The 57,671-nt window shown below is 38.9% G+C and carries 51 protein-coding genes, 3 tRNA genes and 1 pseudogene (2 of these 55 running past the window's edge); 48 read left to right on the forward strand and 7 right to left on the reverse strand.

Features of this window, described 5'->3' with window-relative positions:
• The 5 genes from B6D67_RS03950 to B6D67_RS03970 form a co-directional block, all read left to right on the forward strand.
• Nucleotides 1-433: the end of an amidase gene (locus tag B6D67_RS03950; protein ID WP_010922181.1), read on the forward strand. The gene continues 1,022 nt to the left of window position 1, outside the view; only the last 433 of its 1,455 coding nucleotides appear in the window; the start codon falls outside the window, past its left edge; the stop codon is at nucleotides 431-433.
• A gap of 117 nt (nucleotides 434-550) precedes the next feature.
• Complete coding sequence (locus tag B6D67_RS03955) at nucleotides 551-1,414, forward strand: transporter substrate-binding domain-containing protein (protein WP_029713992.1); 864 nt, start codon at nucleotides 551-553, stop codon at nucleotides 1,412-1,414.
• A 28-nt stretch (nucleotides 1,415-1,442) separates the two neighbouring features.
• Entirely contained in the window at nucleotides 1,443-2,093 is a 651-nt protein-coding gene (locus B6D67_RS03960; protein WP_003061805.1) for an amino acid ABC transporter permease, read from the forward strand.
• 132 nt (nucleotides 2,094-2,225) lie between these two features.
• The gene (locus tag B6D67_RS03965) at nucleotides 2,226-2,879 is read left to right on the forward strand and encodes a uracil-DNA glycosylase (protein WP_002984913.1); all 654 of its coding nucleotides are present in this window, start codon (nucleotides 2,226-2,228) and stop codon (nucleotides 2,877-2,879) included.
• Nucleotides 2,880-3,010: 131 nt separating this feature from the next.
• The gene (locus tag B6D67_RS03970) at nucleotides 3,011-4,279 is read left to right on the forward strand and encodes a dihydroorotase (protein ID WP_011285490.1); all 1,269 of its coding nucleotides are present in this window, start codon (nucleotides 3,011-3,013) and stop codon (nucleotides 4,277-4,279) included.
• Between the two features lie 57 nt (nucleotides 4,280-4,336).
• Here B6D67_RS03970 and plsY read toward each other — a convergent pair whose 3' ends face one another.
• Nucleotides 4,337-4,978, reverse strand: a complete 642-nt coding sequence (gene plsY, locus B6D67_RS03975) for a glycerol-3-phosphate 1-O-acyltransferase PlsY (RefSeq protein WP_002984911.1) — start codon at nucleotides 4,976-4,978, stop codon at nucleotides 4,337-4,339.
• Nucleotides 4,979-5,112: 134 nt separating this feature from the next.
• Here plsY and parE point away from each other — a divergent pair, with 134 nt between their 5' ends.
• The 8 genes from parE to B6D67_RS04015 all read left to right on the forward strand — a co-directional run bounded on the left by parE (nucleotide 5,113) and on the right by B6D67_RS04015 (nucleotide 12,831).
• Nucleotides 5,113-7,062 (forward strand): DNA topoisomerase IV subunit B, encoded by a 1,950-nt coding sequence (gene parE, locus B6D67_RS03980; RefSeq protein WP_011285491.1) that lies wholly within the window; start codon nucleotides 5,113-5,115, stop codon nucleotides 7,060-7,062.
• Between the two features lie 90 nt (nucleotides 7,063-7,152).
• Nucleotides 7,153-9,612 carry a DNA topoisomerase IV subunit A gene (gene parC / locus B6D67_RS03985; RefSeq protein WP_029713991.1) on the forward strand — a complete coding sequence of 820 codons (2,460 nt, stop codon included), beginning with the start codon at nucleotides 7,153-7,155 and terminating at the stop codon, nucleotides 9,610-9,612.
• A gap of 77 nt (nucleotides 9,613-9,689) precedes the next feature.
• Complete coding sequence (locus B6D67_RS03990) at nucleotides 9,690-10,757, forward strand: branched-chain amino acid aminotransferase (RefSeq protein ID WP_011284717.1); 1,068 nt, start codon at nucleotides 9,690-9,692, stop codon at nucleotides 10,755-10,757.
• A gap of 63 nt (nucleotides 10,758-10,820) precedes the next feature.
• Nucleotides 10,821-11,051 carry a DUF2969 domain-containing protein gene (locus B6D67_RS03995; protein WP_029713990.1) on the forward strand — a complete coding sequence of 77 codons (231 nt, stop codon included), beginning with the start codon at nucleotides 10,821-10,823 and terminating at the stop codon, nucleotides 11,049-11,051.
• A gap of 60 nt (nucleotides 11,052-11,111) precedes the next feature.
• Nucleotides 11,112-11,192 (forward strand) — tRNA-Tyr (locus tag B6D67_RS04000).
• Nucleotides 11,193-11,243: 51 nt separating this feature from the next.
• A tRNA-Gln gene (locus B6D67_RS04005) sits at nucleotides 11,244-11,315 on the forward strand.
• A gap of 126 nt (nucleotides 11,316-11,441) precedes the next feature.
• Nucleotides 11,442-12,647 carry a 30S ribosomal protein S1 gene (rpsA, locus tag B6D67_RS04010; protein ID WP_002984905.1) on the forward strand — a complete coding sequence of 402 codons (1,206 nt, stop codon included), beginning with the start codon at nucleotides 11,442-11,444 and terminating at the stop codon, nucleotides 12,645-12,647.
• A 112-nt stretch (nucleotides 12,648-12,759) separates the two neighbouring features.
• A tRNA-Arg gene (locus B6D67_RS04015) sits at nucleotides 12,760-12,831 on the forward strand.
• 362 nt (nucleotides 12,832-13,193) lie between these two features.
• Here B6D67_RS04015 and B6D67_RS04020 read toward each other — a convergent pair.
• A complete protein-coding gene (locus B6D67_RS04020) occupies nucleotides 13,194-13,496 on the reverse strand; it encodes a hypothetical protein (protein ID WP_002984904.1) in 303 nt (100 codons plus the stop codon).
• A gap of 198 nt (nucleotides 13,497-13,694) precedes the next feature.
• Between B6D67_RS04020 and trhO the strand changes: the two genes are divergently transcribed.
• The 3 genes from trhO to B6D67_RS04040 all read left to right on the forward strand — a co-directional run bounded on the left by trhO (nucleotide 13,695) and on the right by B6D67_RS04040 (nucleotide 16,556).
• The gene (gene trhO, locus B6D67_RS04025) at nucleotides 13,695-14,681 is read left to right on the forward strand and encodes an oxygen-dependent tRNA uridine(34) hydroxylase TrhO (RefSeq protein ID WP_010922187.1); all 987 of its coding nucleotides are present in this window, start codon (nucleotides 13,695-13,697) and stop codon (nucleotides 14,679-14,681) included.
• Nucleotides 14,682-14,991: 310 nt separating this feature from the next.
• The gene (locus tag B6D67_RS04035; RefSeq protein WP_002993519.1) at nucleotides 14,992-15,411 is read left to right on the forward strand and encodes a glutathione binding-like protein; all 420 of its coding nucleotides are present in this window, start codon (nucleotides 14,992-14,994) and stop codon (nucleotides 15,409-15,411) included.
• Nucleotides 15,412-15,647: 236 nt separating this feature from the next.
• The gene (locus B6D67_RS04040; RefSeq protein WP_010922189.1) at nucleotides 15,648-16,556 is read left to right on the forward strand and encodes a TDT family transporter; all 909 of its coding nucleotides are present in this window, start codon (nucleotides 15,648-15,650) and stop codon (nucleotides 16,554-16,556) included.
• Nucleotides 16,557-16,673: 117 nt separating this feature from the next.
• On the opposite strand, the gene B6D67_RS04045 is transcribed toward B6D67_RS04040, so the two are convergent.
• On the reverse strand, nucleotides 16,674-16,850 hold the full coding sequence (locus tag B6D67_RS04045; protein WP_002984898.1) for a DUF3042 family protein: 177 nt from the start codon (nucleotides 16,848-16,850) through the stop codon (nucleotides 16,674-16,676).
• A gap of 133 nt (nucleotides 16,851-16,983) precedes the next feature.
• Here B6D67_RS04045 and miaA point away from each other — a divergent pair, with 133 nt between their 5' ends.
• The 18 genes from miaA to B6D67_RS04135 all read left to right on the forward strand — a co-directional run bounded on the left by miaA (nucleotide 16,984) and on the right by B6D67_RS04135 (nucleotide 34,482).
• Nucleotides 16,984-17,883 carry a tRNA (adenosine(37)-N6)-dimethylallyltransferase MiaA gene (miaA, locus tag B6D67_RS04050; RefSeq protein WP_010922190.1) on the forward strand — a complete coding sequence of 300 codons (900 nt, stop codon included), beginning with the start codon at nucleotides 16,984-16,986 and terminating at the stop codon, nucleotides 17,881-17,883.
• A 72-nt stretch (nucleotides 17,884-17,955) separates the two neighbouring features.
• Nucleotides 17,956-19,194, forward strand: coding sequence for a GTPase HflX (gene hflX, locus B6D67_RS04055; protein WP_010922191.1), 1,239 nt, complete (start codon nucleotides 17,956-17,958; stop codon nucleotides 19,192-19,194).
• The gene (locus B6D67_RS04060) at nucleotides 19,187-19,822 is read left to right on the forward strand and encodes a cystathionine beta-lyase (protein WP_002990114.1); all 636 of its coding nucleotides are present in this window, start codon (nucleotides 19,187-19,189) and stop codon (nucleotides 19,820-19,822) included. The genes hflX and B6D67_RS04060 overlap by 8 nt, the downstream gene beginning before the upstream one ends.
• A gap of 14 nt (nucleotides 19,823-19,836) precedes the next feature.
• On the forward strand, nucleotides 19,837-20,766 hold the full coding sequence (gene rnz / locus B6D67_RS04065; protein ID WP_002984894.1) for a ribonuclease Z: 930 nt from the start codon (nucleotides 19,837-19,839) through the stop codon (nucleotides 20,764-20,766).
• Nucleotides 20,766-21,530, forward strand: a complete 765-nt coding sequence (locus B6D67_RS04070) for an SDR family NAD(P)-dependent oxidoreductase (RefSeq protein ID WP_002984893.1) — start codon at nucleotides 20,766-20,768, stop codon at nucleotides 21,528-21,530. Before rnz ends, B6D67_RS04070 begins: the two co-directional genes overlap by 1 nt.
• Nucleotides 21,527-23,737 carry a single-stranded-DNA-specific exonuclease RecJ gene (gene recJ / locus B6D67_RS04075; RefSeq protein ID WP_002990110.1) on the forward strand — a complete coding sequence of 737 codons (2,211 nt, stop codon included), beginning with the start codon at nucleotides 21,527-21,529 and terminating at the stop codon, nucleotides 23,735-23,737. The genes B6D67_RS04070 and recJ overlap by 4 nt, the downstream gene beginning before the upstream one ends.
• Nucleotides 23,738-23,887: 150 nt before the next feature.
• Entirely contained in the window at nucleotides 23,888-24,406 is a 519-nt protein-coding gene (locus B6D67_RS04080) for an adenine phosphoribosyltransferase (protein ID WP_002990109.1), read from the forward strand.
• An 80-nt stretch (nucleotides 24,407-24,486) separates the two neighbouring features.
• Nucleotides 24,487-25,170 (forward strand): DnaD domain-containing protein, encoded by a 684-nt coding sequence (locus tag B6D67_RS04085; RefSeq protein WP_010922192.1) that lies wholly within the window; start codon nucleotides 24,487-24,489, stop codon nucleotides 25,168-25,170.
• Entirely contained in the window at nucleotides 25,167-25,823 is a 657-nt protein-coding gene (gene nth, locus B6D67_RS04090; protein WP_010922193.1) for an endonuclease III, read from the forward strand. The genes B6D67_RS04085 and nth overlap by 4 nt, the downstream gene beginning before the upstream one ends.
• A gap of 71 nt (nucleotides 25,824-25,894) precedes the next feature.
• On the forward strand, nucleotides 25,895-26,581 hold the full coding sequence (locus B6D67_RS04095) for a tRNA (adenine(22)-N(1))-methyltransferase (RefSeq protein ID WP_002990104.1): 687 nt from the start codon (nucleotides 25,895-25,897) through the stop codon (nucleotides 26,579-26,581).
• Nucleotides 26,571-27,359, forward strand: a complete 789-nt coding sequence (locus B6D67_RS04100; RefSeq protein ID WP_002984887.1) for a Nif3-like dinuclear metal center hexameric protein — start codon at nucleotides 26,571-26,573, stop codon at nucleotides 27,357-27,359. Before B6D67_RS04095 ends, B6D67_RS04100 begins: the two co-directional genes overlap by 11 nt.
• A 39-nt stretch (nucleotides 27,360-27,398) precedes the next feature.
• On the forward strand, nucleotides 27,399-28,505 hold the full coding sequence (locus B6D67_RS04105; RefSeq protein ID WP_029713989.1) for an NAD(P)/FAD-dependent oxidoreductase: 1,107 nt from the start codon (nucleotides 27,399-27,401) through the stop codon (nucleotides 28,503-28,505).
• Between the two features lie 57 nt (nucleotides 28,506-28,562).
• Nucleotides 28,563-29,432, forward strand: a complete 870-nt coding sequence (gene rfbA / locus B6D67_RS04110; protein WP_010922195.1) for a glucose-1-phosphate thymidylyltransferase RfbA — start codon at nucleotides 28,563-28,565, stop codon at nucleotides 29,430-29,432.
• Nucleotides 29,432-30,025, forward strand: a complete 594-nt coding sequence (locus B6D67_RS04115) for a dTDP-4-dehydrorhamnose 3,5-epimerase family protein (protein ID WP_002990099.1) — start codon at nucleotides 29,432-29,434, stop codon at nucleotides 30,023-30,025. Before rfbA ends, B6D67_RS04115 begins: the two co-directional genes overlap by 1 nt.
• Before the next feature lie 243 nt (nucleotides 30,026-30,268).
• Complete coding sequence (rfbB, locus tag B6D67_RS04120) at nucleotides 30,269-31,309, forward strand: dTDP-glucose 4,6-dehydratase (protein ID WP_010922196.1); 1,041 nt, start codon at nucleotides 30,269-30,271, stop codon at nucleotides 31,307-31,309.
• A gap of 220 nt (nucleotides 31,310-31,529) precedes the next feature.
• On the forward strand, nucleotides 31,530-32,006 hold the full coding sequence (locus tag B6D67_RS04125; protein ID WP_010922230.1) for an NUDIX hydrolase: 477 nt from the start codon (nucleotides 31,530-31,532) through the stop codon (nucleotides 32,004-32,006).
• Nucleotides 32,007-32,063: 57 nt separating this feature from the next.
• Nucleotides 32,064-33,245: an AI-2E family transporter gene (locus B6D67_RS04130; RefSeq protein ID WP_002990002.1), complete on the forward strand. Its 1,182-nt coding sequence runs from the start codon at nucleotides 32,064-32,066 to the stop codon at nucleotides 33,243-33,245.
• Nucleotides 33,235-34,482, forward strand: coding sequence for a tetratricopeptide repeat protein (locus B6D67_RS04135; protein ID WP_010922231.1), 1,248 nt, complete (start codon nucleotides 33,235-33,237; stop codon nucleotides 34,480-34,482). The genes B6D67_RS04130 and B6D67_RS04135 overlap by 11 nt, the downstream gene beginning before the upstream one ends.
• Before the next feature lie 58 nt (nucleotides 34,483-34,540).
• Here the strand turns inward: B6D67_RS04135 and fbp54 are convergent, their stop codons facing one another.
• Nucleotides 34,541-36,193 carry an Rqc2 family fibronectin-binding protein Fbp54 gene (gene fbp54, locus B6D67_RS04140; RefSeq protein WP_010922232.1) on the reverse strand — a complete coding sequence of 551 codons (1,653 nt, stop codon included), beginning with the start codon at nucleotides 36,191-36,193 and terminating at the stop codon, nucleotides 34,541-34,543.
• Nucleotides 36,194-36,546: 353 nt separating this feature from the next.
• Between fbp54 and trpX the strand changes: the two genes are divergently transcribed.
• The 12 genes and pseudogenes from trpX to B6D67_RS10615 all read left to right on the forward strand — a co-directional run.
• Nucleotides 36,547-37,545: a tryptophan ABC transporter substrate-binding protein gene (trpX, locus tag B6D67_RS04145; RefSeq protein WP_010922233.1), complete on the forward strand. Its 999-nt coding sequence runs from the start codon at nucleotides 36,547-36,549 to the stop codon at nucleotides 37,543-37,545.
• A gap of 345 nt (nucleotides 37,546-37,890) precedes the next feature.
• Entirely contained in the window at nucleotides 37,891-38,760 is an 870-nt protein-coding gene (locus B6D67_RS04155; RefSeq protein ID WP_002991975.1) for an ABC transporter permease, read from the forward strand.
• Entirely contained in the window at nucleotides 38,757-39,515 is a 759-nt protein-coding gene (locus B6D67_RS04160; protein ID WP_011285499.1) for an ABC transporter ATP-binding protein, read from the forward strand. The genes B6D67_RS04155 and B6D67_RS04160 overlap by 4 nt, the downstream gene beginning before the upstream one ends.
• Before the next feature lie 203 nt (nucleotides 39,516-39,718).
• Nucleotides 39,719-41,380 carry a ribonuclease J gene (locus tag B6D67_RS04165; protein ID WP_010922236.1) on the forward strand — a complete coding sequence of 554 codons (1,662 nt, stop codon included), beginning with the start codon at nucleotides 39,719-39,721 and terminating at the stop codon, nucleotides 41,378-41,380.
• Between the two features lie 132 nt (nucleotides 41,381-41,512).
• On the forward strand, nucleotides 41,513-42,298 hold the full coding sequence (locus B6D67_RS04170; RefSeq protein ID WP_002989989.1) for an alpha/beta hydrolase: 786 nt from the start codon (nucleotides 41,513-41,515) through the stop codon (nucleotides 42,296-42,298).
• Nucleotides 42,299-42,327: 29 nt separating this feature from the next.
• Nucleotides 42,328-42,654 (forward strand): hypothetical protein, encoded by a 327-nt coding sequence (locus tag B6D67_RS04175; protein ID WP_002989987.1) that lies wholly within the window; start codon nucleotides 42,328-42,330, stop codon nucleotides 42,652-42,654.
• A gap of 45 nt (nucleotides 42,655-42,699) precedes the next feature.
• A complete protein-coding gene (locus B6D67_RS04180) occupies nucleotides 42,700-44,607 on the forward strand; it encodes an ABC-F family ATP-binding cassette domain-containing protein (RefSeq protein ID WP_010922237.1) in 1,908 nt (635 codons plus the stop codon).
• Nucleotides 44,608-44,891: 284 nt separating this feature from the next.
• Nucleotides 44,892-45,860, forward strand: a complete 969-nt coding sequence (locus B6D67_RS04185; protein ID WP_010922238.1) for a thiamine pyrophosphate-dependent dehydrogenase E1 component subunit alpha — start codon at nucleotides 44,892-44,894, stop codon at nucleotides 45,858-45,860.
• 58 nt (nucleotides 45,861-45,918) lie between these two features.
• Nucleotides 45,919-46,917 carry an alpha-ketoacid dehydrogenase subunit beta gene (locus B6D67_RS04190; protein ID WP_002989981.1) on the forward strand — a complete coding sequence of 333 codons (999 nt, stop codon included), beginning with the start codon at nucleotides 45,919-45,921 and terminating at the stop codon, nucleotides 46,915-46,917.
• 184 nt (nucleotides 46,918-47,101) lie between these two features.
• On the forward strand, nucleotides 47,102-48,511 hold the full coding sequence (locus B6D67_RS04195; protein WP_010922239.1) for a dihydrolipoamide acetyltransferase: 1,410 nt from the start codon (nucleotides 47,102-47,104) through the stop codon (nucleotides 48,509-48,511).
• Nucleotides 48,512-48,837: 326 nt separating this feature from the next.
• Nucleotides 48,838-50,601, forward strand: a complete 1,764-nt coding sequence (gene lpdA, locus B6D67_RS04205; protein ID WP_010922240.1) for a dihydrolipoyl dehydrogenase — start codon at nucleotides 48,838-48,840, stop codon at nucleotides 50,599-50,601.
• Nucleotides 50,602-50,910: 309 nt separating this feature from the next.
• Nucleotides 50,911-51,048: pseudogene (locus B6D67_RS10615) on the forward strand (IS3 family transposase); the annotation flags it as partial.
• A 226-nt stretch (nucleotides 51,049-51,274) separates the two neighbouring features.
• On the opposite strand, the gene hylA reads toward B6D67_RS10615, so the two are convergent.
• The gene (gene hylA / locus B6D67_RS04215) at nucleotides 51,275-53,692 is read right to left on the reverse strand and encodes a hyaluronidase (protein WP_010922241.1); all 2,418 of its coding nucleotides are present in this window, start codon (nucleotides 53,690-53,692) and stop codon (nucleotides 51,275-51,277) included.
• A 232-nt stretch (nucleotides 53,693-53,924) separates the two neighbouring features.
• On the opposite strand from hylA, the gene B6D67_RS04220 reads away from it, so the two are divergent.
• The gene (locus B6D67_RS04220; protein WP_002992006.1) at nucleotides 53,925-54,914 is read left to right on the forward strand and encodes a lipoate--protein ligase; all 990 of its coding nucleotides are present in this window, start codon (nucleotides 53,925-53,927) and stop codon (nucleotides 54,912-54,914) included.
• 108 nt (nucleotides 54,915-55,022) lie between these two features.
• Here B6D67_RS04220 and gatD read toward each other — a convergent pair whose 3' ends face one another.
• Entirely contained in the window at nucleotides 55,023-55,814 is a 792-nt protein-coding gene (gene gatD, locus B6D67_RS04225; RefSeq protein WP_010922242.1) for a lipid II isoglutaminyl synthase subunit GatD, read from the reverse strand.
• Nucleotides 55,814-57,157: a lipid II isoglutaminyl synthase subunit MurT gene (murT, locus tag B6D67_RS04230; protein WP_011285501.1), complete on the reverse strand. Its 1,344-nt coding sequence runs from the start codon at nucleotides 57,155-57,157 to the stop codon at nucleotides 55,814-55,816. Before murT ends, gatD begins: the two co-directional genes overlap by 1 nt.
• A 106-nt stretch (nucleotides 57,158-57,263) precedes the next feature.
• Between murT and cdaA the strand changes: the two genes are divergently transcribed.
• Nucleotides 57,264-57,671, forward strand: the beginning of a protein-coding gene (gene cdaA / locus B6D67_RS04235) for a diadenylate cyclase CdaA (protein ID WP_010922244.1). 444 nt of this gene lie beyond the right edge of the window; 408 of the gene's 852 nt are visible here — the first part of the coding sequence; it begins with the start codon at nucleotides 57,264-57,266; the stop codon falls past the right edge of the window.

The following is a 57,671-nucleotide window of genomic DNA, read 5'->3' on the forward strand; positions in this document are numbered from 1 at the left end:
ATCAGGTAAAGACATCCCAGCTTGGCGTTACTCACAGGTCCTTCAAAAATGGGATACGTACAGTGCAACCATGGCTAGTTTTCATGAGACTTATGACCTGTTGTTGACGTTCACAACCAACACACCAGCTCCTAAGCACGGAGAACTTGTCCCAGATTCGAAACTCATGGCTAACTTGGCTCAAGCTGAAATTTTCAGCAGTGAAGAGCAATTCAATTTGGTCGAAACCATGTTTGGTAAGAGTCTGGCTATTAATCCTTACACAGCTCTGCCTAATCTAACTGGCCAGCCAGCTATTAGTTTACCTACTTATGAAACTAAGGAAGGTCTCTCAATGGGCATTCAACTAATTGCAGCCAAAGGTAGAGAGGACCTATTATTAGGAATTGCAGAACAGTTTGAGGCAGCAGGATTATTGAAGATTCCTCAATAATAATCTTATAAAACAGTTTAACTATTATAGATTAACTTTTTAAAGAGATTGAGTGCTCACTGATAACACAACTTAATCAAAATGTTATACTATTCTTATCTTAATAAAGGAGTTACTATGAAGAAATCAGTTACATTACTGTCTATCGGACTTGCCAGCCTTTTATTGGCAGCATGTGCGCCACATCAATCTCAAAAATCAAGTTGGGACACTATCAAAGAAAAAGGGGTGTTAAAAGTAGCTACCCCAGGAACCTATCAGCCAACTTCTTTTTACAACGATAATAATGAGTTAGTAGGTTACGAAGTAGATATGGTCAAAGAAATCGGTAAACGACTTAACATTAAAGTCAAGTTTGTTGAAACAGGATTTGACCAAGCCTTTACCTCAGTTGATAGTGGTCGAGTGGATATTTCTTTGAACAACTTTGACATTACCCCAAAACGTCAGAAAAAATACAATATCTCTACGCCTTATAAATACGGGGTAGGAGGCATGATTGTCCGTGCTGATGGCAGCTCAAACATGGCTAAAAAAGATCTTAGCGACTGGAAAGGAAAAAAAGCAGCCGGCGCTTCTGGAACAGAATACATGAAAGTAGCGCAAAAACAGGGAGCTGAACTGGTGACCTACGATAATGTTACAGGAGATGTTTATCTAAACGATGTGGCTAACGGTCGAACAGATTTCATCCCAAATGATTACCCAGCTCAAAAATTATTTGTGGATTACATGTTATCTCAAAATCCAAATCTAAATGTCAAAATGAGCGATGTTCAGTACAACCCAACCGAACAAGGAATTGTTATGAACAAAAAAGACGATAGCCTCAAGAAAAAAATAGATGCTGTTATTAAAGACATGATAAAAGATGGTAGCTTGAAGAAAATCTCTGAAACCTACTATGCTGGTCAAGATCTGACAAAACCTTTTGGCAAAGACAAAAAAATTCCCGTCATTGATACGAAAGACGTTAACTAATACTTGATGTTAAAGGAGTCCTAACCACATGATTAATATCCCATTAATGAAAGATAGTTTAGGATTTGTGTTATCGGGATTACCTTATACCCTTGGTATTTCGTTGCTCAGTTTTTTTACGGGTCTGTTTTTAGGTTTAGGCCTAGCCCTTCTGGGAAGGTCACGTCAGCCGTTGATTCATTATCTTGTTAGAGCGTACATCTCTATTATGCGAGGTGTGCCGATGATCGTGGTGCTCTTTGTTCTTTATTTCGGGTTGCCTTATTATGGTTTAGAATTGCCAGCTTTACTTTGCGCTTATCTTGGTTTTTCTATGGTTAGCGCTGCCTATATTTCTGAAGTTTTTCGCTCTTCTATAGAAGCTATTGACAAGGGACAATGGGAAGCAGCTAAGGCTTTAGGGTTGCCATATGCTCTTATGGTTAAGAAAATTATTCTTCCTCAAGCCTTTCGAATTGCAGTTCCTCCTTTAGGAAATGTCATTATTGATATGGTTAAAAGTTCGTCGCTAGCTGCCATGATTACCGTACCAGATATTTTTCAAAATGCCAAAATTATTGGCGGTAGAGAGTGGGATTACATGTCCATGTATATTTTAGTAGCCTTTATCTATTGGCTTATTGCTTTTTTGTTAGAACGTTACCAAGAATTCTTAGAAAATAAGCTAGCACTTGTTTAATATCCTGTAAAAAACGAATATTAACCCTGGAAATATCATATTTTCAGGGTCTTTCTATTTAAAATGTGGTAAACTAGATAGAAAAGGACATCGTATTTAACTTAGAAACTGACGTGATTAGAAAGGAATCTTATGGCTCATTCAATTTGGCATGAGAAAATCAAATCATTTTTGCCGGAGCATTACTACGGTCGCATCAATCACTTTTTAGATGAAGCCTATGCTTCCGGTCTTGTCTATCCTCCACGAGAAAATGTCTTTAAAGCCTTACAAGTCACTCCTTTGGAAGAAACCAAAGTGTTGATTTTAGGACAAGACCCTTATCATGGCCCCAAACAGGCCCAGGGCTTATCATTTTCAGTTCCAGAAGAGATTTCTGCTCCGCCATCCCTTATTAATATTTTAAAAGAATTAGCAGATGACATTGGTCCTCGTGACCATCATGATTTAAGCACTTGGGCTAGTCAAGGGGTTCTGCTTTTGAATGCTTGCTTAACAGTGCCAGCAGGCCAGGCTAATGGGCATGCAGGCTTAATATGGGAGCCATTTACAGATGCTGTTATTAAAGTGCTGAATGAGAAAGACAGCCCTGTAGTTTTCATTTTGTGGGGAGCTTATGCAAGGAAGAAAAAAGCCTTCATTACTAATCCAAAGCACCACATCATCGAGAGCCCTCATCCAAGCCCTTTGTCATCTTATCGTGGCTTTTTTGGCAGCAAACCCTTTTCAAGAACCAATGCTATTTTAGAAAAAGAGGGCATGACTGGCGTAGATTGGCTAAAATAAGCCAGCCATTTCAACTAAATAGCTTAATCTAGACATTTTGATACCTTTAATAAGTGAAATGAGTGCAGTAGATTTTTCCTATTAAAGAACGTAAGGTCTTATGGTTAAAACAGATAAATAAAGGAGAAAACATGATACTCATCAAAAATGGACGCGTTATGGACCCGAAATCGCAGAGAGATCAAGTGGCAGATGTCTTGATTGATGGTAAACAGATTGTAAAGATAGCTTCAGCTATTGAATGCCAAGAAGCTCAAGTGATTGATGCTAGTGGTCTTATTGTTGCCCCGGGTTTGGTCGATATTCATGTGCATTTTAGAGAACCCGGTCAAACGCACAAAGAAGATATTCACACGGGAGCCTTGGCAGCAGCAGCAGGTGGTGTGACTACGGTTGTCATGATGGCTAATACCAATCCTGTCATTTCAGATGTCGAAACTTTACAGGAAGTGCTAGCTAGCGCAGCTAAAGAAAAGATTCATATTTACACCAATGCCAGTGTCACCCAAGCCTTTAATGGAAAAGACGTGACTGATTTTAAAGCTTTGTTGGAAGCAGGAGCAGTAAGCTTTTCAGATGATGGTATTCCCTTAGAAAGTTCTAAAGTTTTAAAAGAAGCCTTTGATTTGGCTAATGCCAACCAAACTTTCATTTCTTTGCATGAGGAAGATCCTCAGTTAAATGGGGTTCTTGGTTTTAATGAAGGTATTGCTGAGGAGCATTTTCATTTTTGTGGGGCAACTGGTGTAGCAGAATATAGTATGATTGCAAGAGATGTCATGATTGCTTATGACAGGCAAGCTCATGTTCATATCCAACATTTATCTAAAGCAGAATCGGTTCAAGTAGTGGCTTTTGCTCAGCAGTTGGGTGCTAAGGTAACTGCTGAAGTGTCCCCACAACATTTTTCAACAACTGAAGATCTCTTATTGATCGCAGGTACCAGCGCCAAGATGAATCCTCCCCTTCGTACACAAAGAGATCGCTTAGCTGTCATAGAAGGCTTGAAATCGGGTGTTATCACAGTCATTGCCACTGATCATGCTCCTCATCACAAGGATGAAAAAGCTGTGGATGATATGACTAAAGCCCCATCTGGTATGACAGGACTTGAAACTTCTTTGTCATTAGGTTTGACGCATTTGGTTGAACCAGGTCATCTTACACTTATGTCACTATTAGAAAAAATGACGCTTAATCCAGCTTTGCTTTATGGTTTTGATGCGGGTTATTTGGCAGAAAATGGTCCAGCAGATTTGGTTATTTTTGCAGACAAGCAAGAACGTCTGATCACTGAGAATTTTGCTTCTAAAGCTAGTAATTCCCCATTTATTGGTAACAAACTCAAAGGTGTCGTGAAATACACTATTGCAGACGGAGAGGTTGTTTACCCTAATTAACAAATGAGTTAAAACAAAAAAGCTTGACTTTCAGAGAAAGTCAGGCTTTTAGTAAATTTATTTTTTAGGCACTTGTTTGCTTAAATTTAGCCCCCAAGGTATTAGATTTTCAGTATGATGTTTGATACGACTAATGTTATCTTTGTGTCTTATAATAATAATGAACGCAAGTAATATCACAATAAAAGTTAAAAAGTAGTCATAATTTGGTAAAAGAAAATGAATGGCAGGAAATGTTAAAACAGATAACACACCAACGATAGCTGAAACCACACTAGCTAAAGATATCATACTAAATAAATAGAGAACTAAAACAAAGATAGATGCTAAAAAAAAGAGATATAACGGAGCAAAGCCTAGCAATACACCAGCACTTGTTGCTACGGCCTTACCACCTTTAAAGTTGGCAAAAATAGGAAAAGTATGCCCTAAAACTGCGAAAAAGCCGATAGCAATGGATGAAATTGAAGTCATACCAAAAATAATTGGTAACAATATTGAAAGTGTCCCTTTAAACATATCAATAGCTAAGGTAGCTGTTCCTGCCTTGACACCTAAAATCCGAAAAGTATTTGTGGTTCCAGTATTTCCTGATCCATGCTCTCGTAAGTTGATGTGGTAAAAGTACTGTCCAATCCATAGTCCAGTTGGAATAGAACCAAGTAAATAGGCAATGGTAATAAAAAGTAGTAATTTCATAATCCTTATTATAACATATTCATAGATTGGAGAACTAGATCTGGAAAAGAATTCGGAAAAAATTAGCAAATTATTTTGCAAAATTGGTAAAAAACTTGTAAGATAAAAAAGATGAAACTGTCTGGAGGTCGGTGTTGACTAAGAAAGAAATTACAATTAATAATTATAATGACGATGCTATCCAAGTCCTAGAAGGGTTAGATGCTGTTCGCAAGCGTCCAGGGATGTATATCGGTTCAACAGATGCTACGGGATTGCACCACCTGATTTGGGAAATTGTTGATAATGCTGTCGATGAGGCCTTGTCTGGTTTTGGAGATGATATTAAGGTTGTTATCAATAAAGATGGCTCGGTCAGTGTGGCAGATAGCGGACGTGGAATGCCAACAGGCCAGCATGCCATGGGGATTCCCACCGTTCAAGTTATTTTTACGATTCTTCATGCAGGTGGTAAATTTGGTCAGGGTGGCTACAAAACGTCAGGTGGTTTGCACGGTGTTGGCTCCTCTGTTGTCAATGCTTTGTCTGCCTGGTTAGAAGTCGAAATCACAAGAGACGGGTCAGTGTATCGTCAGCGCTTTGAAAATGGTGGGAAACCTGTTACAACCCTTAAAAAAGTTGGCACAGCTCCTAAGTCTAAATCAGGAACGGTTGTAACCTTTATGCCTGATGATAAGATTTTTTCAACTATTGACTTTAAGTTCAATACCATTTCAGAACGATTGAAAGAATCTGCTTTTCTTTTGAAAAATGTCAAGATGAGCTTGACAGATCTTCGTGGAGATGACCCGATTATTGAAGAGTTTCATTATGAAAATGGGGTTCAAGATTTCGTCGAATACCTCAATGAAGATAAGGAAACCTTGACACCTGTTATTTACATGGAAGGTCAAGACCAAGACTTTCAAGTCGAGGTTGCTTTGCAGTATAACGATGGTTTCTCCGACAATATCTTATCCTTTGTAAACAATGTGCGCACCAAAGATGGTGGAAGCCATGAAACGGGACTAAAGTCAGCTATTACCAAAGCGATGAATGACTATGCTCGTAAAACCAATCTCTTAAAAGAAAAGGATAAAAATCTAGAGGGCTCAGATTATCGAGAAGGACTCTCAGCAGTATTATCTATCTTAGTTCCTGAGCAGCACTTGCAATTTGAAGGACAGACCAAAGACAAATTGGGAAGTCCCTTAGCTAGACCTATTGTAGAGAGCATTGTTTCTGAAAAATTAACCTTCTTTTTACTCGAAAATGGAGAAGTAGCTTCTCATCTAGTTCGCAAAGCCATTAAAGCTAGAGATGCTCGCGAAGCTGCTCGAAAAGCGCGTGATGACTCACGTAATGGTAAGAAAAACAAAAAAGACAAAGGCTTGTTGTCGGGAAAACTAACCCCAGCTCAGTCCAAAAATGCCAAGAAAAATGAATTGTATCTGGTCGAAGGAGATTCTGCGGGAGGTTCAGCCAAACAAGGACGAGACCGCAAATTTCAGGCTATTTTACCATTACGTGGCAAAGTTTTAAATACCGAAAAAGCTAAGATGGCTGACATCTTGAAAAATGAAGAAATTAACACTATGGTTTATACCATTGGAGCTGGAGTGGGAGCTGACTTTAACCTCGAGGATATCAACTATGATAAGATTATTATCATGACCGATGCTGATACCGATGGGGCTCATATTCAGACTCTTTTGCTGACTTTCTTTTACCGTTATATGCGACCGTTGGTGGAAGCAGGTCACGTTTATATTGCGCTTCCCCCGCTTTACAAAATGTCAAAAGGTAAAGGCAAAACTGAAAAAATTGCTTATGCTTGGACTGATGGTGAATTGGAAGATCTGCGCAGAGAATTTGGCAAGGGGGCTATTCTTCAACGCTATAAAGGACTGGGTGAAATGAATGCTAACCAATTATGGGAAACCACTATGGACCCTGAAACCAGAACCCTTATTCGTGTTACTATTGACGACTTGGCAAGAGCAGAGCGACGTGTTTCTGTGTTGATGGGTGACAAAGCAGCCCCACGCCGTCAGTGGATCGAGGATAACGTCAAGTTTACCTTAGAAGAAAATACGGTGTTTTAGTCATACAAGTTTCTCACAGATAATTACAAGTGCTAAAGACGATTGTTTTTTAGGTAATTAATAAATAATGAAAAAGAAAGCTATTTGAATATGTCAAACATTCAAAACATGTCCCTTGAGGATATTATGGGAGAACGCTTCGGCCGTTATTCCAAGTATATTATTCAGGAACGGGCACTTCCTGATATTCGAGATGGATTGAAACCCGTTCAGCGTCGGATTCTTTATTCGATGAATAAGGATGGCAATACTTTTGAAAAAGGTTACCGTAAATCAGCCAAATCAGTTGGTAATATTATGGGGAATTTCCACCCACATGGGGATTCCTCTATTTATGATGCCATGGTACGGATGAGTCAAGATTGGAAGAACCGTGAAATCCTTGTTGAAATGCACGGAAATAATGGTTCAATGGATGGTGATCCGCCTGCGGCTATGCGTTATACAGAAGCTCGCTTGTCTGAAATTGCGGGTTATCTTCTTCAAGACATTGAGAAAAATACGGTCTCTTTTGCTTGGAACTTTGATGACACAGAAAAAGAACCCACCGTTTTACCAGCAGCTTTTCCTAACTTACTTGTCAATGGGTCTTCTGGTATTTCCGCAGGCTATGCGACAGATATTCCACCGCACAATTTGTCAGAAGTGATTGATGCTGTTGTGTATATGATTGATCATCCCAAAGCTAGTTTAGAGAAATTAATGGAGTTTTTACCAGGACCAGATTTCCCGACAGGAGGCATTATCCAAGGAGCTGACGAAATCAAAAAAGCCTACGAAACAGGTAAGGGACGTGTCGTTGTTCGCTCTAGGACAGAAATCGAGGAACTTAAAGGTGGTAAACAACAAATTATTGTCACTGAGATTCCTTATGAAGTTAACAAAGCAGTCTTGGTCAAAAAGATTGACGATGTGCGTGTTAACAATAAAGTCCCAGGCATCGTAGAAGTACGCGATGAATCTGATCGCACAGGTCTTCGCATAGCTATTGAGTTGAAAAAAGAGGCTGATAGCCAAACCATTCTAAATTATTTGTTGAAATACACAGACCTTCAAGTTAATTATAATTTTAACATGGTTGCTATTGACCACTTCACACCACGTCAAGTAGGACTTCAAAAAATACTATCAAGCTATATCAGTCACCGTAAAGATATTATTATTGAGCGGTCTAAATTCGATAAAGCCAAAGCTGAAAAACGCCTCCACATTGTTGAAGGATTGATTCGTGTCTTGTCCATCTTAGATGAGATTATTGCTTTGATTAGATCGTCTGACAATAAGGCTGATGCTAAAGAAAATCTGAAAGTCAGCTATGATTTCTCTGAGGAACAAGCAGAAGCGATTGTAACCTTGCAGCTTTATCGTTTAACTAATACCGATATTGTTACTCTCCAAAATGAAGAAAATGATTTAAGAGACTTAATCACGACCCTTTCCGCTATTATCGGTGACAAAGCAACCATGTATAACGTCATGAAACGTGAATTAAGAGAGGTGAAAAAGAAATTCGCCAATCCTCGTTTATCAGAGTTACAAGCAGAAAGTCAAATCATTGAGATTGACACTGCCAGCTTGATTGCAGAGGAAGAAACTTTTGTTAGTGTGACACGGGGCGGATACCTCAAAAGAACCAGCCCACGATCCTTCAATGCGTCTAGTTTGGAAGAAGTTGGCAAGAGAGATGATGACGAACTCATCTTCGTTAAACAGGCCAAAACAACAGAACACCTTTTGTTATTTACAACTTTAGGCAATGTCATTTACCGGCCAATCCATGAATTGACCGATTTACGTTGGAAGGATATCGGTGAACATTTATCACAAACCATTTCAAACTTCGCGACAGAAGAAGAGATTCTCTACGCTGATATTGTGACTTCCTTTGACCAGGGCTTGTATGTGGCTGTCACACAAAATGGTTTTATCAAACGCTTTGATCGTAAAGAACTAAGTCCTTGGCGAACTTATAAATCTAAATCAACCAAATATGTGAAGCTAAAGGATGACAAAGACCGCGTGGTTACCTTGTCACCAGTTATTATGGAAGACCTCCTATTAGTGACTAAAAATGGTTATGCTTTGCGATTCTCCAGTCAGGAAGTGCCTATTCAAGGGTTGAAATCTGCTGGTGTTAAAGGCATTAACTTGAAAAACGATGACAGCCTTGCCTCAGCCTTTGCTGTGACAAGTAACTCTTTCTTTGTCTTAACTCAGAGGGGTTCTCTCAAACGGATGGCTGTCGATGATATTCCTCAGACAAGTCGTGCCAATCGTGGACTATTGGTCCTACGAGAGTTAAAAACCAAACCTCATAGAGTTTTTCTGGCCGGAGGCGTTCAATCAGATACTTCAGCTGAGCAGTTTGATTTGTTCACTGATATACCTGAAGAAGAAACTAATCAACAAATGCTTGAAGTCATTAGTAAGACTGGTCAAACCTACGAGATTGCTTTAGAAACGCTTTCGTTATCGGAAAGAACCAGCAACGGCTCCTTTATTTCAGACACTATTTCGGATCAAGAAGTACTGGTAGCTAGAACACGTTAAAAAGAGTGAAAACTCTTTTTAATTTTATGATAAATTTAGAATATTAATACAAAAGAATAGAATAAACTTGAAAATTATTGAAAAAAAGTTACAATAGAAAAAAGCAGAAAAGAGGTACGATGATGACAATAGCAATTGATTGGGACAACCTAGGATTTGAATATCATAAGTTGCCATTTCGTTACATTTCTTATTACAAAAATGGTCAATGGGATAAAGGTCAATTAACAGAAGATGCCACCTTACATATCTCAGAAAGCGCTCCAGCGCTTCATTATGGACAACAAGCTTTTGAAGGCTTAAAGGCTTATCGCACCAAAGATGGCTCTATTCAACTATTTAGACCAGACCGTAATGCAGTGCGTTTACAAGCCACAGCAGACCGCTTGTTGATGCCACAAGTATCAACAGAGCAATTTATTGATGCAGCTAAGCAAGTGGTTAAAGCCAATGAAGACTTTGTACCACCTTACGGAACAGGTGCAACGCTTTACCTGAGACCGTTATTAATTGGAGTTGGAGATATTATTGGGGTTAAACCAGCCGAAGAATATATTTTCACCATTTTTGCCATGCCAGTAGGAAACTATTTCAAAGGTGGACTTGCTCCAACTAATTTTATTGTTTCTGAAGCGTTTGACCGCGCCGCTCCTTACGGAACAGGTGCTGCTAAGGTGGGAGGAAACTATGCAGGAAGTTTGCTACCAGGTAAGGCCGCTAAATCAGCAGGCTTTTCTGATGTGATTTACTTAGATCCAGCAACCCATACTAAAATTGAAGAAGTCGGAGCTGCAAACTTTTTTGGCATTACTGCAAATAATGAATTTGTTACGCCACTTAGTCCATCCATCTTGCCATCTATTACGAAGTATTCACTCTTACAACTAGCTGAAGAAAGACTTGGTATGACAGTAATTGAGGGTGATGTTCCAATTAATGAATTGGATAAATTTGTGGAAGCAGGAGCTTGTGGAACAGCAGCTGTTATCTCTCCAATTGGCGGTATCCAGTACAAGGATAACTTACATGTCTTTTACAGTGAAACAGAAGTTGGTCCTGTGACACGCCGTTTATACGATGAGTTGGTCGGCATTCAATTTGGGGATATTGAAGCACCAGAAGGTTGGATTGTAAAAGTAGATTAAAATAGAGCTTGCTCTTGCAAGCTTTTTTGATTTTGTGTAAAATAGACAAAGTGAGGTAAAGTGATGAGTAAAAAAGATAAAAAAATTGAAATCCAACTGATTGATCACAAAGTTATGGTTAATGAGACTAAGATTGATGGCTATCAATTACAAATTGGTAAACGTGTGGTTGGAGAAATTGCAGAACTTGATGAGAAATTTGCTGTCTTAAAAAATGATGGAGTAGATTACTTCTTCAAAACGCTCGAACAAGCGGTTGAAAATATCATTGAAAACTACAATTTGAACCATTAAAATTAGACAAAAACACTTGCCAGCTTACAAAAACTATGATAGAATAGTTTTTGTTGTTACGGAAAGATAGCGAAGAGGCTAAACGCGGCGGACTGTAAATCCGCTCCTTCGGGTTCGGGGGTTCGAATCCCTCTCTTTCCATTTCGGAAACTAATCTAATTAGAAAATTAGTTTTCTGTAAAAAAATATTTTTGGGGTATAGCCAAGCGGTAAGGCAAGGGACTTTGACTCCCTCATGCGTTGGTTCGAATCCAGCTACCCCAGTCAGAGGTATCAGGTGCTCCCTGAGACCGTCAAAGATAAGAGTTGTTGTCGTTGCGGGTTACCTTGAGAAAATATATTGTTATCAAAAGCTAGCATTGGCTAGCTTTTGTTGGAGGATTTTTTAGAATGAATGAATTTGAAGATTTGCTAAACAGTGTTAGCGAAGTGAACCCTGGTGATGTTGTCACTGCGGAAGTTTTAACTGTTGATAACGGTCAAGCAAACGTTGTTATCGAAGGAACAGGTGTTGAAGGTGTCTTGACACTTCGTGAATTGACTAACGACCGCGATGCTGATATTAACGACTTTGTTAAAGCTGGCGACACAGTTGAAGTACTTGTTCTTCGTCAAGTAGTAGGTAAAGATACTGATACAGTTACTTTCCTAGTATCTAAAAAACGTTTGGAAGCTCGTAAAGCCTGGGACAAACTTGTTGGTCGTGAAGGCGAAGTTGTTACTGTTAAAGGTACCCGTGCTGTTAAAGGTGGCCTTTCAGTTGAATTTGAAGGACTTCGTGGATTTATCCCTGCTTCAATGATTGACACTCGTTTTGTTCGCAACACTGAAAAATTTGTTGGACAAGAGTTTGATGCTAAAATCAAAGAAGTTGATGCAGCAGAAAACCGTTTCATCCTATCACGTCGTGAAGTTATCGAAGAGGCCGCTAAAGAAGCTCGTGCTGAAGTGTTCTCTAAGATTTCAGAAGGTGCAGTCGTTACAGGTACTGTAGCGCGTTTAACAAGTTTTGGTGCTTTCATTGACCTTGGTGGTGTTGACGGACTTGTTCACGTGACTGAATTGTCTCACGAACGTAACGTGTCACCTAAATCAGTTGTTTCAGTTGGTGAAGAAGTTGAAGTTAAAGTTCTTTCAATTGACGAAGAAGCTGGTCGTGTGTCACTTTCACTTAAAGCAACAACACCTGGACCATGGGACGGCGTTGAACAAAAACTTGCTCAAGGTGATGTTGTTGAAGGTAAAGTAAAACGCTTGACTGACTTCGGTGCTTTTGTTGAAGTATTACCAGGTATTGATGGACTTGTTCATATTTCACAAATTTCACACAAACGTGTTGAAAATCCAAAAGATGTACTTTCTGTAGGACAAGAAGTAACAGTTAAAGTTCTTGAAGTGAATGCAGCTGATGAGCGCGTATCATTATCAATCAAAGCTCTTGAAGAACGCCCAGCGCAAGCTGAAGGAGACAACAAAGAAGAAAAACGTCAATCACGCCCACGTCGTCCAAAACGTGAATCAAGACGTGACTACGAACTCCCAGAAACACAAACTGGATTCTCAATGGCTGATCTTTTCGGTGATATTGAATTGTAATAAATCTAAAAAGTTGAGGTTTTCCTCAACTTTTTATTGTCTTCTGGTTAGAAAAGTTATTTCATATTATTTCATTTTATGATATACTATAAGGGTATTGACAAAGTTGTGACCACCTTTAGTGTAATGGATATCACGTAAGATTCCGGTTCTTGAGATGGGGGTTCGATTCCCTCAAGGTGGATAGAAATCATATAAAAAAGCCTTATTTGATAGGCTCTTTTTGTTTCTTGATCAAAATTTGTCCAAAATTATCTAGAAGAGTTGACGAACCTTTTCAAAATCATTCTCTTTCTGACCTTGAAAACGATGAGTATAGGTTTTAAATGTCTCTGTAATGCCACAGCCTGAATTTTATTTGACTCAGATTCATAAGATTGTAAGTAATCAAGGTTAATTAATGATGAGATGGTGAAACCATTTTTAGCAAGTGCTATTAAAGCATTTAGTGATTTTTCGAAACGTTTTAAAATTTAAGAAGAGTTTTACCTAAAAAACTAGCTGTGTCATCTGTCTAAGCACAGTTAGTTTTTTAGTATTAGATTTTTAAAGAAGAAACGTCTCAATCTTAATTGGATAATCCTTATATTTGGATTTTAATATAGTAGCTACTTCTTGATATAGTATCCGAATCTGCGCTCTTTTTTCAGGCATGTTAAAACCAACATAATGGAATTGTGATTCAATAGTTACAAATAAATCATGGAACAGGTGATTCATAGTTTCTAGTTTATGGCAAAGCAGTCGATCTTCTTGAATGAATGTTGGGGGATTTTGATCTTCTCCCCAGTAAGCATCAACACGTGACAACGGATAAGTCCCATATTCTAAACAAAGTTCATAAGTCATTTTGGCCTCCTTGTTTTATCTTAGCATTTTCTAAATAAAGCTTCTAATGATTTGCTTAAAGGAGTAATGGGTTGCATCTCATCTCATCAAAAATAAATTGAGATCTATTTTGTGAAAAAAAGACAAACAAATGACTTGCCTAGACTTGTTTTTCCTAGATATAATAGGAAGTAACTGAATAACAATGAAGGAGAAAAAATGTCAGAAAAAATCAGAGTTTTACTCTATTATAAATATGTTTCAATTGAAAATGCGCAAGAGTACGCTGCGAAACATCTAGAATTTTGTAAATCTATTGGGCTTAAAGGTCGTATTTTGATTGCGGATGAGGGGATTAATGGAACTGTTTCTGGAGATTATGAAACAACTCAGAAGTATATGGATTGGGTCCACAGCGATGAGCGTTTTGCTGATCTTTGGTTCAAGATTGACGAGGAAAATCAACAAGCTTTCCGTAAAATGTTTGTTCGTTATAAGAAAGAGATCGTGCACCTTGGGTTAGAAGACAATAACTTTGATAGTGATATTAATCCTTTGGAAACAACAGGTGAGTATTTAAATCCTAAACAATTTAAAGAAGCCTTGCTTGATGAAGATACTGTTGTTTTAGATACGCGTAATGATTATGAGTATGACTTAGGTCACTTCCGTGGAGCAATTCGTCCTGATATTCGCAATTTCCGTGAGTTACCACAATGGGTACGTGACAACAAAGATAAGTTTATGGAAAAACGTGTTGTTGTGTACTGTACGGGTGGTGTTCGCTGTGAGAAATTCTCGGGTTGGATGGTTCGAGAAGGCTTTAAAGATGTTGGACAATTACACGGTGGTATTGCAACATATGGAAAAGATCCGGAAGTTCAAGGTGAACTTTGGGATGGTGCGATGTATGTTTTTGATGATCGTATCTCGGTGCCAATTAATCATGTTAATCCAACTGTCATTAGTAAAGATTATTTTGATGGAACACCTTGTGAACGTTATGTCAATTGTGCAAATCCGTTTTGTAACAAACAAATTTTTGCTTCAGAAGAAAACGAAACAAAGTATGTTCGAGGATGCTCACCTGAATGTCGTGCACATGAACGTAATCGCTATGTGCAAGAAAATGGTTTATCACGTCAAGAATGGGCAGAACGTTTAGAAGCTATTGGAGAATCCTTGCCAGAATTTGTAGGTGCCTAATATCTCAAAACAAATCAGGAAACTGGTTTGTTTTTTGTGATACAGATGATGAGACCAAATTGCAAAGACTTTGCAACAAGATACAAGTGAACGTGGACACCAAGCTCATTTTGTCATGCAGAGCCATCAACAGCGAAGACGTCAACACCAACTCTGTCTAGCACCTTTTCAAAAGAATTGTGAGTTTCTGTATTACGAGATAGAGAAGGTAAAACTGGATTCTGAAGACTGCCTTACCATCAATCCTTTGGGAATGGTTTAAGCTTTACAGCTTGATGATGGTCAAATTGTCACACAGGCAGGTATTATCTTGCCCTTTATAGCGAAACAAACCCTGAAATCTCAGCTCATTCCCCAAGATAATCTTTTGGCAGAAAGTCGGTTCAACGAAATCATGGACTTCTTAACAGGTGATTTTCCCCTTGTTTTTAGGCCAATGATCAACCCTCATCGCTACACTATTTCTCAAGACAATCAAGCGCTTGAAAAAGTCAAACAAGCTTCTTACAAGCGGATGGATATTGCTATGACGCATTTAGATAGTCTTATTGGGGAGAGTGGGCATGTTTATCGAGATCAACAAACCATTGCAGATGCTTATGCTTACGCCATGGCGCTATGGTCTCAAAAAACACCAAAATCTTACGAGAATTATCCGCATCTGGCAGCTTTTATGGCAAAAATGGTGGAAGATTCAGCTGTTCAACAAGTGCTTAATGCAGCTCACTAAATCAAAAAGAAGAAGTAAAGATCAGACCAAGTCTTCTCTACTCTTTCATTTTTCTAGAGAAGAGTGGTCACTCCTTAGCTTTTTAAGCAGTTTCCTAGTTTTGCGAGAATGTAAAAAAACAATGGCAAGAGCCTTAAATTTTCTTTCGCGGGTGGTGTCAAAAATGCTCGAAATGTGATAAAATAAACAAGATTATGTCACTAAAAATAGCTGTTAATAGGCAGAAAAGGACACTTATGAAACACCTTAAAACCCCACCATTGGTCATGTCAGGATTGGCATTAGGAACGTTGTCATTTGGCAATTTGTTGGCTACTTATGTTTCGATTTTTAATTATTTGGGAATTCTGGCAGCTCTTTTTATCTATGGTATCTTGCTTGTTGGCATGGTTAGGAACCTTAACGATACCAAAATGCAGTTACGACAACCTCTAATTGCCTCTGTTTTTCCAACTTTTTTTATGACAGGGATGTTGTTGTCTTCACTCTTTCTCAAAGTGACAGGAGGGTGTTGGTTAGGCTTTCTCACTTGGTGGCTATTCTTTTTGGGAAATCTTGTCCTGATTGCTTATTACCAGTATCGTTTTGTCTTTTCTTTTTCATGGGATAACGTTTTTCCTTCCTGGTCCGTGCTTTTTGTTGGAATTGCAATGGCGGCATTAACAGCACCTGCTAGTAGGCAGTTTTTATTAGGACAGGTGATTTTTTGGGTTTGTCTTCTCTTAACTGCTGTGATTTTACCTTTTATGGCCAAAAAGACTTATGGGATTGGTCTAGGTCAAGCAGTAATGCCCAATATTTCAACGTTTTGTGCCCCTCTGTCCTTACTTTCAGCGTCTTATTTAGCAACCTTTCCTAGACCACAAGTAGGAATGGTTATCTTTCTTCTCGTCAGCTCACAACTGTTATATGCTTTTGTGGTTGTACAGCTTCCTCGCTTACTCAATCGTCCCTTTAACCCAGGTTTTTCAGCTTTTACCTTTCCGTTTGTGATTAGTGCCACTTCCTTAAAAATGACCTTATCTTTTTTAGGTTGGCAAGGTTTAGGTTGGCAGGTTCTTTTGCTAGGAGAGGTATTGTTGGCGACAGCTTTAGTCACTTATGTTTATGGGGCTTACCTGAGATTTCTATTTCAAAATAAGTAAAGCAGCTAACATCTTGGCTCATCAAGAGACAGTTACTACTAACTAGTTATCGAGATTACTAAAAAAGAGGCCGGCACTTTAATGTGCTAGTCTCTTTTAAATTGATCCATTGTCACGTTAGCGAGCTACACGACGACGCGCAGCTTTTTTGCGGTTTTCTTCAATGAAAGCAGCTTTTTCTTCTTCAGGGTCAATGATTGTTTTTTTTACAGCAAAGACAGCACCAGCAACAGTAGCAGCAGTTGCTAGGACGCCAGTAGCAAGACCTTTAACAAATTGATATTTCTTAACCATGATTATTCTCCATTTCTAGTGAAGGACCTCAGTGGTCCTTAATCTTATGTTATAATATATGGTAGCGAAAAATAAGCTAATTTTCAAGTAAAAGGCGTTTTTGGACACGCTTTTCTAATAGAAAGACAAGAAAATGACAAAAATAAAAATAGTTGTGATTGTTGGTCCGACAGCGGTTGGAAAAACAGCACTTGGGATTAGTTTAGCCAAGGCTTTTAATGGAGAAATTATTTCAGGAGATAGCCAGCAAGTTTATCGACAGTTGGATATTGGAACAGCCAAGGCCACTCAAGAAGAGCAAGAAGCAGCGGTTCATCACTTAATTGATATTCGTGAGGTGACGGAGTCTTATTCGGCCTACGATTTTGTTCAAGATGCTCAAAAATCTATTTCAGATATTGTTAGTCGTGGGAAATTACCAATTATTGTAGGTGGAACTGGTCTTTACTTACAAAGTTTACTCGAAGGTTATCATCTAGGAGGTCAAGTTGATCAAGAGGCGGTAAAAGCCTATCGGAATGAGTTGGAGCAATTGGACGATCACGACTTGTATGAACGCTTGCAAGTCAATAACATTACCATTGAGCAGGTGAATCGCAGACGGGCGATCCGAGCCCTTGAATTGGCTCAGTTTGCTGATGAATTAGAGAATGCCGAGACGGCTTATGAGCCGCTTATTATCGGCTTGAATGATGACCGCCAAGTCATCTATGACCGTATCAATCAGCGCGTGAATCGTATGATTGAAAACGGCTTATTGGAAGAAGCAAAATGGTTATATGAGCATTACCCGACTGTTCAGGCTAGTCGTGGCATAGGTTATAAGGAATTATTCCCCTATTTTGTAGGTGAAATGACTTTGGCAGAAGCTAGTGATCAATTAAAACAAAACACGAGACGTTTTGCCAAGCGACAGCTAACTTGGTTCCGCAATCGAATGGCTGTTAGCTTCACTGCCATAACGGCTCCTGATTACCCACAGGTAGTACATGATAGGGTCAGGGATTTTCTTGGTCAGAAAGAGAAGTCATGACGCAAAATTAGCAGAATCTGTTGAAGATATGTTATAATAGAATTTACGGAATTTGGAGGATTGGTAAAGGTGATGATTGAGACAAAGCGTCAGCAAGAAAGAGTGATTCTTTTAGGAGTTGAGCTTCAGACAACAGAACATTTTGACATGTCCATGACAGAATTAGCTAATCTTGCCAAAACAGCTGGTGTCAAAGTTATGGCAAGTTTCAGCCAAAAACGAGAACGTTACGACAGCAAAACCTTTATCGGCTCAGGGAAACTGGATGAGATTAAGGCGATTGTGGAAGCTGATGAGATTGATGCAGTTATTGTGAACAATCGGTTGACTGCTAGGCAAAATGCTAATCTAGAAGCTGTTTTAGAGGTAAAAGTCATTGACCGTATGCAGTTAATCTTAGATATTTTTGCCATGCGTGCCAGAAGCCATGAGGGCAAATTACAAGTACACCTTGCCCAATTGAAATATATGTTACCTCGTTTGGTTGGACAGGGCATCATGTTAAGTCGTCAAGCAGGTGGTATTGGGAGCCGTGGACCAGGTGAAAGCCAACTAGAGTTAAATCGCCGTTCGATTCGTCATCAGATTGCTGATATTGAACGCCAATTAACTCAGGTAGAGAAAAATCGTCAAACAATTAGAGATCGTCGTGTGGGTTCAGATACCTTTAAAATTGGCTTGATTGGCTACACCAATGCTGGCAAGTCAACCATTATGAACTTGTTGACAGATGACAGCCACTATGAAGCCAATGAATTATTTGCTACCTTAGATGCAACTACAAAGCAACTCTATTTAGAAAATCAATTTCAAGCAACCTTAACAGACACCGTAGGCTTTATTCAAGACTTGCCAACGGAATTAGTGGCTGCTTTTAAATCAACCCTAGAAGAAAGCAAATATGTGGATTTGCTGTTACATGTGATTGATGCGAGTGATCCCAATCATAGTGAGCAAGAAAAAGTGGTTTTAAACCTTCTAAAAGAGCTAGACATGCTTAATATTCCGCGTTTAGCTATTTATAACAAGGTGGATATAGCAGAACAATTCACAGCTACTGCTTTTCCAAATATCAGGATTTCAGCCCGTTCAAAGGATAGCAAAATTCTCTTGAGACGTTTAATCATTGACCAAATTCGAGACCAGTTTGTTCCTTTTAGAATCAAAGTGCATCAAGACAAGGCGTACAAGCTATATGATTTGAATCGAGTTGCTCTTTTAGACCACTACACGTTTGACCAAGAAATAGAGGATATTTCGGGCTACATTTCCCCAAAACAGCAATGGAGACTTGACGATTTTTATGAATAATTATATTGATTTAGCAAAAACCTATGGTGGATTTACTAGTCTGGATACCAACTACCTAAACCATCTGTTAGCCAGTTTGACAGACCAGCAAAAACTAGCTTTTATCACACCACCACCAAGTGTTATTAATGCCTACTTTGCTGAAATCTACCAGAAACAGTCACCGCAAGCTGCAACTGATTATTATTTTAATCTTTCTAAGGCTTTGGGGCTTTTTACTGACCAACCATCTTTTGAGGAAGAAAAGCCCTTTGTACGCCTCAATTTGTCTGGAAAAGCTTATGGTTTTGCTTACCAAAATGACCAAGAAGTTGCATTGGTATTTTCTGAAAAAGCAGAGCCTAAGAAACCCGAACTCTTCTTTGAATTAACACAAATTTTCCCACAATATATGGTTTATGAGGACAAAGGCCAGCTTAAAATGCAGGCTAAGCAGTTTGAGCAAGGAGAATGTGAAGACATTACACCTGATGACACACTCTTGTCGAAGATTTACCGTCTGGCAAACGGTATCACCATGCTTAAGGGGTTTAATGTAGAGGAGTTATGGGCTCTTAGCCAAACATTTTCTGGTCAAAAGTATTATGATTTTGCCCAACGAGAATTTATGATTTACATCACCCAATAGAAAGAATAGATTGAATGGAATTACAATTTTTAGGAACTGGAGCTGGTCAACCAGCCAAGCAGCGCAATGTGTCAAGTCTTGCCTTGAAATTACTAGACGAAATCAATGAAGTCTGGATGTTTGATTGCGGTGAAGGAACGCAAAGACAAATTTTAGAAACGACGATTAAGCCACGAAAAATAAGAAAGATTTTCATTACTCATTTGCATGGAGACCACATTTTTGGATTACCAGGATTTTTATCAAGTCGGTCTTTTCAAGCTAGTGAAGAACAGACAGATCTTGATATTTATGGACCAATTGGCATTAAAACTTACGTGTTAACTAGTCTAAAAGTTTCTGGAGCGCGTGTACCTTATCAGATTCATTTTCATGAATTTGATGACAAATCATTAGGTAAAATAATGGAAACAGATAAGTTTGAGGTCTATGCAGAGCGTCTGGCGCATACCATTTTTTGCATGGGTTATCGAGTAGTTCAAAAAGACTTAGAAGGAACCCTAGACGCAGAAGCCTTAAAAGCAGCGGGTGTTCCTTTTGGACCACTCTTTGGCAAAATTAAAAATGGTCAAGACGTTGAGTTGGAAGACGGCCGCCTGATTTGTGCCAAAGATTATATTTCTGCCCCTAAAAAAGGCAAAATCATCACCATTATCGGCGATACGCGCAAAACGTCTGCCAGTGTTAAACTCGCTAAAGATGCAGATGTTTTGGTTCATGAATCCACCTATGGTAAGGGTGACGAGCGGATTGCGAGAAATCACGGGCATTCTACCAACATGCAGGCAGCACAAATCGCTCATGAAGCAGGCGCAAAACGCCTCTTGCTCAATCATGTATCAGCTCGCTTTTTAGGGCGTGATTGTCGCCAGATGGAAAAAGATGCCGCCACTATATTTGAAAATGTTAAAATGGTACAAGATTTAGAGGAAGTGATTATTTAATGGCACAAAGAATCATTGTTATCACGGGAGCTTCTGGAGGACTGGCTCAGGCAATTGTTAAGCAGTTACCCAAGGAAGACAGCTTGATTTTATTAGGACGTAACAAAGAACGCCTAGAACACTGTTATCAGCATATTGACAACAAAGAATGCCTCGAGTTGGATATTACCAATCCAGTAGCCATTGAGAAAATGGTCGCCCAGATTTACCAGCGCTATGGCCGTATTGATGTCTTGATTAATAATGCTGGCTACGGAGCTTTCAAAGGCTTTGAAGAGTTTTCTGCCCAAGAAATAGCTGATATGTTTCAGGTTAACACCCTAGCGAGCATTCACTTTGCTTGCTTGATTGGTCAGAAAATGGCAGAGCAGGGGCAAGGTCACCTTATTAATATTGTGTCCATGGCAGGCTTGATTGCGTCAGCCAAATCGAGCATTTATTCAGCCACCAAGTTTGCCCTTATCGGATTTTCCAATGCCCTTCGCTTAGAATTAGCGGATAAAGGGGTTTACGTGACCACCGTGAATCCAGGTCCCATTGCCACCAAGTTTTTTGACCAAGCTGACCCGTCTGGACATTATTTGGAAAGCGTTGGTAAATTTACTCTCCAACCAAATCAAGTGGCTAAGCGTTTGGTTTCTATTATCGGGAAAAATAAACGAGAATTGAATTTGCCCTTTAGTTTAGCGGTGACCCATCAATTTTACACCCTTTTCCCTAAATTATCTGATTATCTTGCAAGAAAGGTATTTAATTATAAATGATTAAATCCAAATATAGCTGGAAAATAAAAGACAAGAAGCCAGATGATGGCTTCTTTAAGCTAGCAAAGACAAAAGGTCTAACCCAGACCGCCGCTCAGTTGATTTATGATCGAGGGATAAGGACTGAAGAAGCCTTAGATGAGTTTTTAACAGCGGACTTGTCTCAACTGCATGATCCTTACTTGCTACATGACATGGCAAAAGCTGTGCCAAGAATTCGTCAAGCTATTGAAGAGGGCGAACGAATTCTCATTTACGGCGACTATGATGCTGATGGCATGACGTCGGCTTCTATTGTCAAAGAAACCCTAGACATGATGGGAGCAGAGCCTTTGGTTTATCTTCCCAACCGCTTTACAGATGGCTATGGCCCCAACCAGAGCGTCTATAAATATTTTATTGAGCAGGAAGCTGTGTCCCTAATTATCACGGTTGATAATGGCGTGGCCGGACATGAAGCGATTAGATATGCTCAAGAACAGGAAGTTGATGTTATTGTAACTGACCATCATAGCCTGCCTGAAGAATTGCCAGAAGCCTTTGCCATCATTCATCCTGAGCATCCTGATGCTGATTATCCCTTTAAACACTTAGCTGGCTGTGGCGTTGCCTTTAAATTGGCAACAGCTTTGCTAGAAAGTTTACCAACAGACTGTCTAGACTTGGTAGCTATTGGAACCATTGCCGATATGGTAAGCTTGACAGGTGAAAACCGTGTTTTAGTCAAAAATGGTCTGGCCATGCTCAAACACACCGAAAGAGTGGGCTTGCAGGAGTTGATGTCCTTGTCTCCTATTGATTTGGAACATTTTAATGAAGACGCCATTGGCTTTCAGATTGCTCCGCAATTAAATGCTTTAGGGCGCTTAGATGACCCTAATCCAGCCATTGAGCTACTGACGGGCTTTGATGACCAAGAAGCTCAAGCGATTGCCTTGATGATTAAGAAAAAAAATGAAGAGCGTAAGGCCTTAGTCCAAGACATTTTTGATCAAGCGATGGCTATGGTTGATCCTCAAAAACCTGTTCAAGTCTTGGCACAAGCTGGCTGGCATCCTGGTGTTCTTGGGATTGTCGCTGGTCGTATCATGGAAACTATTGGACAAACGGTCGTCGTTTTGACCATTGATAATGGCTTTGCAAAAGGCTCGGCCAGAAGTTTAGAAGCTATTAATATTTTTGAAGCCTTAAATGGCAAGCGTGAGTTATTTACAGCCTTTGGGGGACATGCTGGTGCAGCAGGAATGACCCTGCCCGTTGACAACTTGGAAGCTCTTTCAGACTTTCTTTGTCAGTTTGTGATAGAACGTGGCTTAGATCAGACTGCCAAAAATACGTTAACTATTGATGAAAGACTGTCTTTGGACGACCTTAGCCTTGATATTTTAAAGAGTTTAGATAAATTAGCCCCTTATGGGATGGATCATCAAAAGCCGGTCTTTTATGTCAAGGACATAAGGGTTAGTCAAGCGCGTACCATAGGGCAAGACCAGAGCCATCTTAAATTTAAAGTCAGTCAGGGCAAAGCTTCCTTTGACGTACTGGCTTTTGGTCAAGGAAGTCAACTGCAAGAGTTCCGACAAGCTACTGGTTTAGAATTAGCAGTTACCTTATCTGTCAACCATTGGAATGGGAACACGAGTCTCCAATTCATGTTAGTAGATGCTCGTGTTGACGGAGTGCAACTTCTTGACTTAAGGACAAAAACAGCCAAAGTTCCTGAAGGTATTCCGACTATTGAAGAAGACCCAAATGCCAGAGTCATTCTGATTAATGACATCCCTGAAGATTTCAAAACCTGGCGCAACCAGTTTGTTCACAAGGATTTTGACGCCATCTATTTTAAAAATCAGATGAAACATCCTTATTATTTAACAGGATTTGGCAGCAGAGAGCAGTTTGCCAAGCTCTACAAAACCATCTATCAGTTTCCTGAATTTGATTTACGACATAAATTGACAGAGTTGAGTCACTATTTAAACATAGAAAAACTTTTACTGATTAAGTTGATTCAAATTTTTGAAGAGTTGTCTTTTGTGACGATTGACGATGGGCTGATGACGGTTAACCCCCAAGCGCAAAAACGAGAGATTTCAGAGAGCCACATTTACCAAGACTTAAAAGAATTGGTGAAATTTCAAGAAATCATGGCTTTGGCTAGCCCGAAAGAGATGTATGATTATTTGGTGAAATCAAACGATCAATAAGTAAAGCAGTTGACAGTAGTTATTGAGGTAGTTACGAATGAAGTATCAGATAAACAATAATGTCAGAAGTCTTATTTTACGAAAAATATGTTTCGTGATATAATGAAGAGTATTTTATATTTGGCAATTTGCCACTAGAAAGAATTAACTATGGATTTAACAAATTACATTGCATCGATCAAAGATTACCCTAAAGCTGGTATTACGTTTCGAGATATCTCACCTTTAATGGCTGACGGTAAAGCATATAGCTATGCTATTCGTGAAATAGCACAGTACGCTTGTGATAAAGATATTGATATGGTTGTTGGACCTGAAGCGCGTGGTTTTATCATTGGTTGTCCTGTTGCAGTTGAGTTAGGAATTGGTTTTGCTCCCGTTCGTAAACCAGGAAAACTGCCAAGAGATGTTGTCTCTGCCGATTACGAAAAAGAATATGGTCTTGATACTTTAACTATGCATGCAGATGCTATTAAGCCTGGACAACGTGTTTTGATTGTCGATGATTTACTAGCGACTGGCGGTACAGTAAAAGCAACTATTGAAATGATTGAAAAACTTGGTGGTATTGTAGCTGGTTGTGCCTTCCTTATTGAATTAGAAGGTTTAAATGGACGCCATGCTATTAGGAACTATGACTATAAAGTCTTAATGCAGTTTCCTGGGTAAACACATTAATCAGCATCTGATTAGGGGATTTAAAGTAGTAAAGGCTATAGATTCGATTTTAGCCTTTTGATTGAGGGATTATGAGTTTTTTAGAACATTATAAGTCAGGTAATTTGGTTATCCCAAGTGCCTTGCTTTTTCATTACAAAGATCTTTTTAAGAGCTCAGATGATTTTTTGGTCTGGCAGTTTTTCTATCTTCAAAATACGACAAAGCGAGACGACTTAGCACCCAGTCAAATTGCTCATGCGCTTGGAAAATCAGTTGCTGATATTAATAAAATCATTTCATCTTTGACTAATCAAGGGCTTTTAGATATGCGGACAATTGAACTTACTGGAGAAATTGAAATTATTTTTGATGCGAGTCCTGTGTTAGCCAAGTTAGATCAATTGTTTGTCAGTCAAACGGCAACTGAAATTGACAAACAAGAAACACCAAATCATTTCAAACGATTAGTTGATGAATTTGAACGTGAACTAGGACGATTCTTGAGTCCTTTTGAGTTAGAAGATCTTGAAAAAACGCTTCGTGATGATAAAACAGATCCTGATTTGATACGAGAAGCTTTAAAAGAAGCTGTCTTCAACGGCAAAACAAATTGGAAATATATCCAGGCTATCTTACGTAATTGGCGAAAAGAAGGTATTGTTAATCTTCGACAAGTAGAAGAACGTAGACGTGTTAGAGAAGGCGAAGATCTTTCTCAAGTGACGATATCAGAGGATTTTCTATCTGCGATGAATTTATGGAGTGATTCATGAGAATTGGAAAAGCAAGATTAGCAAAAGTCCTGACCATCATTGGTCAAATGTTTCCTGAGGCTAAGGGAGAGTTAGACTGGGAAACACCTTTTCAATTGTTGATTGCGGTGATTTTATCAGCTCAAACGACAGATAAGGCCGTCAATAAGGTAACTCCTGGACTATGGCAGTCTTATCCAGAAATAGAAGACTTAGCTTTTGCTGAACTTTCTGATGTTGAAAATGCTCTGAGAACGATTGGACTCTATAAAAATAAGGCCAAAAATATCATTAAAACTGCTCAGGCTATTCGTGATGATTTTAAGGGTCAAGTGCCAAAAACCCACAAAGAGCTTGAAAGTTTACCGGGTGTTGGCCGAAAAACAGCCAATGTGGTGCTGGCAGAGGTTTATGGTGTTCCAGCTATTGCGGTTGATACTCATGTGGCTAGAGTCTCAAAGAGGCTCAATATTTCATCGCCAGATGCCGATGTCAAGCAGATTGAAGCAGATTTGATGGCTAAAATTCCAAAGAAAGATTGGATTATTACTCACCATCGATTGATTTTTTTTGGACGCTACCATTGTTTAGCCAAAAAACCAAAATGTGAGATTTGTCCCGTTCAGTCTTACTGCAAGTACTATCAAGATACTTATGGAAAATCGAAAGCCTAGCCTTTGGTTTTCTTTTTTTATGGAGGTAATTTTGCTATAATAGAACCATTACGTTTTAGAAAGAAATCAAGATGGATAGTCAATTATCAAACCGTTTGGCCCAAGTTGCGGCCTATGTTCCAAAAGGTGTCAAATTATTAGATGTTGGCAGTGATCATGCCTACCTTCCCATATTTTTGGTAGAAACTAATCAGATTTCAGCAGCCATTGCTGGCGAAGTGGTTAGGGGTCCCTACGAATCTGCTCTTAAAAATGTCACACAGTCTGGCCTTGCCGAGCATATTCAGGTGCGCTTAGCCAATGGCCTTGCAGCCTTTGAAGAAGCTGATGATGTGACAGCCATTACCATTTGTGGCATGGGTGGCCGTTTGATTGCTGATATTTTAGAGGCAGGTAAGGAAAAATTGCAGGGCATTGAACGTCTGGTTTTACAACCCAACAATCGTGAGGATGATTTACGGGCTTGGTTATCGGTTAACGCTTTTAAAATTGTTGCAGAAACCATCATGGCTGAAAATGACAAATATTATGAAATCATCGTTGCTGAGCATGGTGAAAAGGCCTTATCCGCGACAGAATTGCGTTTTGGTCCATACCTTTCTCAGGAAAAATCAGTCGTTTTTAAAGAGAAGTGGCAACGAGAAATGGATAAGTTAGCTTATGCCTTGTCCTGCATCCCAGAAGAAAAAACTCAAGAGCGTCAGCTTCTCTTGACAAAAATACAACAAATAAAAGAGGTGATTGTTCATGAAAGCTAAAACCCTAATTGATGCCTATGAAGCCTTTTGCCCACTTGATTTATCTATGGAAGGAGACGTTAAAGGTCTTCAAATGGGTTCATTGGATAAAGACATTCGTAAGGTTATGATTACTTTAGATATCCGAGAGTCAACAGTAGCAGAAGCCATCAAAAATGAAGTTGATCTCATTATAACTAAGCATGCTCCCATCTTTAAACCGCTTAAAGATCTGGTTTCATCCCCTCAGCGTGATATCCTTCTAGATTTGGTCAAGCATGACATTTCTGTCTATGTGAGCCATACCAATATTGACATTGTACCAGGTGGGCTAAATGATTGGTTTTGTGACCTGCTAGAAATCAAGGAAGCAACTTACTTGTCTGAAACCAAAGAAGGCTTTGGCATTGGTCGTATTGGAACAGTTAAAGAACAAGCGTTAGAAGAGTTAGCAAGTAAGGTCAAAAGGGTGTTTGATTTAGATACCGTGCGACTTATCCGTTACGATAAGGAAAACCCTTTGATTTCAAAGATTGCTATCTGTGGCGGAAGTGGTGGTGAATTTTATCAGGATGCTGTGCAAAAAGGCGCAGACGTTTATATTACAGGGGATATCTATTACCATACAGCACAGGAGATGCTGACAGAAGGACTATTTGCGGTTGACCCGGGGCATCATATTGAGGTGCTTTTTACGGAGAAATTAAAGGAGAAACTCCAAGGGTGGAAAGAAGAGAACGGTTGGGATGTCAGCATTATTTCAAGCAAAGCCTCGACCAATCCATTTAGCCATTTATAGGCTGTTAAGGTCTTAAAATAAGATAAAAGGATACCAGGAATGAAAATAGCCATTATTGGGGCGGGGATTGTAGGATCAACCGCCGCTTATTATTTACAACAAAGTGGTCAAAAAGAAGTTACCATTTTTGACCATGGTCAAGGACAAGCCACTAAGGCAGCTGCTGGTATTATTAGTCCTTGGTTTTCAAAGCGTCGCAATAAAGTTTGGTACCGCATGGCTCGTTTAGGAGCGGACTTTTATCAGCAATTAATCAATGACCTCAAAGAAGATGGTTTTGCAACAGATTTTTATCAGCAAAATGGCATCTATGTTTTAAAAAAGCAGGAAGAAAAACTAAGAGATCTTTATGAATTAGCGTTAGCAAGAAAGGTAGAATCACCGATTATTGGTGAGTTAGCCATTAAAAATCGTAAAGAACTGGGGAATGATTTTAAAGGATTGATTGGCTTTGATAACTGTCTGTACGCTTCAGGAGCTGCTAGAGTGGAGGGAGCCGCTTTATGTGAGACATTACTCAAGGCTAGTGGTTATCCAGTTATTCGCCAAAAAGTCACTCTGAAACAGCAAGGAAGTGGTTATGAGATTGCTGGTCATTATTTTGATCAGGTCATTCTGGCAGCAGGAGCATGGCTACCTGACTTATTGAGGCCTTTAGGCTATCAGGTTGATGTGCGACCACAAAAGGGACAACTCTTGGATTATGACGTTCATCACATCATCAGCGACACTTATCCAGTTGTTATGCCAGAAGGTGAAATAGATCTTATTCCTTTTAACCAAGGTAAGATTTCTGTTGGTACGAGTCACGAAAATGATAAAGGTTATGATTTGGAGCCTGATTGGCAGGTTTTAGAAAAACTTGAAATGCAAGCTCTTACTTATTTGCCGTTATTAAAAGAAGCTACTCAAAAAACGTGTCGTGTAGGAATAAGAGCTTATACCAGTGATTATTCTCCTTTTTATGGTCAGGTTTCAGGATTGAAGAACCTTTATACAGCTAGTGGTTTAGGGTCATCGGGATTAACAGTTGGACCTTTGATTGGCTATGAATTAGCTCAATTATTGCTAGGACACGAAGGACTTTTGACGCCTAGCGACTATTCTCCTGAGCCTTACCTTTTGCGGTCTACTGGTAAAGCGTGACACTGCTTTCAAAAAATGATAGAATGATAGGGTATATAGAAGAATAGGAGCACTACTATGAAAGGTATTATTCTTGCAGGAGGTTCAGGGACACGCTTGTATCCACTGACCCGTGCCGCATCTAAACAGTTGATGCCCATTTATGACAAACCAATGATTTATTACCCATTGTCAACCTTGATGTTGGCAGGGATTAAAGATGTTTTAATCATTTCAACTCCCCAAGATCTTCCTCGTTTCGAAGAATTGCTAGGAGACGGGTCAGAATTTGGCATTAGCTTATCCTATAAGGAACAACCAAGCCCAGATGGTTTAGCACAAGCTTTCATTATTGGAGAGGAGTTTATCGGTGATGACCGTGTTGCTCTTATTTTAGGAGATAATATTTACCACGGTAATGGCCTCACTAAAATGCTTCAAAAGGCAGCTGCCAAAGAAAAAGGAGCCACCGTTTTTGGTTATCAAGTGAAAGACCCTGAGCGCTTTGGAGTGGTGGAATTTGATGAGAACATGAATGCTATCTCTATCGAAGAAAAACCAGAAGTGCCTAAGTCTCACTTTGCAGTGACTGGACTTTATTTCTATGACAATGACGTGGTAGAGATTGCTAAAAACATTAAACCAAGCGCGCGTGGTGAGTTGGAAATTACAGACGTCAACAAGGCTTACTTGGAACGTGGTGACCTCTCCGTTGAATTGATGGGGCGTGGTTTTGCATGGTTAGACACTGGAACGCATGAAAGTCTACTTGAAGCGGCTCAATATATTGAAACTGTTCAACGCTTGCAAAACGCTCAAGTGGCAAATCTGGAAGAAATTGCCTATCGCATGGGCTATATCAGTAAAGAAGATGTCCATAAATTGGCGCAATCTTTAAAGAAAAACGAATACGGGCAATACTTGCTTCGTTTGATTGGAGAAGCTTAATGACAGAAACTTTTTTTGACAAACCATTGGCTTGCCGAGAAATCAAAGAAATCCCAGGCTTACTAGAGTTTGATATTCCTGTTCGTGGGGATAATCGTGGCTGGTTTAAAGAAAATTTCCAAAAAGAAAAAATGTTGCCAATTGGCTTTCCAGAACGTTTTTTTGAGGAAGGAAAACTACAAAACAACGTTTCTTTTTCACGTCAGCATGTGCTGCGTGGACTTCATGCTGAACCTTGGGATAAATACATCTCAGTTGCTGATGATGGCAAGGTTTTAGGAGCTTGGGTTGATCTTCGTGAGGGAGAGACTTTTGGAAACGTCTACCAGACAGTGATTGATGCTTCAAAAGGAATGTTTGTTCCTAGAGGGGTTGCTAATGGCTTTCAAGTTCTTTCAGAGACTGTCTCTTACAGTTATCTTGTCAATGACTACTGGGCTCTTGACTTGAAACCTAAGTATGCTTTTGTAAACTATGCTGACCCAAGTCTTGGGATTACTTGGGAAAATCTAGCAGCTGCAGAAGTTTCTGAAGCAGATAAAAACCATCCTCTTCTTAGTGATGTCAAACCACTGAAACCAAAAGACCTATAGGGAAACAACATACTCAGATGATTGGGATTAATCATTTGAGGTGGATATGAGGGGAGTTATTCTTCTCTACTTCAGGTAACAAGTAACAACTAAAAATGATGAAAGGAAAGTTCAGTTTCTCTCTTTGAGCTGAACATGGGACTTAAATCTTAGAAAGCGATGTTTTCTTAGGCCTAAAACGTCTTTGTTAGAGTCATTACTTTTAATAGATTTTTTCGGAAACGAAAGGTCCCTTTATATCTTATGTATAAAAATATTATCGTAACTGGTGGAGCTGGTTTCATCGGATCTAACTTTGTGCACTATGTCTACAATAACCACCCAGATGTTCATGTAACTGTCCTTGATAAATTGACATATGCAGGTAACCGTGCTAACATTGAAGCTATTCTTGGTGATCGTGTTGAGTTAGTTGTTGGTGATATCGCTGACGCTGAATTGGTAGATAAATTGGCTGCCAAAACGGATGCTATTGTTCACTATGCGGCTGAGAGCCACAACGATAACTCATTGGAAGATCCAAGTCCATTTATCCATACAAACTTTATCGGAACTTACACTTTGCTTGAAGCAGCTCGTAAATACGATATCCGTTTCCACCACGTGTCAACTGATGAAGTTTATGGAGATCTTCCACTTCGTGAAGACCTTCCAGGACAGGGTGAAGGACCAGGTGAAAAATTCACTGCTGAAACAAAATACAATCCATCATCACCTTACTCATCAACTAAGGCAGCTTCTGACCTTATCGTTAAGGCATGGGTACGTTCCTTCGGTGTGAAAGCGACCATTTCGAACTGTTCAAATAACTATGGACCATACCAACACATCGAAAAATTCATTCCACGTCAAATTACAAATATCTTGGCAGGAATCAAACCAAAACTTTATGGTGAAGGTAAAAACGTCCGTGACTGGATTCATACTAATGATCATTCTACAGGAGTATGGGCTATTTTGACTAAGGGTCGTATCGGTGAAACATACCTTATTGGTGCCGACGGCGAGAAAAACAACAAGGAAGTTCTTGAGCTTATCCTTGAGAAAATGGGTCAACCAAAAGACGCTTATGATCACGTAACTGACCGTGCTGGTCACGATCTTCGTTACGCTATTGATTCTACAAAATTGCGTGAAGAACTCGGCTGGGAACCACAATTTACAAACTTTTCAGAAGGTTTGGAAGAAACTATTAAGTGGTACACAGAAAATGAGACATGGTGGAAAGCAGAAAAAGATGCTGTAGAAGCCAAGTATGCTAAAACTCAAGAAGTGATTAAATAAAACATTAAAGAACCTTGTCATATCAACGATAATTGATATGACAAGGTTCTTTTGATAGTTTAAATTGATGTTTTTCATTGTAGGCTCTTATCTACACTTTTTTAAGGCATCTTTAGAAGGTTTTGAGCGTGACTAAGTATTCACACTTTGACTCATAAAATGATAGCATATTTTCTAGAGATTGGTATAATAGAAACAAAGATGGAAAGGAAAGAGATAGATGACTCAATTAGCAACCATTTGTTACATTGATAATGGCGATTCTTTGCTATTATTACACCGCAATAAAAAAGAAAATGATGTCCACAAAGGCAAGTGGATTTCAGTTGGGGGTAAGCTCGAGGCTGGTGAGACCCCAGATGAGTGTGCCCGTCGTGAGATTTTAGAGGAAACCCATTTGACTGTTACAGAGATGGCCTTTAAAGGAATCATTACTTTTCCAGAATTTACCCCTGGTCATGACTGGTATACCTATGTTTTTAAAGTAACAGGATTTGAAGGAGACCTCATTTCAGATGAAGAGTCACGAGAAGGAACCTTGGAATGGGTACCTTACGATCAAGTGTTGGAAAAGCCAACTTGGGAAGGTGATTATGACATTTTTAAATGGATTTTAGAAGACCGTTCTTTTTTCTCTGCCAAATTTACCTATGACCAAAACAACCAACTCATGGATAAATCTGTGACCTTTTATTGATTTACCCAGGTTACCAGTAAAACCTATCATTTTCCCAAAGAAAGGAACCCTATCTTAATGCCCTTAATACCTGAAAAGTCTAGAACAGATAGCTTATTTTACAAATGGTTTTTAAATAATCAAGCTACCATGGCTTTAGTAATAACACTTTTAGCCTTTTTAACGATTTTTGTTTTTACTAAAATCTCTTTTTTATTTATGCCAGTGATTTCTTTTTTTGCGGTCATCATGTTGCCCTTGGTTATTTCGACCATTCTGTATTATCTGACCAAACCCTTAGTTGACCTTATTAATCACTTGGGCCCGAATCGTACCACCTCTATTTTTATTGTTTTTGGTTTGATTACCTTACTTTTTGTCTGGGCGATTTCAGGCTTTGTTCCCATGGTACAGACCCAACTTACCAGTTTTATTGAGGATCTGCCCAAATACGTGGGCAAGGTCAATGAAGAAGCCAATAAACTTCTTGAAAATGAATGGTTAGTCAGCTATAAGCCCCAACTCCAAGACATGCTTACCCATACAAGTCAAAAGGCTTTGGATTACGCGCAAAGTTTTTCAAAAAATGCTATTGACTGGGCTGGTAATTTTGCTGGTGCCATTGCTCGGATTACCGTGGCTATTATTATTTCGCCCTTTATTCTCTTTTATTTTTTACGAGACAGTAGCCACATGAAAAATGGCCTTGTGAATGTCTTACCTCTCAAATTACGGGTGCCTATGGTTCGAGTCTTGGGAGATATTAACAAGCAATTATCAGGCTATGTGCAAGGGCAGGTTACGGTTGCAATTGTTGTCGGCTTTATGTTTTCTATCATGTTTAGCCTTGTGGGACTGAAATATGCCATCACTTTTGGGATTATTGCTGGCTTTCTTAACATGATACCTTACTTAGGAAGTTTCCTTGCCATGATACCTGTTGTGATTATGGCTATGGTACAAGGCCCATTTATGTTGGTTAAGGTGCTTGTTATCTTTATGATTGAGCAAACCATCGAAGGGCGTTTTGTAGCACCGCTTGTTTTGGGAAATAAGCTGAGCATTCATCCTATTACCATTATGTTCTTGTTATTGACTGCAGGCTCTATGTTTGGTGTCTGGGGTGTTTTCCTTGTCATCCCAATCTACGCTTCTGTCAAAGTTGTGATTAAAGAATTATTTGACTGGTACAAAAAAGTTAGCGGTTTGTATGACGAAGAAGTATTGGTGATTGAGGAGGTTAAGGACCATGTTAAATAGTGAAAAAATGATTGCTTCCTTGGATCAGCAAGACCTAGCGCACGCTGAAAAATATTTCCAAAAAGCTTTAAAAGAAGATGATGCAGATAGTTTAATCGCCTTAGGAGAATACTTAGAAAGTATAGGTTTTTTGCCACATGCCAAGCGTATTTATTTGCAGTTAGCTGATGATTACCCAGAACTCAATATAAATTTAGCTCAGATTGCAGCAGAAGACGACGCCATTGAAGAAGCTTTCTTGTATTTGGATAAGGTTTCAAAAGATAGCCCCAATTATTTGTCAGCTCTCTTAGTAATGGCTGACCTCTATGACATGGAAGGACTGACAGAGGTGGCGCGTGAAAAATTGCTTCAAGCAGTGGGCATCAGCCCAGAGCCATTGGTCATTTTTGGTTTGGCAGAAATTGACATGTCCTTGCAGCATTTTAAAGAAGCTATTGATTACTATGCACAGTTAGACAATCGTCAAATCCTTGAATTGACAGGTATTTCCACTTATCAACGCATTGGACGAGCCTATGCTAGCTTAGGGAAATTTGAGGCAGCCATCGAATTCTTGGAAAAGGCCGTGGCCATTGAATACGAAGATGAAACTGTTTTTGAATTGGCGACCCTCATGTATGACCAAGAAAATTATCAAAAAGCCAATCTTTACTTTAAACAGTTGGAAACCATCAATCCAGATTATCCAGGTTATGAATATGGTTATGCTTTGAGTCTTCATGAAGAGCATAAGACGTCAGAAGCTTTGCGCTTGGTTCAACAGGGCCTACGTAAAAATGCATTTGACAGTCAATTATTATTACTAGCATCGCAGCTTTCTTATGAATTACACGATAGGCAGAATGCTGAAAATTACCTGCTTCAAGCAAAGGAAGTAGCTGTTGATGACGAAGAGATTCTCATGCGTTTAGTGACCCTTTATTTTGATGCCGAGCGTTTTGAGGAGGTTATTGCTCTTAATCGTGAGACGATTGATAATGTCTTAACCAAATGGACCATTGCAAAGGCTTACCACGCCTTGGAACAAGAAGAAGTTGCCTTGGCTCTTTATAATGAGATTTCGGCTGATTTGGCAGAAAATCCAGAGTTTTTACAGGATTATGCCTATTTATTAAGGGAGTTTGGCCAGTTTCACAAGGCTATCCAAATGGCTACCGCTTACCTCAGACAAGTGCCTGATGATGTGAATATGCAAGACTTTCTTGACCATATCAAGCACCAACAATCAGAATAAAAAAACAGTTCTCCTAGGGGAAATAACTTTCCTAGGAGAGCTGTTTTTTAGTTGCTTATCAGGATAATTTCATAGAGAGAATTTTGGCTTGGTCAGGAGTAACCCGTAAAGTTTTTTGACCAGTATAAGTCACAAATCCTGGCTTGGCGCCACTAGGTTTGTGTAATTTTTTAGCTTCAATCATATCGACCTGAACGAGATTTGATAACCTAGCTTTCGAATAATAAGCAGCTAGTTCGGCAGCATCAGTTTTAACCTCGTCACTTGGGTCAAGATTGTCTTTGATGATGACATGACTTCCAGGGATATCCTTAGCATGGAACCAGAGTTCTCCTTTTTTAGCCATTTTAAAGGTGAGTTCTTCATTTTGCAAGTTATTGCGTCCCACCATGAGAATGGTTGTTCCATCTGAAGCCAGGTACTGCTCAGGCTTTTTACGTTTATGGCGTTTGTCTCTTTGGCGACTTTTCAAAAAGCCAGCCTGATATAATTCTTCGCGAATATCTTCGATGTCGTCGATACTTGCTTGAGATAAATTGTAGTCTACGCTCTCAAAGTAAGTAATACTTTGCTTGGTATCGGCAATCAATCCAGATAAGTGTTTGACAGCTTCTTTTAGCTTTTGGTATTTTTTAAAATAACGTTGAGCATTTTGATTTGGTGTCAGAGCCTTGTCTAAGGCAATCTCAATTTTTTCCCCTGTATAATAATTGTCTAAAATCACAGAGTCTTGGTTGTTTGGGACCAGACTGAGGTAGGTGGTCAATAATTCTCCTTTTTGACGGAACAACTCAGCATTTTCAGTGGCTAGCAGCTCAGCTTCTTGCTTACTTAGCTTGTTGCGATTTTTGTCCAGTTCAGTTTGCACACGGTGGATCAAATCACTGGCTTGCTGATTGATACGGTCACGCTCAGCCTTGTCTTGATAAAAGTGGTCAAGCATGTCAGACAAAGTCTCAAACGTCGCATGACTATCTGAGAAAAGAACAGGCGCAAAAGAAGCTGTGGTCAGATTTGCCTGAGTAGGTCTAGCAAAAAACTCACGGAACCGTTTTAATTTGTCTGTGGTCAGAAGCTCGGCCAACTCTTTTGCGGTGTCTCGCCCCAAACCTTGAAAATGCTGTTGCAAGCTTTTAACTGTTAGTTCTTGTGTTTGGAGGATTTCAAATAGAGGCACATCTGTAATTGTAAAAGGATTAACAGCAGCTGTTTTAGGAGGCTCAATGTAGGTAGAGCCAGGTAAAATGGTGCGGTAAGAGTTTTGTGAAAAACCAACATGTTTAATGGATTCGATGATTTTATTTTCTGCACGGTCCACCAAGATGATATTACTGTGCTTCCCCATGATTTCAATGATTAGGGTTGCCTGAATAGCATCTCCGATTTCATTTTTATTAGATACCTTGATTTCGATAATGCGGTCATTATCAATCTGTTCTAACTGCTCAATGACTGCACCCTGGAGGTATTTACGCATAATCATGGTAAAGGTATTAGGTACCTGAGGATTTTGAAAGTCTGCTTGGGTGATTTGTACCCTTCCAAAAACAGGATGGGCAGACAATAGCAATTTATAATTCTTGCGATGGTTACGAATGGTTAAGACAAGTTCCCGTTCAAAGGGTTGATTGACCTTTTGGATACGACCGTAAAGCAAGTTCTCTTTTAATTCGTTGGTTAAATGGTGTAAGAAAAAGCCGTCAAAAGACATGGTTTCTCCTTTCTGAATTCTAATCTCTTCATTATACCACAAATACTTGACTAAAAATATGGACGAAAGAGCTTGCAATTTTTTTGATTTAGGTTATAATGTTAAAAAAACGAGAAAGGAAGTCAATGATGGTAAAAACACAACACTTAGCAAATTGGCAAAGCTGGCATAGATAAGTTGTGTTTATGAATTGGCATAGATACGACTTTTAGAGTACTTCTAAAAAGATATCTATGCGCTGACATTGGATTTCACAAGAGCGCCTAGTAATCATTACTAAGTGCTTTTTCTTTTGAGAAGTATTCTCATCATCAACGTTTTAAAGAGATTGACATGAAATGTGAGGAATTCAGATGAAAAACAAGAGTTTAATAGCTACCCTCCTTGTTTTAACTGTAATAGTGATAGGCTCTCTATTATCAAAAGGAGTATCAAAGGAAAACCGTGATTTGGCTAACCAACAAAACATTACAATTGGCATCTTACAATTCGTTACTCATGAGGCTCTTGATGATATTAAGCGAGGTATTGAAGATCAACTCAAAAAGCAGATGCCTCAAAAACAAAATGTAGTGATTAAGGTTATGAATGCTGAGGGGGATCAGAGTAAAATCCAAACAATGAGTAGGCAATTAGTGCAATCAGGAAGTGATATCGTGATTGGTATCGCAACCCCGGCGGCGCAAGGCTTAGCAGCCACCAGCAAGGATATCCCAGTTGTCATGTCAGCAGTATCTGATCCAGTAGGATCTAGATTAGTGATGCAATTGGATCAACCTGAAGCTAATGTAACTGGTCTATCTAATAAAGTGCCTGTTAAACAGACAATTGATTTAATGAAAAAGCTGACACCACATGTCAAAACAGTTGGAATTTTATATGCAAGTAATGAGGATAATTCCTTATCTCAAGTTAAAGAGTTTAGGCGGTTAGCTCGCAAAAAGGGCTACCAAGTTATTTCATACGCGGTTCCTTCTACTAATGAAGTTCCTGCCACGATGTCAGTTATGTTAGGTAAAGTAGACGCGGTATTTATCCCCCAAGACAATACTATAGCAAGTGCATTTTCATCAGTCATGACAACCAGCAAGGCTGCAAAGATTCCTGTCTACACTAGCGTTGATCGAATGGTTGAAAAAGGTGGTTTGGCAGCTATTTCTCAAAATCAGTACGATTTGGGAGTTCAAACAGCTAATCAGGTGTTAAAATTAATCAAAGGAAAGCGTGTTGTAGATGTTCCTGTCAAAGTTGTGGATATTGGTCAACCGCTAATTAATAAGAATGTAGCAGCAGAATTAGGTATTGCTATTAAAAAAGAAGATTTTCCTTCAGCTTCTTTTATTGAGAATTAATACAATGACATGTGATATAAAAGGTCAAGAAAAAACCATAAAAAACACCCTCACTGAGATGAATTTGGATGCCAAGTTAGACAATCGTTTTGAGGATGTAACGGTTATTTTTATCATTTTTAGTTTTAAAATGCTCTATTTTAGACACGTAAAAAATCTTGCCTTTTGAGTAAGTTTAAACATGATTCTCGACTTTTTTGTTTTCTGTCTTAGTTTCGTCAAAGTGATTGAAAAAAAAGACTAAGCCACGGTGCTGAACTAAGTATAAAACAAATCTAAAAATTAATGTAAAGAAAGGGTTTATACTGGCGAGAGTTACCCGCTAATATAAATATGAGGAAAAATATGATTATTTCATCAGTTTCACAAGGCCTTATATGGGGAGTTTTAGGATTAGGAATCTACCTGACCTTTAGGATTTTAAACTTCCCTGACATGACTACAGAAGGTTCTTTTCCTTTAGGAGGAGCTGTTGCGGTCACCGCTATTAGCTTAGGGTGGAATCCATTTCTATCAACCTTACTTGGTATGTTATCAGGTGCTTTAGCAGGTTTTTTAACAGGGCTGTTATATACGAAAGGAAAAATGCCAACACTTTTAGCGGGAATTTTGGTGATGACGTCATGTAACTCCATTATGCTAATGGTAATGGGAAGAGCAAACTTGGGTTTACATGATCATAAACGTATTCAGGATTGTTTACCTTTTTCAATTGATTTAAATAGCCTTTTAACAGGTCTGATAACTGTTGTGATTGTTATTAGCGTTTTGATCTATTTCCTTTACACTAATCTAGGTCAAGCTTATATCGCTACGGGAGACAATAAAGATATGGCTAAGAGTTTTGGTATTAACACGGATTGGATGGAAGTTATGGGACTTGTGGTTTCTAATAGTTTAATAGCTTTATCAGGTGCTCTAGTGAGCCAACAAGATGGCTATGCAGATGTCTCAAAAGGGATTGGAGTTATTGTTATTGGTTTGGCGAGCATAATTGTTGGTGAAGTACTATACTCAACTGGACTGACTCTTTTAGAACGTTTGATTGCTATTGTAATAGGCTCGATTCTTTATCAATTTTTAATTTCAGTAGTTATTACGCTAGGTTTTAATACAAGTTATTTGAAATTAATTAGTGCTCTTGTTTTAGCACTGTGCCTCATGATACCAGTGGTAAAAGAGCGCTTCTTTAAGGGAGTGAGGTTAACACGATGACAAAAATTATTGAATTGATCAATGCAACAGTTGACGTAGATAATGGTTTTGAAGATGCTAAAACAATATTGGACAATGTGACACTAACTATCTATGAACATGATTTTTTAACTATTTTAGGAGGAAATGGAGCTGGAAAATCAACCCTTTTTAATGTAATTGCAGGAACGCTAAGTTTGACACGGGGGCAAATTAGGATTCTTGGTCAGGATGTGACGCATTGGCCAGCAGAAAAAAGAGCTCTTTACCTATCGCGAGTCTTTCAAGATTCCAAAATGGGAACAGCCCCTCGGATGACAGTGGCTGAAAATCTCTTAATCGCACGTCAAAGAGGAGAAAAACGCTCCTTGGCTTCTCGAAAAATAACAGAGCACTTAGCTAGTTTTGAGGATTTGGTTAAACGAACAGGAAATGGCCTAGAAAAGCATTTAGAAACACCAGCAGGTCTTTTGTCTGGTGGACAAAGACAAGCTTTAAGTTTATTAATGGCAACGTTGAAAAAGCCAGCTCTCTTATTATTAGATGAACATACGGCTGCTCTTGACCCTAAGACGAGTCAATCTTTAATGCAATTGACAGATGAGTTTGTGACAAAAGATGGCTTAACAGCTTTGATGATTACCCACCATATGGAAGATGCATTAACTTATGGGAATCGTCTGATTGTAATGAAAGATGGAAACATTATTAAAGATTTAAATCAAATGGAAAAAGAACAACTGACGATTACTGACTATTACCAACTATTTGATTAATCAACGATCTAAATCATTGACTAATAATAAGTCAGTGATTTTTTGATTTCCATACTGAAAATAATCTGAAAGTATCAAGGCTATTTAGAGAAAAAACGCCTCAAATATGATATACTATAGAAGATAGTAGCATAGCTACATAACAGTAATTCGACTTACGTTGTAAGGACCGTTTGTAATAATAAAATATTTAAAGGAGTATCATGACTGATATTAAAATGATTGCCTTGGGAGGGGTCCGTGAATACGGAAAAAACTTCTATTTGGTAGAAATTAACGATTCTATGTTTATTTTAGACGCAGGGCTCAAGTACCCTGAAAATGAGCAACTTGGGGTAGATTTAGTCATCCCCAATTTAGATTATGTAATTGAAAACAAAGGTAAAGTACAAGGGATTTTCTTGAGTCATGGCCATGCTGACGCCATTGGAGCCCTTCCTTATTTGTTAGCTGAAGTATCAGCTCCTGTATTTGGATCTGAATTGACTATTGAATTAGCCAAGCTATTTGTGAAAAGTAATAACAGCACTAAGAAATTTAATAATTTTCATGTGGTAGACAGTGATACTGAAATTGAATTTAAAGATGGCCTAGTTTCGTTCTTTAGAACAACGCATTCAATCCCAGAAAGTATGGGTATTGTTATTGGAACAGATAAAGGAAACATTATTTATACCGGTGACTTCAAATTTGATCAAGCAGCAAGAGAAGGTTATCAGACGGATTTGCTACGTTTAGCTGAGATTGGGAAAGAAGGGGTTCTAGCTCTTTTATCAGATTCAGTCAATGCGACAAGCAACGATCAGATTGCCAGCGAATCTGAAGTTGGTGAAGAAATGGACAGTGTTATCTCTGATGCTGATGGCCGTGTCATTGTAGCTGCAGTAGCCTCAAATCTTGTTCGGATTCAGCAAGTATTTGATTCCGCCACTGCCCATGGGCGTCGTGTTGTTTTAACCGGAACAGATGCAGAAAATATTGTCAGAACAGCTTTACGTCTAGAAAAATTAATGATTACGGATGAGCGTCTTTTAATTAAACCTAAGGATATGTCTAAATTCGAAGACCATGAATTAATCATCCTTGAAGCTGGTCGTATGGGTGAGCCAATTAATAGCTTACAAAAAATGGCAGCGGGACGTCACCGTTATGTTCAAATCAAAGAAGGAGACCTTGTTTATATTGTAACAACACCAAGTACGGCTAAAGAAGCTATGGTGGCGCGTGTTGAAAACTTGATTTACAAGGCCGGTGGTTCTGTTAAATTAATCACTCAAAACTTACGTGTTTCAGGCCATGCTAATGGGCGTGATTTGCAACTATTGATGAATTTGTTAAAACCCCAGTATCTTTTTCCAGTACAAGGAGAATATCGTGATTTAGCTGCCCATGCAAAGCTAGCTGAAGAAGTTGGTATTTTTCCAGAGAATATTCATATTCTGAAGCGTGGCGATATCATGGTGCTTAATGACGAAGGTTTTCTCCATGAAGGAGGTGTACCTGCCAGTGATGTCATGATTGACGGTAATGCTATCGGTGATGTGGGTAATATCGTTTTACGAGACCGTAAAGTCTTGTCAGAAGATGGTATTTTCATTGTTGCTATTACTGTTTCTAAAAAAGAAAAACGCATTATTTCTAAGGCTAAAGTTAATACGCGTGGATTTGTGTATGTCAAGAAAAGTCATGATATTTTAAGAGAAAGTGCAGAATTAGTTAATACAACTGTTGGCAATTACTTAAAAAAAGATACCTTTGACTGGGGCGAATTAAAAGGGAATGTCAGAGATGATTTGTCTAAATTCTTATTTGAACAAACCAAAAGGCGCCCAGCGATTCTGCCGGTTGTGATGGAAGTTCGTTAGTGAAAATAGGAAGGTTAGGCAAAAACTGCCTACCTTCTTTGATTTTAACAACTGGTAAACCAGGAAACTGTTCACCCAAAAATACAGTAGATTTACGTGATAGGATTATTTTGGTATAAAGGAGTGTAATGAATGGCAAGTATTGCAATTGAATACCATTCGGTAGTTTTAGGAATGGAGCGTAAGGTAAATGTGATTTATCCTGACCAGTCTGAAATCCCTAAAAAAGATCAAGGGGATAAGGATATTCCTGTTTTATATTTGTTACATGGTATGGGAGGCAATGAAAACTCTTGGCAAAAACGAACAGCTATTGAACGCTTGTTGCGGCATACCAATTTGATAGTCGTTATGCCTTCGACAGACCTAGGTTGGTATACAGACACGGCTTATGGACTTAACTATTATCGGGCGTTGTCACAAGAGTTACCGCAGGTCTTAGCAGCTTTCTTTCCTAATATGACCCAGAAACGAGAAAAAACCTTTGTTGCTGGGCTCTCTATGGGTGGCTATGGTGCCTTTAAGTGGGCACTCAAAAGCAATCGGTTTTCTTATGCGGCATCGTTTTCAGGCGCTTTGGATTTTTCTCCTGAGACCTTGCTTGAGGGAAAACTGGGAGAATTAGCCTATTGGCAGGGCGTTTTTGGCCAGTTTGATGACCCTGACCTTGACAAGCATTACCTTAAAAATATGGTGGCAGAAAGTGATGGAAAAACCAAATTTTATGCTTGGTGTGGCTATGAGGATTTTCTTTTTGCCACTAATGAAAAAGCTATTGCTGATTTTCAGGCTCAAGGTCTTGACATTGATTATCATAAAGGTCATGGTAAACATGAGTGGTACTATTGGAACCAGCAATTAGAAGTCCTGTTAGAGTGGTTACCGATAAACTACCAAAAAGAAGAAAGGTTGTCTTAACCATTTCCTAGTACAACATGAGGTGACAAATGAAACAATTACTGGCGATCATTTTGTGGCTGCCTAAGCTAATAGTGAAAATGTTTTGGCACCTTATCAAAGGGTTTTTACAAACTATCTTATTAGTAACGATTATTATTATAGGGCTGATGTACTATTCTAATCACAGTGATTCCGTTTTAGCCAATAAGATCTCGATAGTTACTGAGCAAGTGGTGCAAATTTTTGATATCTTAACACAAAAGCCATCTGCAAAGACGCGTCATGGGAGTGGTAATAGTCATTCCACTTTCCTTGTTAGCGCTAAAGAAGGTAATCAACGACTTAAAAAGAGTTCGATTTCTTTTGGAAACTAGGCTGAAAATGTCCTCAAAAGGGTATTTTTTTGTTAGAATGAAAGTATGATTATTTTACAAGGAAACAAGTTAGAACGCTCTTTCTCAGGAGATGTTCTTTTTCAAAACATATCACTACAAGTTGATGAACGTGACCGCATTGCCTTGGTTGGTCCTAATGGAGCTGGCAAGTCGACTTTACTAAAATTATTGGTTGGGGAAGAAACCCCAACGAGCGGAGAAGTTAATACTAAAAAAGACCTAACCTTGTCTTATCTGGCTCAAAATAGCCGTTTTGAATCAGATCAAACAATATATGAGGAAATGCTCAAGGTTTTCGAAGCATTACGCCAAGATGAAAAGCGCCTGCGTCAGATGGAAATGGATATGGCAACCGTTTCAGGTCAAGTTTTAACCCGACTGATGACAGATTATGATCTGCTTACAGAGCATTTTCGTCAGCAAGGCGGCTTTACGTATGAATCTGACATCAAAGCCATTTTAAATGGGTTTAAGTTTGATGAGAGCATGTGGCAGATGACTATCGCTGAGCTGTCAGGGGGTCAAAATACTCGTCTGGCCTTGGCTAAAATGCTTTTAGAAAAGCCAGAACTATTGGTCCTTGATGAGCCAACAAACCACTTAGATATTGAAACCATTGCCTGGTTAGAGAACTACTTGGCCAACTATCAAGGAGCTCTAATCATTGTGAGTCACGACCGTTATTTTCTGGACAAAGTGGCGACCGTGACTTTAGATTTGACGCCTAACGGCTTAGATCGGTATAGTGGTAACTATTCTCGTTTTATGGCCTTAAAAGCTGAAAAACTAGTAGCCGAAGAAAAACAGTTCGATAAACAACAAAAAGAAATTGCCAAGCTAGAAGATTTTGTTCAAAAAAACATTGTCAGGGCCTCTACCACAAAAAGGGCTCAGGCTAGGCGTAAGCAATTGGAAAAAATAGAGCGTTTGGACAAACCCACAGGTGGGCGTAAATCTGCTCATATGACATTTCATGCAGAAAAACCATCAGGAAATGTTGTGCTAAGAGTTGAGGAAGCAGCCATCGGTTATGGAGACCAAGTCTTGTCCGAACCTATTAATGTAGATATCAATAAGTTGGATGCTATTGCCGTTGTAGGGCCAAATGGTATTGGTAAATCAACCTTGATCAAGTCGATTATTGGACAATTGCCTTTGCTCAAAGGACAACTCAAGTATGGTGCCAATGTCGAAACAGGTTATTATGACCAAACCCAATCACATTTGACGTCTAGCAACACAGTTTTGGAAGAATTATGGCAGGATTTTTCAACTACGCCAGAAGTCGATATCAGAAACCGATTAGGGGCTTTTCTCTTTTCTGGAGATGATGTCAAAAAATCGGTGGCTATGCTGTCAGGTGGAGAAAAAGCCCGTCTGCTTCTTGCGAAGTTATCTATGGAAAACAATAATTTTCTTGTTCTGGACGAGCCGACTAACCACCTAGACATTGACAGTAAAGAAGTGCTAGAGAATGCCCTCATTGACTTTGACGGTACCTTGCTTTTTGTCAGCCACGACCGCTATTTCATTAATCGTTTGGCAACTAAGGTTTTGGAAATTACCGAAAATGGCTCAACCCTTTACTTAGGTGACTATGATTATTACCTTGAGAAAAAGGCAGAGCTAGAAGAATTAGCCCGCCTAGCAGCAGGAGAGACAGTTGAGGAAACAAAAGAAGCCTCTGCCACTGATTATCAGCTACAAAAAGCTAATCAAAAAGAGCGTCGTCGCTTGACCCGCCGATATGAGGAGATTGAAGCAAGACTTGAAACCATTGAAGAGCGTATTGGTGCTATTCAAGAAGACATGCATGCCTCCAATGATACGGCGCAGTTAATCGCTTGGCAAAAGGAATGGGACCAATTGGATCAAGAACAAGAAGCTCTTATGGAAGAATGGGAAACCATCGCTGAACAAATAGAATCATAAAAATAAGCTTTAGCAGTTTTGCTAAGCTTATTTTTATCGCTTTGCTACTTGTTTGAAGGTGTGAAAGAGGTTTTAAAATGATGTGTTTTTTATGTCAAGGTCGGTAAAACGTGAAACTGTTATATAGTATTTTTAAATTTTTTAGTACAGTTTTGTTTGTAATTTCACAAACTATTGCATTTCTAAAAAACCAAATAAGGTAAGGTAGAAAGCGATTTAATTATTTGCAAATTGTGAAAAAAAGTTTTATCATAAAAAGGTAATATGATAATATGGAGGCCGAAATGGTAACAGTTTCTAAAGAACAACATTTAGATATGTTCCTTAAAATGGAACGTATTCGTGAATTTGATTCACGTATTAATAAACTCGTCCGTCGTGGATTTGTACAAGGGATGACTCACTTCTCAGTTGGTGAAGAAGCAGCCAATGTTGGAGCGGTGGCTCACTTGTCTTACGATGACATTATTTTTTCAAATCACCGTGGACATGGACAATCAATCGCTAAAGACATGGACCTTAATAAAATGATGGCTGAGCTTGCTGGTAAAGCAACTGGTGTGTCTAAAGGGCGTGGTGGCTCAATGCACTTGGCTGATTTTGAAAAAGGAAACTATGGTACTAATGGTATCGTTGGTGGTGGTTACGCTCTTGCAGTTGGTGCTGCCCTCACTCAACAATACAAAGGAACTAACAATATAGCTGTTGCTTTCTCAGGTGATGGCGCTACTAACGAAGGATCATTCCACGAGTCTGTTAATATGGCTGCAACATGGAAACTTCCTGTTATTTTCTTCATCATCAACAACCGTTATGGAATTTCAATGAGCATCAATAATGCAACAAATACACCACACTTATACACACGTGCAGAAGCTTACGGAGTTCCTGGTTTCTACTGTGAAGATGGCAATGACGTGATGGCTGTCTATGAAACAATGGGCAAAGCCGTTGAACATGTTCGTGGTGGAAATGGTCCAGCTATTGTTGAGGTAGAATCATACCGTTGGTTTGGTCACTCGACTGCAGATGCTGGTAAATACCGTACTAAAGAAGAAGTGGATGAGTGGAAAGAAAAAGATCCAATGATCAAATATCGTACTTATCTGACAAGCGAAGGCATTGCCACTGATGACGAATTGGATGCTATTCAAGCACAAGTCAAAAAAGAAGTTGACGATGCTTATGAATTTGCACAAAACAGTCCAGATCCAGAACTTTCAGTAGCCTTCGAAGACGTTTGGGTTGACTAAGAGCACCTTGTCAGTAAGAAGCAATCGTATTTGAATAATAAATGGAGAAATAAAAATGATGTCAGAAACAAAATTAATGGCTTTGCGTGAAGCAGTCAACCTTGCTATGACTGAGGAAATGCGCAAGGACGAAAACATTTTCCTTATGGGAGAAGACGTAGGGGTTTACGGAGGAGACTTTGGGACTTCTGTTGGAATGATTGAAGAATTTGGCCCTAAACGTGTTAAAGATACCCCAATTTCAGAAGCTGCTATCTCTGGTGCGGCTATTGGTGCAGCTATTACAGGACTACGTCCAATTGTCGACGTTACCTTCATGGATTTCCTTACCATCATGATGGACGCTATCGTGAATAATGGTGCTAAAAATAATTACATGTTCGGTGGAGGCCTTATTACCCCTGTAACCTTCCGTGTGGCATCAGGTTCTGGTATTGGTTCCGCTGCGCAACACTCACAATCTCTTGAGGCATGGTTGACTCACATTCCAGGAATCAAAGTTGTTGCTCCTGGTAATGCCAACGATGCTAAAGGCTTATTAAAATCAGCTATCCGTGATAATAACATTGTTCTTTTCATGGAACCAAAAGCGCTTTATGGTAAAAAAGAAGAAGTTAACCAAGATCCTGACTTCTATATCCCACTTGGCAAAGGTGACATCAAACGTGAAGGAACTGATTTGACAATTGTGTCATACGGTCGTATGTTGGAGCGTGTTCTTCAAGCGGCTGAAGAAGTAGCAGCGGATGGTATTAACGTTGAAGTTGTTGACCCACGTACCCTCATCCCACTTGATAAAGAGTTGATTATTGAATCTGTTAAGAAAACAGGTAAATTGATGCTTGTCAACGATGCCTACAAGACCGGTGGATTCATTGGGGAAATTGCAACCATGATTACCGAAAGTGAAGCCTTTGATTACCTTGATCATCCAATCGTTCGTCTTGCAAGTGAAGATGTTCCAGTACCTTATGCTCGTGTACTTGAACAAGCAATCTTACCAGATGTTGAGAAAATCAAAGCTGCTATTGTGAAAATGGCAAACAAAGGCAACTAGAAGATAAGGCAAGTGGTCCGATAAAGGCTATGTTTATCAGTAACGTCTCAGCTAAAAACTATTTTGAAAGTTTTTAGAAGAACTGAGTTGTCTTATCCCGTGTCGCGGCACCTCACCTTTCGTATGTTTTCGTAGCAAGGTGAGGATGTTGATGGCGCTTATCAAATCGTGAAAGGATGTAGAAATGGCATTTGAAATTATTATGCCAAAGCTGGGCGTTGACATGCAAGAAGGCGAGATCATCGAGTGGAAAAAACAAGAAGGTGATACCGTCAATGAAGGTGATATCCTTCTTGAAATCATGTCAGACAAAACCAATATGGAACTTGAGGCAGAAGACTCAGGTGTTCTTCTTAAAATTACACGTCAAGCAGGTGATACTGTACCTGTAACTGAAGTTATCGGTTACATTGGTGCAGAGGGTGAATCAGTAGATACTATTGCTTCAAGTGAAAAAACAACAGAAATTCCAGTTCCTGCTTCAGCAGACGCTGGACCAGCAGTTGCTCCAAAAGAAAATGTGGCAAGTCCAGCTCCTCAAGTGGCAGCGACAGCTATTCCGCAAGGAAATGGCGGAAAAGTTCGTGCTACTCCAGCTGCACGTAAGGCAGCAGCAGAAATGGGCATTGACCTTGGCCAAGTTCCAGGAACAGGACCAAAAGGACGTGTCCATAAAGAAGACGTTGAAAACTTTAAAGGTGCTCAACCGAAAGCTTCACCACTTGCTCGTAAAATTGCAGCAGACAAAGGTATTGATTTGGCAACCGTATCAGGTACTGGCTTTAACGGTAAGGTCATGAAAGAAGACATCATGGCTATTCTTGAAGCGGCTAAACCAGCTGAAGCAAAAGCCCCAGCAGCTAAAGAAGAAAAAGTTGTTGATCTTCCAGAAGGTGTGGAACACAAGCCAATGTCAGCTATGCGTAAGGCAATCTCTAAAGGTATGACAAACTCTTACCTTACTGCCCCTACCTTTACGCTTAACTACGATATTGACATGACAGAGATGATTGCCCTTCGTAAGAAGTTAATTGACCCAATCATGGCTAAAACAGGCCTTAAAGTCAGCTTTACAGACTTGATTGGTATGGCAGTGGTTAAAACCTTGATGAAACCTGAGCATGAGTACATGAATGCTTCCCTCATCAATGATGCTAATGATATTGAATTGCACCGCTTTGTGAACCTTGGTATTGCCGTAGGTCTTGATGATGGTCTTATCGTTCCTGTTATCCATGGGGCTAACAAGATGTGCTTGTCAGATTTCGTGCTTGCTTCAAAAGATGTGATTAAAAAAGCGCAAACTGGTAAGTTGAAAGCAGCTGAAATGTCTGGATCAACCTTCTCTATCACAAACTTGGGAATGTTTGGTACGAAGACATTTAACCCAATTATTAACCAACCAAACTCAGCAATTCTTGGTGTTGGAGCAACTATCCCAACTCCAACGGTTGTGGATGGTGAGATTGTTTCCCGTCCAATTATGGCAATGTGCCTAACCATCGACCACCGTTTAGTTGATGGTATGAACGGTGCAAAATTCATGGTTGATCTCAAGAAATTGATGGAAAATCCATTTGAATTGTTAATCTGATCAATCAGTTTTAAACAAGAAAAGCATTCAATAATAAAAGGGATTTTGCTAAGTTTAGACTTGGTGCCCTTTTCTCAAAAATATAGAAAGGATGTAGAACGAGGAGCTCTCATGCAAATGAGTGATAAGCAATTGAATCCGAGCGAAAAGCTCGGATAAAAATGGTAAGAGTTGGCTAATCTTAGCGTCGTAGACGTCTGAACTTTCCTCAGTTTTTGTTTCGGAAAGTCCTAGTCGTCCTGACGTGGGTGCGTCAACGAAATCAAAGATTTCTGACTTACCGCAAAAATTCAATCGCTTTCTCCTTGCTCTTGGTATCTTAAATTATGGCTGTTGAAATTATTATGCCAAAACTCGGTGTTGACATGCAAGAAGGTGAAATCATCGAGTGGAAAAAACAAGAAGGTGATACTGTCAATGAAGGCGATATTCTTCTTGAAATCATGTCAGATAAAACCAATATGGAACTTGAGGCAGAAGACTCAGGTGTTCTTCTTAAAATTACACGTCAAGCAGGTGAAACAGTACCTGTAACAGAAGTTATCGGATATATCGGTGCTGAAGGTGAATCTGTTGAGGTTTCTAGCCCAGCTGCTTCAGATGTGAATGTTGCTCGTACAACAGAAGATTTAGAAGCTGCTGGACTTGAAGTGCCAAAAGCACCAGCTCAAGCTGCTTCAGCTGCACCAAAAGCTGCACTTGCTGATGATGAGTATGACATCATCGTTGTTGGTGGTGGCCCTGCAGGTTATTATGCAGCTATTCGTGGTGCTCAACTTGGTGGTAAAATTGCCATCGTTGAGAAATCTGAATTTGGTGGAACTTGCTTGAACGTAGGGTGTATCCCAACCAAAACTTACCTTAAAAATGCTGAAATCCTTGATGGTATTAAGATTGCAGCAGGACGTGGGATTAACCTTGCCTCAACTAACTATACTATTGACATGGACAAAACAGTTGACTTTAAAAACACCGTTGTTAAAACCTTAACAGGCGGCGTTCAAGGTCTTCTAAAAGCTAATAAAGTCACTATCTTTAATGGGCTTGGTCAAGTCAACCCTGACAAGACTGTAACCATTGGGTCACAAACCATTAAGGGTCGCAACGTTATCCTTGCTACAGGTTCTAAAGTATCACGTATCAATATCCCAGGTATTGACTCTAAACTTGTCTTAACGTCAGATGATATCCTTGACCTCCGTGAAATGCCAAAATCACTAGCAGTTATGGGCGGTGGTGTTGTTGGTATCGAGCTTGGACTTGTTTGGGCATCTTACGGTGTGGATGTTACCGTTATTGAAATGGCTGACCGTATTATCCCAGCTATGGATAAAGAAGTCTCTCTTGAACTTCAAAAAATCCTTTCTAAGAAAGGCATGAAGATCAAAACATCTGTTGGTGTCTCTGAAATTGTTGAAGCAAATAACCAATTGACTTTGAAACTTAACAATGGTGAAGAAGTTGTTGCTGAAAAAGCTCTTCTTTCTATCGGACGTGTATCACAAATGAACGGTCTGGAAAATCTTAACCTTGAAATGGATCGTAACCGTATCAAAGTTAATGACTACCAAGAGACATCAATTCCAGGTATCTATGCGCCAGGTGACGTTAACGGAACGAAAATGCTTGCTCACGCTGCTTACCGTATGGGTGAAGTGGCTGCAGAAAATGCGATGCATGGCAACACAACTCGTAAAGCTAACCTTAAATACACTCCAGCAGCTGTTTACACACACCCTGAAGTGGCAATGGTTGGTTTAACTGAAGAACAAGCGCGTGAACAATATGGTGATGTGCTTATTGGTAAAAACAGCTTTACTGGTAATGGACGCGCGATTGCTTCAAATGAAGCACATGGTTTTGTTAAAGTTATTGCTGATGCCAAATACCACGAAATCTTAGGTGTTCATATTATTGGTCCAGCTGCAGCTGAGATGATTAACGAAGCAGCTACTATTATGGAATCTGAATTAACCGTTGATGAATTGTTATTATCAATTCATGGACACCCAACCTTCTCTGAAGTGATGTACGAAGCCTTTGCAGATGTGCTTGGCGAAGCTATCCATAACCCACCAAAACGTAAGTAAAACGTCTTTGTCTTATTAACTAATGAAAAATATCATCACATAACAGATCACAAAAAAGACTAGCACAACTATGAACTGCACCCCAAACGTTAGATATAAAACCCTAACGTTTGGGGTGTTTTTGTATGACATTAAGCTATGAAGATAAGCTAGACATTTAGCGCTAAAAAAACCGAGAGAACTCCGTTTGAAAGAAGCATCTCTGAAAAGAAGAAGACAAAAAACCATTATAAAGAATGGATAAAGACGAGTTCTGATTAGATTTTCTTTTAAGGACGGCTAAATTGACTCGTTCTACCTACTATTATCATCGATTATTGCAACAATAAACGTATCAAAATAAAACGAAAAGGACTTAGTCCTCTACAATACAGAACTAAATCCTTTACTTCAAATAGAGTAGCCAACTTTTGGGGCTCAGTGCAGTTTCTAGTTTTTTGTCTTTAATAACGTTTCATTGTTAACCCTTACTTTCCAATAACAGCTAAATCCTTAAGTCTTTCTTACGAAAGGGTTTTGTGATATGGTTAAAAGAAGCAACTAAAGCTCCACCTAAGAATTCTAAAGAGGAGGACTGATACCCAGTATGCGGTAAGCGTCGTTGTCTTTTGTGGGGAATTTTATGAGAGTTAAGAGCATTGTTTTTAGCTGCAATTCCTTGATCAGCAAGCTTTTATTGTTGATTTTGCCTGACAGGATGAGGAAAACTATAAAAGCCTTGATGAGAAAGATTATGATTTGAAAACATCGTTGCTTTTTTTCCATAGTGAATGACGTGCATCTGTTGACTATCATGATCGTAGACAGCGGCCAGTTTGTCATTGTTTTCTAATAAGTCGATATCAAGCTTGCTAATATAGGTTTCAAATTCTTGACGAGTCATATTTGGAAGCATCATATAGGCATAACGATCGCCATCTTGAGTATGGTTTTGCATGATAGTGATAAAGGTATTTGAAACTTCTTTGATGGCTTCTGGTGATTTGTCATCAGCTTTTATGTTTTGCCATTTCCCTGTTTGAAGTGCCTTACTTATGCTAAGTGTTGTTGGCTTGAAGAAGTAGTAACCAATATTTTGAGCGGGATCATCACTTTCAAGGAAAATACTTTTAGTGTTTGTAAAATCAACTAGCTGATTATTCAAGTCAACGGGTTGATTGTTAACATAAGAACAGTAAGGGTACTTTTGATTTTCTTTTCGTTGTTCAATAGTTGTATACGCCTTGTGAGATGATTGGTTTTTGATATTGCTACCAACAAAGATTATTTTGTTTCCTAAGATAAACCACCCTTTATTGAGGGTGAGGCTTTTATTCCAATTAGTGAAGGTCATAGCAGCTAGAGCACTTGTGTTATTAAGTTTTTTACTTGCAACAAAAGCGTCATCAGAGAGACCAGTCATGCCAACTTGTTGATAGTTCGTTTTAATATTCTCAGGAGTTCCCTCTAGTGGTTTTTGCTCAGTTTCTGTGGTTCCAGGTAAGCGGTAGGGATTTACCGTTGCCCAATAGTTTTCACTGTAGTGTCCTAAATCGTTATTGTATAGGTAAAACATTCCATCAGAAGTAAACCAGCCATGAAGATTTTCATTATTCATAGCTTCATAATTTTGAGTTCGATTCGAAAACATTGATAGGCCAAAAGCAAAATCGTGTTTATTATTATATAGTGCCAATTTATCCATACTATTGAAACTAGCTACGTAACTATCAAGTTTTTGGACTGGAACAGAAGTATCACTTAGTAGTTCTTTCATAAGTTTGATATCGTGATAGGTTTTCAAATTATCATAGACATTGTAAAAAGCATTCCCTTGTGTGACGAGTGTTTTTATACGTGTTTTAAGTGCCAAACGGTGAGGCTCTTCAGACATGTCAGCAATACGTAAAATAGCACGAAGTGCTTCAATGCCAGCAACATGAGATTGGGCATTAAAACGACTGATAGAACGCCCTCGAGTCATATCCATCATTTCTCCACGAACGATGATAGGGAAAAAAGAATGGTTAATCCAATGATAGATAGTAGCCATTTTATCCGCTTTTATAGGAGACTTTGTTTTTTGAATAATAGGAATTAATTGCGATAAGCCATCTATAAGCACATTACCGTAAGCTCCAGTGTAAGCAATGCCTTTTTTATAAAGTGGACTTTGAGCGTTAGTAACCACGTGATCAATTAAAGAACCGTCTTGGTAAAAACCATTTCCTTCATCAACTAGCGTGAAAACTTTCTCAATTGCTTTGATTGTATCACTAATTTCGAGATCATCTTTACGAAGAATACCGGAAATGAGTTTAACACGCCCCATATCAATTAAATTTCCGCTATTGGCTTCAAAAGGTGAAAAATTGGCAGCGCGAACCCTAAAACGAGTAGGGTCAGGCACAAATTTTTCGATTGGAGCTGTGTATTTAAGAATTTCTTCTTGAGTAAAATAAGGATACATCAAGGATAAGGTATTATTAATAGCACGAGGAGTTCCAATTTCATAAACCCACCAATTTTCTTTGTTTTCTTTTCCAGTTGTTTGATGATTTTCACGATCTAGATTATAAGCGTGTTCATACATGAAGGCCATACCGTCTTTTACAATAGCAATAGCTTTACTATCTTGATAATAGCATGATTCAGGATTAGTGATCTGTTTTGCTATTTTTTCAATATTGCGGTAAGTTTTCGTGATATTAGCAGAAGCGGAATAATCCTTTGCATGTTCCCAAAGGTAAGTTCTATTTTCGTGGTCAGGCCCTTGATAGCTTTTAATAATGTTTTGAGCATCCTTTTCAGCTTTATTATGAAAAGTGACCATGTCAGGATTGGTTTTATCATAAGCATCGTTGCCTGCGATAATACTGTTCCATTGGTCTAACAATTCAGTATAGTAGTCTTTTTGTTGTGGCTGTACTACCTTTTTTTCGCTATCTGTAGTAGTGAGCGTTTGCGTTTGAAAGTAAGTATTATTAGGTTCTGAATTTGAAGTCAGTGTATCGGCATAAATGGCAGTTCCTTGGCCCATCATAGCAAAGCTAAGGAATAGGTTTGAATAAAGTAGTAATTGTTTATGGTGTGTGCAAAAATAAGTATTCACTGATAAATTCCTCCAATATAAAAATGAGATAATAAAAGTAAATTGATTTACTAAGTAAAAATATACCACGTTAAAGTATTTTTATAAACCCTTACATAAATAATGGCTGAGTTTTTGTGCACTAATAAGTGTAGGTACTGAAGATGTCATACAGAATAGGACACTTGTCTTTTATATTTGTTTTCATTATACTAGAGAGGTAGATTACATTTTTGAAAGGATTTTTTCTCCTATGAAATACATCGTTAACAAAAGTCACAATCCTGCCTTTAACATCGCTTTGGAAGCCTATGCTTTTAGAGAACTAGTGGAAGAAGACGAATTGTTTATCCTTTGGATCAATGAGCCAGCTATTATTATTGGCAAACATCAAAATACCATTCAAGAAATCAATAAAGAATACATTGATGAACATGGTATTCATGTTGTGCGACGTTTATCTGGTGGTGGTGCGGTTTATCATGATTTGAATAACTTGAACTACACTATCATTTCAAATAAAACAGCGGAAGGCGCATTTGATTTCAAAACCTTCTCACAACCTGTGATTGCGACTTTAGCTGATTTGGGTGTAACAGCCAACTTTACAGGCCGTAATGATATTGAAATTGATGGTAAAAAAATCTGCGGTAATGCTCAAGCTTACTACAAAGGTCGCATGATGCACCATGGTTGCCTTTTGTTTGATGTGGATATGACCGTTCTTGGCGATGCTCTTAAGGTAAGTAAGGACAAGATTGAGTCTAAAGGAGTGAAGTCTGTTCGTGCTCGCGTGACCAATATTTTAAATGAATTACCAGAAAAAATTACCGTTGAGGAATTTTCAGATAAAATCTTGGCCAAGATGAAAGAAACGTACCCAGACATGACAGAATATGTCTTGTCAGAGGATGAGTTGGCTAAGATTGAACAATCTGCCAAAGAGCAATTTGGTAGCTGGGATTGGACCTACGGCAAAGCGCCAGAATATACGATTGAACGCAATGTTCGTTACCCTGCAGGTAAAATTTCAACCTTTGCAAATGTTGAAAATTCTATCATTAAAAACCTTAAAATCTATGGTGATTTCTTTGGAATCAAAGATGTGCAAGACATTGAGAACTTATTAATTGGTTGTAAATATGAGTACCGTGATGTTTTTGAACGTTTAAAAACGATTGATACGACCCAGTACTTCTCACGCATGACCGTTGAAGAAGTTGCTAAAGCTATTGTTTCTTAGTGGTTTTAATCACTTAAGAAGCTCTGTCAGAAGAAAAAACTATAAAACTCCTAAGCGAACTATCGTGTCCTACTTAGGAGTTTTTGTTTGATGACATGAAAGAAGAACTTAAACTTTATTAAAGGAAGCTTTGCTTTTAAGGTCGGCATATTCTTCAGTGATTTCTTGTTTCAGTATATCATCATAGCTAGGTAGTGAAATAGCTGATCCATACTTTTTTTTAAGAGCTGTTGTTACTAAGCGGTAAGCAAGATTAACATTGCGTGATAAGATAGGACCGTGGAAATAACTACCATAGACGTTTTTATAGTGAACACCTTCAGTTTGGTCTTCTTTATTATTACCGTTGCCATAAACCACTCGTCCAAGTGGCTTTTCGTCACCAGATAAGAAGGTACGTCCTTGATGATTTTCAAAGCCATAATAGGTTTCGTTAAATTCGTCATTATGAATTTTAATATCTCCAATAAAGCGATTTTGGTGCTGATTAAGGGTGTAGTGTCCCATAATTCCAAGTCCATCAATTTTAACCCCATTAGCTTGGACATAGTATTGCCCTAGTAATTGGAAGCCACCACAGATGGCAAGCACCACTTTATTATTAGCAATGTAATCCGCTAAGGCAGCTTTTTTGCTAGGCAAATCCTTGGCAACAATGCTTTGTTCATAATCTTGACCACCACCAAAGAAAACAATATCGTAATCGTCTTGTTCAAAGGTATCATTGATAGACACAATATCAACAGTAACCCTAGCTCCAAGTTTTTCAGCGACATACTTGAGCATTAAAATATTGCCGTTATCACCATAAGTATTCATAAGATTACCATAGAGATGGGCGATAGTGAGGTCGTAGATGTAATCTTGATTTTCGGGAGATTTTAGTGAAGTGTATGTCATTAGATCATCTCCTTTTCAACGACATGGCGGTCAGCAAGTAAGCTACGGAATTCTAACATTGCCGTATAGGTTGCTAAAATATAGGCATGCTTAGCTTCTTGTTTTTCAATGGTTTCTATGATTTGCTCGAGCTTTTCAGCTTGTTTTATCTTAGTATCGTCAAATCCTGTGACTCTAAGTCTTCTAGCAATTTCAGAGTGGCGGACGCCGCCAGCATTAATTTCTGTAATGGGCATTTGGGTAATGAGTTCAAAATTAGCATCCCAAATCCAGCTGGTATCAATGCCATCAGCGTAATTGGCATTTAATAAAACTGATAAGCTAAATGGATAATCTGCCAATTGAATCATTTCCAGTGCCTGACTGGCTCCAACAGGATTCTTGATAAGGATAAGGGTGCATGATTTATCACCAACAGTAAAAGTTTCTTGTCTTCCAAAAACCGCCTTACTTTTGTTAAAGCCCGCCTTGATTTTCTCGGGAGAAACACCGAAAAATTCAGCAACAGAGACGGCAGCGAGCGCATTGTAAATATTATAAAGACCACCAACATTTATCTTGTAGTTTTGTCCATCAATAACAAATTCAGAACTTTGGTGAGTAATAGCGGTGAGCTCAGTTAATTGATAATCTAACGTTGGTCTTTGGAACTGACAGTTTAAGCAAACAAAGTCTCCTAGATTCGCATAAGTATTGAGACGATACTGAAGAATATGTTCGCATTTTGGACATAAAATCCCTTCTGTGTTGTAATGAGCTAGCTGCGGAGCATGCTTAGCAGTATCAAAACCATAATACTGAACTGGATTAACTATGTCCTTAGAAGAGAAAATAGGACTATCTCCATTGGCTAGAATAGTTGCTTTTGGAGCATTTCGAGCACCATCTACAATCATCTGATAAGTAGTGTAAATCTCTCCGTAGCGGTCCATCTGATCCCTAAAAATATTAGTATAAACAAAAAGACTAGGTTTTAAGTAAGTGGTAATTCTAGGAAGACTAGCCTCGTCAATTTCTAAAACAGCAATTTGCCTTTCAGATTTCCCTTTTTTAGCAGCTAAAAAAGTAGAAGTAATTCCAGTAATCATATTGGCACCACTTGGATTTGTGATTATCTCGCCAAATGCCTCTTTCAAAATACCGACAGTAAGAGCAGTTGTTAACGTTTTACCATTAGTACCAGTGACGACCACAATATCATAGTCTTTAGACAAATCCTTTAAAATATCTTTATCACAAGCTAGAGCCAATCGACCAGGATAAGTAGATCCTCGCCCTAGTTTTGTTAAAATGGATTGAGCAGCTTTGCCAGCAATAATGCCGAGTAATGTCTTCATTTTCATGCTTATATTTTATCATAAGTTTATTGATTTTAGATAGGGAAAAATCTTTGATCATGATATGATATAATATAGCTAATAACTTTTTTGATATAGAAATGAGAGTTGTATGAATAATTTATCTAGTATCGATATTAAATTTTTATTAAGCTTATTTGCGGATCCTTGGCTGCTGGCAGTGCATCTTTTAGATATTCTAATTGTTGCCTATTTGATTTATCGTTTTATTAAAGCATTGACTGGAACTAAAATCATGTCTTTAGTTCAAGGGGTCATTTTCTTTTTGGTTCTTCGTTTTATTGCAGAGTGGATTGGCTTTACGACAATCACATACTTAATGAACCAAGTCATTACTTATGGTGTAATTGCAGGAGTAGTCATTTTTACCCCTGAAATTCGGGCAGGACTGGAGAAATTTGGTCGTTCTACGCAAGTTTTTTTACAAAAACAGTACGTCAGCAGTGAATCTGCTTTGGTCGATGCTTTGATTAAATCTGTGGCCTATATGGGTCCACGC

The sequence above is a fragment of the Streptococcus pyogenes genome (assembly GCF_002055535.1).
GTDB classification, from domain to species: Bacteria; Bacillota; Bacilli; order Lactobacillales; family Streptococcaceae; genus Streptococcus; species Streptococcus pyogenes.

Excerpts from the sequence above, each read along its gene's own strand:
- B6D67_RS03955 (WP_029713992.1), top strand. The coding sequence starts at position 551 with ATGAAGAAATCAGTTACATTACTGTCTATCGGACTTGCCAGCCTTTTA.
- B6D67_RS03960 (WP_003061805.1), top strand. The coding sequence starts at position 1,443 with ATGATTAATATCCCATTAATGAAAGATAGTTTAGGATTTGTGTTATCG.
- B6D67_RS03965 (WP_002984913.1), top strand. The coding sequence starts at position 2,226 with ATGGCTCATTCAATTTGGCATGAGAAAATCAAATCATTTTTGCCGGAG.
- B6D67_RS03970 (WP_011285490.1), top strand. The coding sequence starts at position 3,011 with ATGATACTCATCAAAAATGGACGCGTTATGGACCCGAAATCGCAGAGA.
- plsY (WP_002984911.1), bottom strand. The coding sequence starts at position 4,978 with ATGAAATTACTACTTTTTATTACCATTGCCTATTTACTTGGTTCTATT.
- parC (WP_029713991.1), top strand. The coding sequence starts at position 7,153 with ATGTCAAACATTCAAAACATGTCCCTTGAGGATATTATGGGAGAACGC.
- B6D67_RS03995 (WP_029713990.1), top strand. The coding sequence starts at position 10,821 with ATGAGTAAAAAAGATAAAAAAATTGAAATCCAACTGATTGATCACAAA.
- rpsA (WP_002984905.1), top strand. The coding sequence starts at position 11,442 with ATGAATGAATTTGAAGATTTGCTAAACAGTGTTAGCGAAGTGAACCCT.
- B6D67_RS04020 (WP_002984904.1), bottom strand. The coding sequence starts at position 13,496 with ATGACTTATGAACTTTGTTTAGAATATGGGACTTATCCGTTGTCACGT.
- trhO (WP_010922187.1), top strand. The coding sequence starts at position 13,695 with ATGTCAGAAAAAATCAGAGTTTTACTCTATTATAAATATGTTTCAATT.
- B6D67_RS04040 (WP_010922189.1), top strand. The coding sequence starts at position 15,648 with ATGAAACACCTTAAAACCCCACCATTGGTCATGTCAGGATTGGCATTA.
- B6D67_RS04045 (WP_002984898.1), bottom strand. The coding sequence starts at position 16,850 with ATGGTTAAGAAATATCAATTTGTTAAAGGTCTTGCTACTGGCGTCCTA.
- miaA (WP_010922190.1), top strand. The coding sequence starts at position 16,984 with ATGACAAAAATAAAAATAGTTGTGATTGTTGGTCCGACAGCGGTTGGA.
- hflX (WP_010922191.1), top strand. The coding sequence starts at position 17,956 with ATGATTGAGACAAAGCGTCAGCAAGAAAGAGTGATTCTTTTAGGAGTT.
- B6D67_RS04060 (WP_002990114.1), top strand. The coding sequence starts at position 19,187 with ATGAATAATTATATTGATTTAGCAAAAACCTATGGTGGATTTACTAGT.
- rnz (WP_002984894.1), top strand. The coding sequence starts at position 19,837 with ATGGAATTACAATTTTTAGGAACTGGAGCTGGTCAACCAGCCAAGCAG.
- B6D67_RS04070 (WP_002984893.1), top strand. The coding sequence starts at position 20,766 with ATGGCACAAAGAATCATTGTTATCACGGGAGCTTCTGGAGGACTGGCT.
- recJ (WP_002990110.1), top strand. The coding sequence starts at position 21,527 with ATGATTAAATCCAAATATAGCTGGAAAATAAAAGACAAGAAGCCAGAT.
- B6D67_RS04080 (WP_002990109.1), top strand. The coding sequence starts at position 23,888 with ATGGATTTAACAAATTACATTGCATCGATCAAAGATTACCCTAAAGCT.
- B6D67_RS04085 (WP_010922192.1), top strand. The coding sequence starts at position 24,487 with ATGAGTTTTTTAGAACATTATAAGTCAGGTAATTTGGTTATCCCAAGT.
- nth (WP_010922193.1), top strand. The coding sequence starts at position 25,167 with ATGAGAATTGGAAAAGCAAGATTAGCAAAAGTCCTGACCATCATTGGT.
- B6D67_RS04095 (WP_002990104.1), top strand. The coding sequence starts at position 25,895 with ATGGATAGTCAATTATCAAACCGTTTGGCCCAAGTTGCGGCCTATGTT.
- B6D67_RS04100 (WP_002984887.1), top strand. The coding sequence starts at position 26,571 with ATGAAAGCTAAAACCCTAATTGATGCCTATGAAGCCTTTTGCCCACTT.
- B6D67_RS04105 (WP_029713989.1), top strand. The coding sequence starts at position 27,399 with ATGAAAATAGCCATTATTGGGGCGGGGATTGTAGGATCAACCGCCGCT.
- rfbA (WP_010922195.1), top strand. The coding sequence starts at position 28,563 with ATGAAAGGTATTATTCTTGCAGGAGGTTCAGGGACACGCTTGTATCCA.
- B6D67_RS04115 (WP_002990099.1), top strand. The coding sequence starts at position 29,432 with ATGACAGAAACTTTTTTTGACAAACCATTGGCTTGCCGAGAAATCAAA.
- rfbB (WP_010922196.1), top strand. The coding sequence starts at position 30,269 with ATGTATAAAAATATTATCGTAACTGGTGGAGCTGGTTTCATCGGATCT.
- B6D67_RS04125 (WP_010922230.1), top strand. The coding sequence starts at position 31,530 with ATGACTCAATTAGCAACCATTTGTTACATTGATAATGGCGATTCTTTG.
- B6D67_RS04130 (WP_002990002.1), top strand. The coding sequence starts at position 32,064 with ATGCCCTTAATACCTGAAAAGTCTAGAACAGATAGCTTATTTTACAAA.
- B6D67_RS04135 (WP_010922231.1), top strand. The coding sequence starts at position 33,235 with ATGTTAAATAGTGAAAAAATGATTGCTTCCTTGGATCAGCAAGACCTA.
- fbp54 (WP_010922232.1), bottom strand. The coding sequence starts at position 36,193 with ATGTCTTTTGACGGCTTTTTCTTACACCATTTAACCAACGAATTAAAA.
- trpX (WP_010922233.1), top strand. The coding sequence starts at position 36,547 with ATGAAAAACAAGAGTTTAATAGCTACCCTCCTTGTTTTAACTGTAATA.
- B6D67_RS04155 (WP_002991975.1), top strand. The coding sequence starts at position 37,891 with ATGATTATTTCATCAGTTTCACAAGGCCTTATATGGGGAGTTTTAGGA.
- B6D67_RS04160 (WP_011285499.1), top strand. The coding sequence starts at position 38,757 with ATGACAAAAATTATTGAATTGATCAATGCAACAGTTGACGTAGATAAT.
- B6D67_RS04165 (WP_010922236.1), top strand. The coding sequence starts at position 39,719 with ATGACTGATATTAAAATGATTGCCTTGGGAGGGGTCCGTGAATACGGA.
- B6D67_RS04170 (WP_002989989.1), top strand. The coding sequence starts at position 41,513 with ATGGCAAGTATTGCAATTGAATACCATTCGGTAGTTTTAGGAATGGAG.
- B6D67_RS04175 (WP_002989987.1), top strand. The coding sequence starts at position 42,328 with ATGAAACAATTACTGGCGATCATTTTGTGGCTGCCTAAGCTAATAGTG.
- B6D67_RS04180 (WP_010922237.1), top strand. The coding sequence starts at position 42,700 with ATGATTATTTTACAAGGAAACAAGTTAGAACGCTCTTTCTCAGGAGAT.
- B6D67_RS04185 (WP_010922238.1), top strand. The coding sequence starts at position 44,892 with ATGGTAACAGTTTCTAAAGAACAACATTTAGATATGTTCCTTAAAATG.
- B6D67_RS04190 (WP_002989981.1), top strand. The coding sequence starts at position 45,919 with ATGTCAGAAACAAAATTAATGGCTTTGCGTGAAGCAGTCAACCTTGCT.
- B6D67_RS04195 (WP_010922239.1), top strand. The coding sequence starts at position 47,102 with ATGGCATTTGAAATTATTATGCCAAAGCTGGGCGTTGACATGCAAGAA.
- lpdA (WP_010922240.1), top strand. The coding sequence starts at position 48,838 with ATGGCTGTTGAAATTATTATGCCAAAACTCGGTGTTGACATGCAAGAA.
- B6D67_RS04220 (WP_002992006.1), top strand. The coding sequence starts at position 53,925 with ATGAAATACATCGTTAACAAAAGTCACAATCCTGCCTTTAACATCGCT.
- gatD (WP_010922242.1), bottom strand. The coding sequence starts at position 55,814 with ATGACATACACTTCACTAAAATCTCCCGAAAATCAAGATTACATCTAC.
- murT (WP_011285501.1), bottom strand. The coding sequence starts at position 57,157 with ATGAAAATGAAGACATTACTCGGCATTATTGCTGGCAAAGCTGCTCAA.